This is a genomic window from Williamwhitmania sp. (assembly GCA_035529935.1).
Lineage (GTDB): Bacteria > Bacteroidota > Bacteroidia > Bacteroidales > Williamwhitmaniaceae > Williamwhitmania.
This window is the reverse complement of record DATKVT010000080.1, coordinates 1-43,324: the sequence shown is the minus strand read 5'-3', so window position 1 is coordinate 43,324 and position 43,324 is coordinate 1. Positions and strand designations below refer to the sequence as shown.

Genomic DNA, 43,324 nt, shown 5'->3' with positions numbered 1-43,324 from the left:
GCATGTGCGCCATAAACATCGTGCGGAATAAGCTGCTGGCAAGGATTTTTGCAGTAGTCAACCGGAGGACGCCATACGTAGACACCTTCAAGTTTGCTGCATAATTTTTTAAATTTACTTGCTTTTATCTTAGAATACGCGAATGTCCTTATCGGTGTGCCCACCAAACCACCACTTTAGCAAATATAGCAAAACTCACCCAACCGTTGTTCTCCATCCTCTTTAACAACAAAGGCCTACCCGTGGGTAAGCCTTTGCATTTTGGGGTTAAGCTTGTTTACTTTACGATACCGGCAAATCCCATGAATGCCATGGCTAAAATACCGGCGGTTACCAATGCTATGGGAGTTCCCTTCATCTCGCGTGGCACCTCCGCCAGCTCAAGGTTCTCGCGTAGTCCGGCAAATATCACCAAGGCCAATCCAAAGCCCAACGCTGTGGCGGTGCTGAATACCACGCTCTCTACGAGGTTATAGTTCTTCTGTATAGCCAGCAATGCAATACCCAGCACGGCGCAGTTGGTGGTAATAAGCGGAAGGAAGATTCCCAACGCTTGGTAGAGCGCAGGAGCCACCTTTTTTAGAATAATCTCCACCATTTGCACCAGCGCAGCAATCACCAGAATAAAGGTGATGGTTTGCATATACCCAATGTGAAGTGGCAGGAGAATGTAGTTAAACACAAAGTAGGTTACCAAGTTAGCCAAGGCCATAACAAAGGTTACAGCACCGGCCATGCCAAGCGAGGTTTCCACCTTGCTGGAAACGCCAAGGAACGGACATATCCCAAGAAACTGGGAAAGTACAACGTTGTTGACAAAGATGGCGGTAATGACAATAATGATATATTCCATGGCTAGTTGCTAAAATATTTGCGTTTCATTTTATTAAAGAGCACCATGAGGTAGGCCAAGGCCAGAAAGGCTCCGGGGGCCAGCACAAAGATGAGCATGCCATCGCCGGTTCCAAACTTGAATCCAAAAACTGCTTTACTGCCAAGCATCTCCCTAACGGCGCCCAGCACGGTAAGCGAAAGGGTAAATCCAAGCCCAATACCTACCCCATCCATAAACGAAGCAAAAACCCCATTTTTAGATGCAAATGCTTCGGCACGGCCCAGAACAATACAGTTAACCACAATAAGTGGAATAAATATACCAAGCTGCGCATGCAACGCAGGCAGGTAAGCTGCCATGGAAAGGTCGACCATGGTTACAAAGGAGGCAATAATTACGATGAAGGCGGGAATACGAACCTTTCCCGGAATGAGGTCCTTTACCATGGAAATTACCATGTTCGACATGGCCAGTACAAAGAGCGTGGCAAACCCCATGCCCATACCGTTGACGGCAGAGGTGGTGGTAGCCAGCGTGGGGCACATCCCCAGCAGTAGCACAAAGGTGGGATTCTCCTTAACTACCCCCCGAACTATTTCTTTAAAAACATTCATTTCTTACCTCCTTTCATAAAGGCGTTGTAGGCCCTATCAACGGCGTCGCAAAATGCCCGCGAACTAATGGTCGATGCCGTAATGGCATCCACATCGCCGCCATCCTTTCTCACCATCAGCTTAAAATCCTTTGGGTTCTTTCCCATAAACTGTACAGTGAAGTTCGATTTTTTCTTCTCCATTTTATCGCCTAAGCCGGGAGTTTCGTGCTGCGAAATAATGGCCACATCGTTAATGGTTCCATCGGGAAGAAACCCAACAATGAGGCTTATATGTCCAGCAAAACCCTTGTCGGTATAGGTTTCTACGGCAACACCAACTAACTTTCCGTCCTTTTTGGCCGGATACATCTTGAGGCTATCCTTTTCGTAAGCAACAAGGTATCCCTCGGCGCTGGGGTTATTGTCAAAGGGCGGCACTACCGACTTAATGGCATTGTTAATCTTAGCCACCTGAGCGGCCTCAATGGGCTCCTTGGTAAGCTCGTACACAACTCCAAGAGCGGCTGAGGCAACAAATGTTATTACAAACAGTGTTACCACCATATTTTTGAACGTAGATTCTTTACCTGCCATTTTTCAACACCTCCCCAAAGCGTTTAGGTTTCATATACATGTTTATTAGAGGAACAAAGCCGTTCATAATAAGAATGGCAAAGGAAACTCCTTCCGGATATGCTCCAAACACTCGAATAAGTACGGTAATAACCCCAATGCCAACTCCGTAGAGTATCATTCCCTTGTGGCTCATGGGTGATGTTACGTAATCGGTGGCCATGTATATTGCACCAAGAATAACGCCACCTGTAAGTAGATGAAATACTGGACCTGCAAATCGCTCAGGATTTCCCAAGTTGAGCAGAGTAGTAAACACTGCAACGCTGCCCAAAATAGCAACGGGAATATGCCAGGTAATTACCTTACGAAACAACAGATATAAACCACCAATAATCAGTGCCAATGCAGCAACCTCACCAAGGCTTCCGCCCATATTCCCCATGAGCATATCGCCATAGGAAGGAATCACTCCCGAATGAAAAACTTCGGAAACGGGTTTGCCAGCCTTAAGCGCCTCCTTCATGGCAGCCAGTGGAGTTGCACCTGTAACGGCATCAGCATAGTGCATATGAGCACCCAGAAAGTTGGTAATGCCCGTAAACTGCACGGGCTTGGGCCAGCTGGTCATTTGAACCGGAAAGGAGATGAGCAAAAATACGCGTCCCACCAGTGCGGGGTTAAATGGGTTGTTTCCCAGTCCACCAAAGCTCATCTTTCCAATGCCTATGGCAACCAGACTACCGATAACAATGAGAAAGATAGGTATATTGGTAGGAAGATTAAACGCCAATAGAAGTCCGGTAACCAATGCGGAACCGTCATTAATGGTGGGTTTAACCTTAAGGATGTATTTCTGAATTACATACTCAAATATTAGGCAGGAAGCTACCGAAACCAACGTGACAATGAGTGCTCCCAAGCCGAAATAAAAAATGGATATAAGCAGCGCGGGAAGCAGGGCAATTATGACGTCGAACATTAGCTTTCTGACGGACTCCTTCCCAAATGCATGGGGAGAAGGAGAAACGGTGAATATTTTTTCCATCAGCTATATTAGTTTTTGGGTTGTTTATTTCTTACGGTTTCTAATCATTTTGGCAACGGCACCCTTCCCCAACCGAATATAGTCGAGTAGTGGCAAGTTGGCCGGACAGGTGAAGCTGCAAGAACCGCACTCCATGCAATCGAGAACGCGTTCAACTTCCATGCGCTCGTAAAGGCTTCTCTTGCTTAACTTAATAAGCAGGTAAGGCTCTAAACCCATGGGGCAGGCGCTCACGCATTTAGAGCAACGAATACAAACGGCCTCCTGTGGTCGACGCGACAACTTTTCAGGAACGAGCAGTATGCCCGATGTTCCCTTTGTTACCGGCGCATTCAGGTTATTTAGGGCTTTCCCCATCATGGGGCCGCCGCTAATTATTTTGCCCGTATCTTCGGGCATACCGCCAATGGCATCAATAAGGTTAGAAACCGGAGTGCCCACCCTAACCATGAAGTTGCGTGGATTATTAACCGATTTACCGGTAACGGTAACCACTCTTTCAAAAAGAGGTTTATGCTTAACCACCGCTTCGTACACGGCGAACGCAGTACCCACGTTGTGCACTACGGCACCAACATCGATGGGTAGTCCACCCGATGGAACTTCACGGCCAATCACAGCCTTAATCAGCTGCTTTTCACCGCCCTGAGGATATTTCACCTTGAGTGGGACAATCTCAATCCCTTCATAGTTTTTCACCAGCGTCTTCAGGTGAGTAATGGCGTCGGGCTTATTGCTCTCAATTCCCACATAAGCCTTTGATACGCCCAAGGCATTCATCAGCAAGCGAGCGCCCTCCAATACCTCATGCCCCTTTTCGAGCATCAGCCTATGGTCGGAGGTGAGGTAGGGTTCGCACTCCACGCCGTTGATAATTAAGGCTTCTGCCTTTTTACCGGGAGGCACCGATAACTTAACGTGCGATGGGAATGTTGCACCTCCAAGACCCACAATGCCGGATGCCTGGATAATGTCGAGAATTTCCTTCGAAGACAAGTTACCAGCCTTTATAAAGTTGGAGGACCTTTCTATTTCAGCACGCCACTCGTCGCCCTCCACCGCAATTTTTACGGCTTGGCGGGGATATCCACTGGCATCAACCACTGATTCAATAGCAACAACTGTTCCCGATACGGAAGAGTGGATGTTGGCCGAAACAAAACCGGTACTCTTGGCAATAACATCGCCAACCTTTACCTTGTCGCCTTTGGCCACTACCGGCTCAGATGGGGCACCAATATGCTGTGAAATTGGAATAAAAACCTCATTCGGAATGGGTAATATGGAGATTGCGGCTGAGGCCGACATCTTTTCCTCTGGTGGATGTACACCGCCTTTTGAAAATGTTTTCAACACGGTTTAGGCTATTTAAGTTTTACCAAAATTAACTACCTGAAACTTCACCCTCTGCAACTTCCACCTTCTTTCGAGGAGGGAAATTGAGCTCAAGAATGGCATTGGTTGGGCACTCAGCCACACATTTGCGGCAAAGGGTGCACTTCTGTGCATCTATATAGGCAAGGTAATTTTGCAAGGTAATGGCATCAAAGGCGCAAACCTTTACGCACTTTCCACAACCAATGCAGGAAACCTGACATGCTTTTCGCGAAATGGCGCCCTTGTCCATGCTCACACACGAAACGAAGATTTTTCTATCCTTAGGTCTCTTCTTCCTTAGCTCAATAATATTCTTTGGACAAGCAGTAACGCAAGCACCACAGGCCGTACACTTATCATCGATTACCTCCGGCAACTTCGTAACAGGATTGATGAAAATAGCATCGAAATTGCAAACCGAAACGCAATCGCCGTAGCCGAGGCATCCATACTGGCAGCCCGTATCGCCCGAATAGAGGGAGGTGGAGACTGCACAAGAGGTAGCACCATCGTAGAAATTGGTTTGCTTGCGATGATCTGGCGAACCCTGGCAGCGTATTACGGCAACCTGTGGATCCTTCGCAACAACTGCCTTGCCCAAATACTGGGCAATACTGGCCATGGTTTCGTTGCCTCCAACAGGGCAAAAGAGAGTTGAGAGGTCCTCCGCCTTCACCAATGCATCGGCCAAGCCACGGCAACCGGGATATCCGCAACCTCCACAGTTCGCACCGGGCAGCATGACTTCAACATCGTCGATACGAGGATCTTCAAAAATCTTAAACTTCTGGGCAACAAAGTACAGCACAATGGCTGATACTATTCCCAGTAAACTCAAAGTAATAACTGTAAAAAGGATAATAGTAGAACTCATTGTATTATGGATTTCTAATCAATCTTTTCAACAATAAACACAAACTTTTCCTCAAGTTTTTTCCGAAAAAGCCTTAGAAACAGATAATATATGCCCACGGCTCCAACTGAAAAAAGCCCAGCCTCAACCTCGTTACCAAGAACTTGAACTGCAGAAATGAGAACACATAAAAGGATAATCAACGGAAAAACATAGCCCAAGGTAACCGCTCTCATGCCTTGCGACTGTTTCAATATTACCCGAACTTGATCGTTCAGATTTAGAGCTAGATCCTTATTATCAACCACAAGATCCTTCTCCACAGCATCGCCCATGGCGCATACCGATTTTGCCTGGCAAGAGCCACACCCAGCTACACCATCAATGGCAATGCGAACGCTGTTATGGGTTACCTCCACCACCCGGCCAAGGTGCTCAAACGTTTTTCCCGAAGTTGTAACCATCTGAACAATTGGAAATTTTGACAACAAAAATAAATTTCTTTGGATTAGCTTTTCCCTAAAACAGGTGCTGTTATTGGCTTACTATCTAATTTATCATGAGTATAAATAAACAAAACAAGACAACCTCAAGATAATCAGTAAATCCCCTAGTGAAAATCGTAGCACAATAAAAGTCATTTCAATATATGTTATTTTACTAACAGTCAACCGAAAAACCAATCTGGTCAAAGCAGGGCACTCCTTGATCTAACCAATTTATCAGTTTTGTAATGAATCGCGTTTCTTTGCCTAGATTATACAAACAATTAATGGCAATAAAAACCGTCCTCCTCCTTTTCATCATCACCATTCTTGGCCAACTATCGGCGTTTGCGCTATTTCACAATGGTAATATGGAGTTAATTATTGAACCAAGGCAGAACAAGCCAACAAGGATCACCCTCTTTAACTGTAAGGGTGTACAATGGCTACGAATTGGTGGATAGCAAAACTTCTGTAGTGAATAAGCCCGTTACTATGTATTTTAGACCTTTACTGTAACTACATTGTCTCCATTGAGCAAAATGGAGTGTTAATTAAGAAGTATAAGATTAGCACCGAAGTGCCACCAAAAGAAATACATGACTGGAAAATGGCACTCTCATTACCTATCTACAAAAATGGTAGCAACCAGCAGCTAGCCATTGTGGAATTACCACCAGCTACTATTAGTTACAATTCAAATAATCGGCAGTTCCCCCTGCACCGAACCCATGCATCCTATGGCAGACCAAATTATGGTTGACACGCTGGAACACAACGACCGTAATATTCAGCGCTCAAATCAACAGTAACAATTAATCTTTCTCCAGAACTTTAGAGGAAAGCGGGAAGCGCAAATTCTGCATCTTAATTATCCTGCCCTTTATAGTACCAACCTTTACTGGAGATTCAATGTAAATAGGAATCTTGTTGTCATCGTCGGTTATCCAAAGCGTAAGTTCCTCCTTACCCGAAAATACTGTTCCTTTAACCAAACCTACACCAAACTTCATACAACGAAATCGTCCCAGCCCTTTAACATCGATCGCCTCTTTGCCAAGGTAACGGTACATAACCGTATAAAGTTGGTCATCCAAAGCAAGGGAGACAGTGAAACGCTGGTTGATTTTTGCCTCAGAATAGTCAATATTCCTGCTATAGTAAAGAATGCTCACAATATCGATGGAGCATGGAAGAATTTGGAGCGTGTCAATCTCCTCTGGGTGGTTTTTCCGCTTGATATAAGCGAAAAGGCGGTCCGTTGACCAATCGAAAGTGTAGATATTATTAATGGTATATCCTCCTTCGTCAACCTCACGATTGAAATAGATTGGTCGCAGAGATTTTGGTTCAACCCAGGACTCATATAAATCTCTAACCTTAAAAAATTTGTCGTAGAAAGAGTAGGTTTTCCCTTCCGCTTTAAAATGGACAGCAGGTTTCCCATGAAAATCAACATCTTGAGCAGTGAAAACCACCTCTCCAACGTCTGTCCATATGAAGAGCAAAGAATAGCTCATGGCATAGGTAAGCTGCTCACCAGATTTAAAAGCACTCTGCGAAAATCTATGTTCAACACAGGTGTTCTTTGGTGGTACCTTTTTAGCAGAATCTTGCGAACGGCCAACTAAGGAGATGAGTAAAAAACTCAAGAATAATGGAATACAGCGGAATTTCATGGCTAACTTATTTTGCTAAAATCATAATTATTATGAACCTTAAAGCGCTGCAATTCGGTCCTTAATATACTGTTTTTTGGTGAATCAAGCAAAGGGTCTTCCTGCAGGAGGTCGGTTGCAACATTGCGCGCCCAGGTGAGCAGCTGTCCATCCTTGGCAATATTGGCAATTTTGAGGTCGAAGGCCATACCGCTCTGCATGGTTCCTTCCATATCACCTGGCCCCCTTAACGCAAGGTCAACCTCGGCAATTTCAAAACCATCATTGGTGTTTACCATGGTGCTAATCCGCTTGCGCGAATCGGACGAAAGCTTTGTGCCAGTCATAAGTATGCAATATGATTGGTCGGCACCACGCCCTACCCTCCCCCGTAGCTGATGCAGCTGTGAAAGCCCAAAGCGCTCAGCACTCTCAATAATCATTACAGAGGCATTGGGCACATTAACACCCACCTCAATTACTGTGGTTGCCACCATAATATGCGCTTTGCCCGATGCAAAAAGATTCATGGAAAAATCCTTCTCCTCCGATTTCATCTGCCCATGCACCACTACAACCACATAGTTCGGTGGAGGAAATTCCCGCACCATTCCTTCGTATCCATCCTGCAAATCTTTGTAGTCCATCTTCTCCGACTCTTTTATCAGGGGATAAACCACGTAAATCTGCCGGCCCAGCCTCACCTGCTCACGAATAAAGCCAAACATCTTTAACCGTTTGTTGTCGTAGTAGTGGATGGTATTTATTGGTTTCCGTCCAGGAGGCAGCTCATCAATCACCGACACCTCCAAGTCGCCATATACTGTCATGGCTAAGGTGCGGGGAATTGGTGTGGCGGTCATTACCAGTATGTGCGGTGGGTTGGTATTCTTCTGCCACAGCTTAGCCCGCTGGGCAACCCCAAAGCGCTGCTGCTCATCAATAATCACTAGCCCTAAGTCCCGAAACTGCACTGTATCCTCAAGCAGCGCGTGCGTACCAATTAAGATATCGATAGTGCCCTGCTCAAGCTCAGCAAACAACTTTTTGCGTTCCGATTTTTTTGTTGAGCCCGTTAATAGGGCAACAGACACATCAAGTCCCTCCAAAAAGGAGGTGATTGTTTGGAAATGCTGCGTTGCTAAAATTTCAGTGGGTGCCATAATGCTGGCCTGGTATCCGTTGTCGTTGGCAAGAAGCATGGACATGAGCCCAACCAGCGTTTTACCACTTCCCACGTCGCCCTGAAGCAGCCGATTCATTTGCCTACCCGAACCAAGGTCGCGCCGAATTTCTCGCAGCACTCTTTTTTGCGCTTCTGTAAGGGGAAATGGCAACTTTTGGTTGTAAAAGGAGTTGAAATGGTCTCCCACTTTAGAAAACACATGGCCATTTACTTGGCGTGTTCGATAATTTTTCTGAGTTAGCAGGTTAAGCTGGATAAAGAACAACTCTTCAAACTTCAATCTAGTTTGAGCCTTACGCAGCTCCTCCATCCCCGGTGGAAAGTGGATATACTGCAATGCTTCCATTAACGGCAATAACTTCAGCTGCTGAAGAAGATGAGGGGGCAGGCTTTCCTGAACCTTGTCCACAATTACCCTATGAAGATTTTCCTGTAACTTGAGTATCGCCTTTGAATTTAAAAACGACAACTTTAACTTTTCGGTGGTGTTGTAGTAGGCCTGCAATCCACCGCCAATTGTTCCATCGCTCTTAAGCCCATCCTCCACGTCCGGATGGACGAAGTTCAACTTGCCATTGAACATGCTGGGCTTACCGAACACAACATAGGGAACATTTACCTTCAACTTGGGCTGTATCCACTTAATTCCCTTAAACCAAACCAGCTCAGCCACACTCCTCCCATCGGTGAAAGAAGCCACTAGCCTCTTGCCGCGACCCTCGCCCACAAAAGAAAATCCTACAATTTTTCCTCGAATCTGCACATACGACTGGTCATCGGTGATTTCGGCAATAGCGTAAAACTTAGATCGATCGATATACTTAAACGGGAAATAGTAGAGGAGGTCGCGAAAGGTGGCCAGCTGAAGTTCCTTGTTCAACAACTCAGCCCGTTTGGGCCCAACTCCAGGCAGAAATTTTAATTCTGTATCAAAAAATTTATCCACCTAGCAAAAATAGTGGGATTTTTTTACTGTGGAATAGCTTGGCACTGCATATTTAGCAACCAGCCACTGTATGCAATAAGTTCATTTCATTGCTTAACTTTGCAGCAAAATATAGTGACATGAGGCGAAGGAGAGGTCCTATTAAACTTTTGAGGAAGTACATTGTCTATAAATTAATTGCAAAGCACCGTAAAGGATTTGGTATTCACTCTCCATTCACCTTTAATCTGCTTAACAAAACGTTACGTGAGAATGTACCAATAGAGTTAAAGACATTAGCCCGCAACTACAGGCGAGGGTTTTTAAGCAGTAAGGCAACATTGCCACGCAGCATTCTTGGGGCTGGTGCGTTGTTATCGAGCGGAGAGCAAAAAAAAGTATTGGTAAGCCAAATAATGCAGTATTCTGCTATTCCTTCCCGATATGGCGAATTGCTCTACCTGCTATCGAAGCATTTTGGGGCTGATGATATTTTGGAGTTGGGTACCGGACTAGGGATGTCCACCTTCTACCTTGCCACAGGCTCGCCAAGCAGCGTGCTTGTTTCGGTTGAAGGTCACATGCCATACGCGCGTCTTGCAGAGCAGGAACTTGACAACGCCGATATGGTCAATGTGGAAGTAATTACAGCCTCATTCAAGGAGGCACTGGATAAATTAAAAAAAGAGAGAAAGCGGTTTGGGCTATTTTATATTGATGGAGATCACACGCTTGAGGCAACACTTAATAACTTTAATCGCTGTGCCGAAATTTCGACCCAAAACGCTATCTTTATATTCGATGATATCCACTGGAGCGATGAAATGGAGGCGGCGTGGGAAGCCATTAAGCAACAAGACCAATGCCGGATATCCATGGATCTTTTCCGAATGGGTATTGTGTTCATGAACAAGAAGTTTCAAAAACAAAACTATATTGTACGATACTAAATTCAAGGGTTATGGCAGTAAGGAATCTTATTTCGATTGAAGGAATCACCAAATATTACAAGGTAGGAACCCAGGTGGTTAAGGCACTAAATGGGGTTAGCCTGTCAATGTCATCCAATGAATACGTTGCAATTATGGGGCCATCGGGTTCGGGTAAATCAACCCTGATGAACATTCTTGGCTGCCTTGATACCCCCACCGCAGGAACATACATTCTAAACAATACCGACGTAAGTAAAATGTCGGACGATCAGCTGGCCGATATACGAAACAAGGAGATTGGCTTTGTTTTTCAAACCTTCAACCTGCTTGCCCGTTACTCTTCGCTTGAGAATGTAATGCTGCCGCTAATATATGCTGGTATTCCTAAAGCAGAAAGAGAAAAGAAAGCGGAGGTTACCCTCACCAATGTTGGCCTAGCCGACCGCATGGACCACAAACCCAACGAGCTATCAGGAGGTCAACGTCAAAGAGTTGCCGTTGCAAGAGCGCTTATAAATAATCCTTCCATAATCCTTGCCGACGAGCCTACAGGAAACCTCGACACCAAAACGTCCATCGACATAATGAACCTCTTTGAGGATATCTACAACCTTGGAAACACTATTATCCTGGTAACCCACGAGGAGGAGATTGCCTTACATGCGCGAAGAATTATTCGGTTGCGTGATGGATTAATTGAATCGGATAAGGTAAATACAGAACCCGTTGGCATGAGAAAGGTTGAACATTTCCAGTAGATTTACGTTCCAAGTTAGAACTGTTCAACTTTTTGCTCAATGAAAATATACACAAAAACAGGAGATAAGGGTACCACATCCCTTATTGGCGGAACGCGAGTGCCCAAGTATCATCCTCGTATAGAAGCCTATGGCACGGTGGATGAGCTAATCTCCCACATCGGGCTGATTCGTGACCAAGACATTGACCACCATATTTTTGAAGTGCTGGTCTCTGTACAGGACCAGCTCATGGCATGTGCCTCAATTCTGGCAGCCGATTGCGAAAACTGCAAGGTTACAATTCCACAAATCAGCGAAGAGCACATTGTTGCCTTAGAGAAGGAGATGGATGCCATGGATAGTGAGCTCCCTCCTCTTACCTCCTTTGTGCTTCCCGGTGGCCACCCTACAGTATCTTACTGCCATATTGCTCGAAACGTGTGCCGAAGGGCAGAACGAAACACCATAAAGTTGGCCGAAAACACTCCTGTTCAGGAAAATGTTATTCGCTACCTAAATCGCCTCTCCGATTATCTCTTTGTTTTAGCCCGTTTCCTCGCTTTTAAACTAAAAGTGAAAGAAATTTTATGGAAGCCAAACAAATAAGAAAAAAATTTTTATATTTTTGCGAGCTTTATGGAGAGTAAAGTAAAATCATTCAAAATATAAAACTGAGTACTATGTATTGGACCCTTGAACTAGCATCGAAACTTGAAGATGCCCCTTGGCCAGCAACAAAGGAGGAGCTTATCGACTTTGCTATTCGATCAGGTGCGCCCATGGAGGTTATTGAAAATTTAGTGGAGATTGAGGATGAGGGCGAGATTTACGAAAGCATTGAAGACATTTGGCCTGACTATCCGAGTAAAGATGATTTTTTCTTCAACGAAGATGAATATTAACAGTGAAGCTGTCCCACCTGGACAGCTTCTTCATTTATTCCTTTCGCTGAATTCTGCCCCAAGGTTTGCCAGGTTTTCTAATTAACTCTAAGAATTCACCCGTTGGGCAGAAGAATCGGCACCAAGGTTTGGGAATAACCAAGGAGACAATTATGAAGAATATAGCCATCACCATCACAATGGCCGATACCGTTTGGTAGGCGAAAATGCTAAATGGCTCCAGCTCCGTTAAATCTACCGAAAAGCCAACAAGCAAAAGAATCAATACTGAGGCAAAAAATAGTGGGCGCAACCATCGAAGCCACCGAGCAACTCGAATGGGAATCTCCAGCTTCCAAGGAAAAATTTTCCCGGCCAACTCCTGGCACGCACCAAATGGGCAGAGGTAATTACAGTAGAAGGCCTTTCCTGTAACCAGCGGTAAAATCACAGCGAGAACAAAAATGGTGCAAAGTAGCAAACGTGCCGCCCAAGGAAAACCATCCACAAGCCAGCCATAAAGTAGTGCAGCCGAAAGAAATGAGCCACCCCAGAGGCCAATGATCAGCACTGCCGAACTAAGTAGGTAATTACGCCCTTTTCGCAGCTGCTTGGTGAAGAAAAAGCTTAAGAGTGCAAACAAAACCACAAGAATCGAAGCCGCAAATTTTAAAAAACTCATCCAATCGAAGGGCAGGTGCTCCGGAGGAATTTTACCACTAGACAGATACCTTCCAACGCACACCTGCATATTTTTGATAATAGCAGTGGTGCTATAGGTCGCTCCCGCCATGGCATCAACCGGCATACCATAAGCTTCGGAAACCGGTAAATTGTTCCATATTTTAAAAAACCCACGCTTTTCAATCTTTCGAATGAACCCGGGCGATTCCACATTTCGAAGCATAGAGACACCCACCACCGTATCACCGCAATTGAGTCCCACAAGCAGTGGCGTACTTCCAGCGTAACCAATAATGCTATCGGCATAAGGACTTGAACAAATGACTTTGCCCAAGAGAACTTTATCAACATCATAAACAAAGACCACCGACGAATCTACCCCACTTGGTTTTGCATGGAATGCACTTGGAAAAATATGCTGAATGTCTGTCAAAGAAAAAACGGAATGAACACCGAGATCGCACTCCGGCTGGGCAACGCTACCCTTGGAATGTGACCGATTTCCATGCAAATAGGCAATTGCCACCAGCAGGGCTGCCAGAAGCAGCAAGCGTGGAAGTTTGGAAAATATTTTTTTAAGCATCACAAAAAACCACATTTGAATTTAACATCTATCAGACAACTCGGAAAAGAGTATTATCAAATCTTACTAAAACCCAGATTTTTCATCACAAATTTATTAGAAGTTTCTTAGTATTCTAATAATAACAAGCCATTAACATTTTTTTTACAATTCAACGATATTGTTAATGCAACACGCAAAACAATTTGAGACCGAATCCATTTGTGCATTTGAAAAATAATTAGTCCATTTCCCTTTTTATGACTGCAGCGCAAGCAACTTCAGACCCACTTGAAAAAGATCAAAACGTGTATCTACATCGTTATACAAGGCATGATTAGCTCCCGTCCATATGAGATAATACACCCCGAACCATCAAGTTTTTTGAAGCGAGAACCATGCATCTTTACAAAAAGTTGGATTCCCCGGTTTTAATACTACGACTCCTTACTGACCTTCAGCTGCAATTGTTATTTTTACCGAAATAAACTTAAAGCCATGACGGATTACCAGCAAGAGTCAATTGAGAAAACTTATCGGTTTGTTGAGCAGTTCCATACACACGACACCACCGGCCACGACTGGTGGCACGTTGAACGGGTAACCCGCACGGCAAGAAAGTTAGCAGTGGAGGAAAACGCCAACCTTTTCTTGGTAGAGATGGCAGCACTTCTCCACGATATTGATGATTGGAAATTGGGCCTTGAGGAGGATAACAAGACTGAAGCATTCCTTGAACAAATAAGCATTTCGGCAGAAGACAAGCATAGCATACTTAAAATCATTGATGAGGTAAGCTTTAAGGGTGCTGAGGTAGCTACGCCCACCTCCTCAATCGAAAGCATGTGCGTTCAAGATGCCGACAGGCTCGATGCCATTGGAGCCATTGGTGTTGCTCGCGCATTTACTTACGGTGGTTCAAAAAATCGCAGCCTCTACGAGCCCGATGTTGCGCCAACTATGCATCACTCCTTTGGGGATTATAAAACCAAGCATTCGCACACCATTAACCACTTCTACGAAAAGTTGCTTTTGCTTAAGGAGAGGATAAATACACCCACAGCAAAAGCCATTGCCGAGGAGCGCCACGCTTTTATGGAGCAATTCCTAGTTCAATTCTACAGGGAGTGGAACGCAGAGTAGCCTAAAAATTGAAAACTAACCGTGAGAACACGGAGGCCGATTCGCCCGGTAGCGGTAGGTGACCACCATTGTATGGTTGAATAGTAGGCATATTCTTGTCGAGGATATTGTGGCCACCAAAGTAAAGGTCAAGCCCCTCAACACCAATGTTTCGCATGGTGAGCGCAACATTCACCACCGCAGTTTCTGCATATTTCTTTGTGCTTAACCCATAGGATGTAAAACCATAGCGAGGGCCGTAGTAGGAAATTGACGGAGTGAGGGCAATATTCTTAGTAAGGTTAATCGCTGCTATCGTGGTTACCCGTTGGTTGGCAAAACCTGGATATGCTGCATTATCCTGCTCCACAAGAAAATTTTCCACGCTATTCTTGAGCGCCGTATAGTAAGCGTAGTTGACCTGAAGATCTACATACTTTATGCTATATCGAAGATCGGCTTCCATTCCATAGGCACCCTGTTTGCCTCCATTTGCATACTGGCCAACACCAGTAGACGGGTCGGCAGCATAAACAATAACCTTCTCGAACAGCACCCGGTAGGCATTAAACGACAGCCAAGTGGAGCGAAAAACCCGATACCCAAGTTCAACCTCCAGGTTAGTTGCCTTTTCGGGCTCAAGAATTTTTCCCGAATTAAAATTTCGCATGGAAACCACTCCCCCTGGAACACGAAAAGATTGGCTGGCCATTGCCTTGAAGTTAAAGCCTGTCCAAGCGCGTGTAATGCTTATGCGGGGCACCAATGAATTACCAAAGTGGTTGTAGTAATCGTATCGCGCACCGGCAGTAATGTTTACCCATTTTGAGAAAAGAAGAAGCTGAGCGTAGGCCGAAAAATTGGTGATGCCAAAATCATTATTGTTGGTAAGATTGTCACTAGCAACATCCAAAATATTACACCTTGAAATGGAGGAGCCAACTAAAATGTTTGAGCCACCACCTAAATTGTAGGTCGAGCTAATGTCGAAGTCTACCTTTTTGCTATACCGCTTGTTGAAATATCCCAAAGTAGGAACCTGCAGCTGCCAAGGATATTGCTGCTTATACTGCAACTTGGGAACAATTTTTATAACATTGTTTACCGCGTAGGTATAGGTTGCCTCACCAAAGTAGCTATCGAAGCGTTGATCGTAGGTTTTTGCGTTATTCAATGCAGTGCCATAAAGCGTGGCTATTTGCAGCCGATAGCTGTCGAGCATTCCCCTTATGGAAAATCCCTTGTATGCAACACGGAGGTTGTAGTTGCCAACACCAATATCCGACTTGTCGGCCAGCTTCACCAGAAAACCGGTGGCGTCGATCCAAGTTCGTGTAGCCCGTGTTCCGGTTCCTTCGGTGGCGCTGAAATTAACCACCCCATTGGTGAAAGGTTGGGTAAAGCCAAGTGAGAAATCGCTATGGGTAGCCGCATTTCGTGAAAAAGAGTTTAGAAATGCACCATGCGATTCAGCCTTATTTCCTGTAGCTTTGGTAATAATATTTATAACCGCAAGGCTTGCATAACCTCCATACATTGCGCTTCCGGGTCCTCGAATAACCTCCACCCTTTCAATCATGTCCACCGGATAGTGTCCACCCAGCTGCAGGGTAGCAAACAGCTCCTCGTTGGCCTCCTGCCCATCAATAAGCAGTAGCACCTTGCCCTCATTGCCCCAAATTCCATGAAAACCAACGCCAACTACACCTTCAACATCAACCCCAAAACCCATTCCCGGAACAAATAGCGTAAGCACATCCACCAGATCGCGAGCACCTGCCCTGAGCATCTCCTTCTGATTGATTACGGAAACAATGCCCGGAGTCTCCCTGATATTTACAGCGCTCTTAGAGGAGATTTCTACGGGAATATTCATCAGCTGCTCGAGCGACAAATCGTAAAAGCGATCGCCCGAAAGCATTGTAGTATCCACCTGCGCAAGGAGGGCATTGGGTGAAAATGGCCCAACCATAAGAGCAACAACAACTATGAAACACTTAGCTATCTTCATCTTACACTACAATTAATGCTATAATGTAACGCGCCGGAGGAGGTGGCATTCTGTTAGGAAATATAAGCCATTTGGCATACAAGTTCAAGTAATTAGAAAAGAAAACGCTCATCATTTTTGGGGAGAGTGGAATTGGTATATATTTTTCCCAAATTTGCTCCATCTAAAAAGTATAAAATGCAAGCACTGCACATAGTTGAAGCGCTCTTGGCTGCCTATCTTCTCGGCTCAATTCCAACATCCATTTGGGTTGGAAAAGTTTTCTTTGGCATCGACATACGCGAGCATGGCAGCGGAAATGCTGGGGCCACCAATACCTTTAGGGTGATGGGTGCAAAAGCAGGCATTCCTGTTTTTGTTATTGACGTGGTGAAGGGTTGGTTTGCGCTCTACCTAGCAAGGTATTCCGGCATTGCTGAAGGTTCAGAACTCTACGTTATCTTTCAGCTATTCTTGGGGCTATGCGCATTTCTTGGACATGTATTTCCAGTTTTTGCTGGCTTTAGAGGAGGAAAGGGAGTTGCAACATTAGCGGGCGTTAGCGTTGGTCTCCACCCCCTAGCTACACTTTGCGCATTTGCCATCTTTGCAGTTGTGTTTTTGTTAACGGGTTACGTTAGCGTCGGTTCCATGTCGGCGGGTGTTGCGTTTCCGCTATTTGTGGTATTTCTATTTAAGGAGCAAACATTTGCCCTTATAGCATTTGCCTGCGCCATTGCCGTATTTATCCTCTTTACCCACCGTAAAAACATAAGGAGGTTGAGAGCCGGCACCGAATCACGATTCTTCTACGGAAAAAAACAGCAAAGCTAATCGTTACTGCTTAGGGCAGCCTCAATTTCAGCGGTAAGTTCGGCCGGTGAAAGTTTAGACTTTACCTGTCCATCCTTCACAAAGGAAATCTTGCCCGTTTCTTCCGAAACAACCACCACCACAGCATCGGTATGCTCCGTAAGGCCCAGCGCTGCCCGGTGACGCATTCCATAGTTGGCAGGCACATTTAAACTCTCGGTAACCGGAAGCACGCAGCGCGCAGCGTGGATTCTATTGTTGAGTATTATTACGGCACCATCGTGAAGGGGGCTGTTCTTGAAGAAAATATTCTCCAGTAATCTTGGGTTCAGCTCTGCATCAATTCGGTCACCCGTTTCGGAGTAGAGTTCCAACCCCGATTGTCGGGCAATTACAATGAGCGCACCAGTCTTAGTTTCGGCCATATTCCGAGCCGCCTTCACCACCGCCTCTATGTTGAACTTCCGCTCCTCCAAGTTTCGGCCTGGAAAGAATAGCTTCTCGATGGAAAAGTTGTAGCGCGAGAAGTAGCGGTTGCCGATAAAGAGTAGAAAACGCCGTATCTCCTGTTGAAATACAATTAGCAACGCAATTACACCGAGTCCAATAACCTGTCCCAGAATGGAGCTGAGCAACTCCATGTTCAGCGCCTTTACAATGAGCCATACCACGTACAGCACAAAAACACCAACAAAAATATTTATGGCAGCAGTGCCCCTAATGAGCATATAAATCTGATAGAACAGCAGCGCCACCAAAACTATGTCGATAACGTCGAGAAAGCGGACGGTGATAAAAGCGAACTCTACCATGGTTAGAAGTTTCTATACTTTTTATACTGCTCCATTATTTTGATGGTCTCCATAGCCTCCTTTACATCGTGTACCCTGAGAATGGAAACACCCTTAAGCAAAGCAATGGTATTCAGCACCGTAGTGCCGTTAAGGGCACCCTCGGGTGTGGTTTCAATTAGCTTGTAAATCATCGATTTTCGTGAAAATCCTGCAAGTATAGGTAAATCAAAAACTCGGAAATCATTCAGCCTAGCCAGCAATTCAAAGTTATGGTCAATCGTTTTTCCAAAGCCAAAACCGGGATCAAGAATTACATCGTTTACGCCTAGCAAGTTAAGTTGCTTTAACTTTTCGGAGAAGTAGAGGAAAAGTTCCCGCTCCACATTATCGTAAACGGGATTTAGCTGCATCGTTTCGGGACTTCCCATCATGTGCATCAGCACATACGGAACGTGCAGCCGGGCTACTGTCTCAAACATCTTACCATCGAGCTCGCCGCCCGAGATATCGTTTACAATGTTAACGCCAAACTCCTCCACCATATTACTGGCCACCTCGGAACGGTAGGTATCAACAGAAAAAATAGTGTCAGGAAAATCTTTACGCAAGGTTTTAAAAGCAGGAGTAAGCCGCTCTATCTCCTCCTTTAGGTTTACCTGTTTGGCTCCGGGTCGGCTTGAGTATGCCCCAACATCGATAATGGTAGCACCCGCCTCGAGCATCTGTTCTACCTTTGCCCTAGCCTCATCAACCGATAGCGATCGGCTATCGCCATAAAAGGAATCGGGGGTAATATTCACTATGCCCATTACCACGGGATTACTCAAATCCAGAAGCTTTCCGCCACATGATATTGTGGCTTTTTTAAGGAACAAAGAGGCACTATTTTCCATTTTTACTATCTTGCATCAATTTTCATTGCTGCTTCAAAATTAACAAACATAATGCTTCGGCTATAACTACCGAAGTTTTTTTTCGAAAAAACAGCTTTATCCATGCTTATAGTATTCGAAGGACTCGACGGTGCAGGCAAATCGACTCAGGTTAATTTGCTCAAAGAATACATTCACGCCAAAGGAATAGAGTGTGAGTTTATGCACTTTCCCTGCACCGACTCCCCCCTTTTTGGTGAGCTCATCGCACGCTTTCTTCGTGGCGATTTGGGTAATCTGGAGATCGTAAATCCCTACCTCATAGCATTGATTTATGCCGGAGACAGGCACAATGCCGCCGAAACCATTCGAGGATGGCTCAATGAGGGGAAAGCAGTAATCCTCGACCGTTACGTGTACTCCAACATTGCATTTCAGTGCGCTAAACTGGAATCCAAAGAGGCGCGCGAAAAGCTCCGCAACTGGATTTTCGACATGGAATTTGGCTACTTCAATATTCCAAAAGCCGACGTAAACCTCTTCCTCGATGTTCCCCTCAGCTTTACGGAAAAAAAGTTGGCCGAGCAGCGCAGTGGTCCCGACCGCGACTACCTCATGGGAAAGGCAGACATTCACGAGGCAAGCATATCCTTTCAAGAGCAGGTGCGCGAGGAATACCTCGACATGTGCCGGCTACGGATGAATATCGACCTGGTTAGCTGCGCCAACGCAGAGGGAACCATTGATACACCGGAAAACATCTTCGGCCGAATTACCAAAGAGATGGAACGGCATGGCATTGCTTAAGCTGCGAGTGCTGCTTGAAAAATGTCATAATTAGCATACTACCAACCAACACCGCAGCGTTTGCTGCAAAAGAAATTGAAAGCAATAGCACTATGAAAAAAATTATAAGCATTGCAATTCGAGTGGCAACTCTCCTTATAGCTGCTCTTTTCATTTTTTCAGGTTTTGTAAAGGGCATCGATCCGCTGGGAACCACCTACAAGCTGGTGGACTACTTCGAGGCATTTCACCTCACTTTTCTTAACCCCATAGCCACACCCCTATCCATTTTGCTTTCGTCGGCAGAGATGCTCATTGGCCTTGCGCTACTATTTAAGGTAAGGGTGAAGCTGGCCGCTTGGGCTGCCTTTATTTTTATGGCATTCTTTACCGTGCTCACCTTTATTCTGGCTCTCTACAATCCGGTATCGGACTGCGGCTGCTTTGGCGATGCCCTTATCCTTACCAACTGGGAAACATTCTTCAAAAATCTGATATTCCTACCCATAACCTATCTCATTTTCTGGCAGCGAAATGCCATTAAGGAGCGATTCAAAAGAACAATAAACAGTTGGATTACCGTAGGAATACTGGCACTCGCTGCCATCATGGTTTCCATCATCTCCTTGGCCTACCTCCCACCCATCGATTTTCGACCATTTAGGGTTGGCGTTAATCTGAAAGAGGCAATGGATACTCCACAAGGTGCCCCCACGGATATTTACAAAACCACCTTGGTTTACGAAAAGGATGGCGTGAAAAAAACCTTCGACGAATCCAACTACCCTTGGAAGGATACTACATGGAAGTTTGTGGATAGCAAATCGGTTTTGGTTAAGAAGGGCTATACCCCATCCATTATCAGTTTTTCGCTGCTCGATGAGAATGGCACCGATGTTTCCGATCTCGTTGTTAACGGAACTGGCTACACCTTTCTGCTGGTTGCGCCCAAGCTGGAGAATGCCAACCTTAGCCGAATAAAATACCTCCGCTACCTCGACGGTTACTGCCTCGCCAACGGCCACAAATTTCTCGTAACCACCTCATCCGATTGGGACAAGATTAAGAGCTTTGAGGAGCAGATGGAATTACCCGTTACTGTTACCCAGGGCGATGAGGTGCTGCTAAAAACCATTGTGAGGTCAAATCCGGGATTGCTGCTGATATACAACGGAACCATTATTGGTAAATGGAGCTGGCGAACCATGCCCGTTTTCCACTCTTCCAACCAAAACTTCCTCTCCTTCTGCCTAAAACAAAACCAATCGATGCTGGCACGGAGAATGGTAGTGAGCCTCATTCTGCTTTTAGCGCTGGGCTACATGTTCACACTTTATCTGAAGAAGAAGAAAAAGAAAAAAAGAAGTAAATCGGAAGCTATTCGGAAGTAATACGGGAGTTATCTGGATGTTAAATAATAAGAAAAATTGTAGAGACGCACGGGTTGTGCGTCTCTACTGCATTAACATCGAATATCGTCAACCATGATGGTTAAAATTACCAAATGTCGTATTCAGCATCAAGGCATGTTAGCCGGGCCGATGGACTATAACCAAGAAATTAGGTATTGATCGTACTCCGCTCCTATTCTTACCTCGCTATTAAGATCAACCCTTACTCCCGACACACCCGTTTTCCGAATAAGAGCATCGAGCAAACCAATCTGAAGAACCGCATTAAAGTTCTGGGTCTTTCGCATGAGAATGGATTTGTCGGTGTGGCTTACTATTTCCCAACCGCGCTTTTTAGGATCCTGAACGCCCTGCTGAGCAGTAATAATAAGAGCATTCATAGTATCAAGAGGTGTGGGCTTTCCAACGATCAACTTTTTGGTGAGCATCATTTCGTAGGTAGATTCTCCAATATTTCGCCCAATTCTAATGAGGTTGAATTTTCCCAGCTTGTTCTCAATCCAGTCGCACATATCAATGTAGACCTGAAGAGGAATTTTATTGGTGGGCTTTGTAAAATCATAACCGTTGGCAAGGTTAAACAGCTCCACATAATCCTGCCTTTTGTCTTGGTAATTTTTTAAAATGTCGTTAATAACGCCAGCTATAACTGTTACGTTTTCGGTTGATTTGTCCATGATTGAAAGAATTGAAATTGGTTTATTAGGTTTTTGGTTCATTATCAGGGACAGCGAATGTACGTCTTTTTCACCAAATTACACTCTTCCGTATTTTGATCGAACCGCATTTTACTGAAGGACAAATGTATTTCTAGCATGCCACCATCAAGCTAAGCGGACATTAAGAATTTATAAAGGAAGTTATAAAGGAACAGAGAAGTGATAAGAAGTCGCGCAAAGCGAAGATCCCGCAACAGCGGGATTAGAAGAATATCAACCGATGTATAGAGGCACAGCTGTGCACCTCTACTGTATTAACCCACTATCCCAATTCCAAAATACCGCATTACTTACACCGCTTGGGAAGACCCTAGCGCAGCGTGTTGAAGAAAAAAGCAAAATACCCATACTGTAAGCCCAACAGGTAGCCAAATACGTTGATGTATTAGTACATTTTGCCCAACGGGAACCCGTTGGCAAAAAATACTTTTCTAGCTACAAAAAAGGTAAACCCAGCGGCATTGACCTCGTCGGTGGATTAGCAATTCCCGAAACGAAAACAAAAGGAGGACAACCCGGTGCAGCAAGAGATTCCATGAAATCAAATAATAGCGCTCTAAGCGCAAGGGGCTGAAGCGCTGATAGGCAAGCTTACAGTAAACAGGGTAGGAATATTTTACCGCATCGTAAGGTTTTTGGAATGATTGGAGGAATGAATATTTGCGAAGGAAAGACTAATGGGCGCAACTATTAAGAATCAATCAATGGCGTATTCAGCCAACTTGGCGAGCACAGTTGGAATGGACTTAAGTCCGCTCCAACTACAAAGGCAATATCAGTTAGCACCTGTCCGCAATCACTTATTGCCAGATAGTTTTAACCGCAACTATTTTCATTTCTTAGGTGGCGGTGACGGTGGTGGAGGTGGCGGGTTACTGTGTCCAGGAAAACTTTTCGTCCCAGGAGAAGGGGTAGATGGTTTTGGTAACGGAGGATTCTGTGGAGATGTTGGTCTTGGTGTTGTAGTTTTATTTTTCATAATCAGTTAATTTTTTGTGTGTAGTAATTACATTGTTTTTCAGCCTCGGTTTGAAAGTTTTTGAAATCAAAAAAGATAATGTCTTCAGGCACCTTATCGAAAATAATGCACTTTTTTCTTAATTCAAAATAAATTCTGCTTGCCTCTGGTTCATCAATAATTGAATAATTTGTATTATGCCATAATTCCTCTAATTCTAAAGAAAGTTGTTGCCAAAGAATGTTTTTTTCGTAAAAAACTTTAATATATTTTGGGAAAAGGAAATATGGTTTTGCAATTGTTATAACTTGACTAATTGCTATAATAAGTGCCCAAAGTAAAGGAAACTCTTTCCAAATAGCCCATGCAGCAACACTTGAAGTAGTTGTAAATACTAAAAACAAATTCAAACTCAAATCTAATTTTTGATAATGCTTCAAAATTAATGATGAGAAACATTCATTTGTTTTTGAATCGTTCAAGAAATTCCAAATTTTTGTTCTAATCTCCATTTCACATTTATTATAGTCCGTAAATGTCTTGACATATAACAATCATTCGAATAAATAATAACGAACTTCGGAGCACTTCCCTAACAAGTTAAACTGAACATGATGTTGAGTAAAAAACCCAACCGCCCCAATAAGTTACCTGCCCAAGTATACGTAGTTGAGGTTGTTATTTCAACAAGATTTTTTTAACTCGTAATTTAAAACCCATTACCATTAACTCTTCCGCAGTTAGCCTAAAATTAACCAAACTAAAAAAGGGTAACGAATCAACAAATTTTCGTGTTTTCTTTTCAATTACTGCAAATGTTATTGTATAGTCATTTGGATTAAAGTTTTTATCATCCAACGCAATTAAATTATTGCTGAAGCCAAGTGATCTAACTTTTGTTCTCAAGTTTTTTCTATAAGTTCTATCCCTTCTCAATGAATTAGAAGAAATTCTACCTTGAGCAAATAAATGACTCAAAGTTGAAGAACTACTCCTAAATTTGATATGAATAAATTCATTGTGTTTTGTGAACACATCACACGCTTCTATTTCAGAACGAGATATATCTGAACGGACAAGATTCCTATCCAAAAGAATGAAATCGGGGTTAGAATTAGATAATTTTACATTATATCTTCCTTCATCATCACCTGCATCACAGTCAATAAAATTAGTATCTGATTCGCTTATTTTGCTACAATACTCATAAATAGACGTATAATAATCGTTATCTACTCGATACCAATTTGACATTGTGAACACATATCTATCACCTAAATATTCCGTTTCAAAATTTAAAAAACGCCAAAGATTAAACCCAACAATTTCTTCATTTGGCTCCTTAAAAAATATTTTTTGCCTCATGAGTTTATCCCAATCCAAATCCATTAGATCATTATCTTTCAAAGAATAAAAGTCCTTAATATCAAATTCGTTAAACACTCCTCCTTTGGGTGTATATGTTATTCCTTCAAATTTTTCCCAATCCATTATAAAAGGAGGGGCTAGATGAATAATATTTGTATTTCTACTTTTTAATTCATTGATTAATTCAGCTCTAAGTTTTTCTATAATCAACGGATCTCTTTCAGTCTTAATATTATCAATCCAATCAAATCTTTTTTTATAGGTAAGTTTATGATATTCCTTTTTTAATTTTCTTAATATATCTGGAATTTTTATAATGTTAGTTTTGGGCGCAATATAGATACCTTCATTCCCAGTAATAACACTTCCAAACTCTCCAGGTAAGACTACATTTGGTTCACCTGTAATACTCCTAATCAAATCTTTTAAAATATCAATATTAAAATAATCTGGTGAACCTTTTTTAGAAGCTTGAGTTTTAGTTAGTATTGACAAATCGCCAATGTTTGCTTTATCAATACTCAACAACTTATCAGCATTGATAATATTCAATGCGGTCTTAAGACCAAACTCTCTATCAATACTTTCTTCCTTAATTAAATGTTTTCCATATCCAAAAGGAATAGCAAAGTACCTATCATCAATTAAGAAAAAAACAACAGCTCTATTGGAAGAATTATTAAGTGGTGGAAGCTTGTCTTTTATTCCTTCTTGTATTAGGCTTCTCCAATCTGGCTCATTTTCCTTTGTTAAACCTATCAAGACTTTTCCACTGACCTTGATTTTCTCATTAAAATCATACTCCTTGTATCTAACTTTATCTTTTAATGCCTCCTTATAGTTTCTTATGGAGTCCTTTAAGAGATAAATTGCTAATCTAAAATTCTTTAAATCTTCATTATTCATATGTTGTGTATAAAGATTTCGCGATTAACTTGTTTATATGTCTTCCAAAATCATCCTTAAACCAACCCAAATTATACATTTCTTCCCAAATCCAACAATAAATCAGAAAGTATTTTCAAAAATTAATTCAAATCTAGAGAAACCAGAGCCTACAAAGCCCACATATTAATGCAATTTTCATTGTTGCGGTTTGTTTTTATGCCCACGATAAAAGCGCCCAACTCCACTGGTCAAAAAAGGAGCGAAAAAACTTGACAAACCCATTTTCGCACGCTATATTGCAGTCGTTTTAATATCATATTGATATCACTCTTACTAACCATAAACTAAAAAGCATACAGATGAAAAGTGAAAAGACAATTAAGCCAACCCCAGGATGGGTGGGCGTTATCGTGGTGCTACTCAGCCTTGGACTAGCTATTGGTGGACTTGTTATGGGGATTGTGCTTGCATTTGTGGTGTTTATCATCCTGGCCATCTTCTTCACCATTGGTTTTGTGGTAAATGCCCCCAACGAGTCATGGGTGCTCATTTTCTTTGGGCGCTACGTGGGCACCATTAAGGAGAACGGCTTCTACTGGGTAAACCCGCTCAACGTGAAGAAGAAAATTTCGCTTCGCGCCAAGAACTTCGACAGCGAGCCCATTAAGGTGAACGACAAGGTGGGCAACCCCATCATGATAGGCCTGGTGCTGGTGTGGAAGGTGGAGGATACCTACCGCGCTGCCTTCGACGTGGACGACTACCAGCACTTTGTGGTGGTGCAGAGCGATGCCGCCCTCCGCAAGCTGGCCGGCCTCTACCCCTACGATAACTTCGAAATCGAGAACGCCGAAATCACCCTGCGTGCTGGTGGTGAGGATGTGAATGAGCAGCTGGAGTCGGAGCTCCGCGAGCGCCTCAACATTGCCGGTATCAACGTTATTGAGGCACGCATCAACTACATTGCCTACGCATCGGAAATTGCCGGTGCCATGCTGCGTCGCCAGCAAGCAACGGCCATTGTGGCAGCCCGTGAAAAGATTGTGGAAGGTGCTGTAGGCATGGTGCAACTGGCCCTAAATCAGCTATCGGAAAAGAAAATTCTGGAGCTCGACGACGACAAGAAGGCTACCATGGTGAGCAACCTAATGGTGGTACTCTGCTCCGACGAAAGCGCCAGACCGGTGGTAAACACCGGAACACTTTACAGCTAATATGGCAAAAAAAGCATTTGTTCTCAGAATTGAAGAAAGCACGTTAAAGGCCGTTGAGAAGTGGGCTGCCGACGAGTTTAGGAGCACCAACGGGCAGCTGGAGTGGATGATAGACAAGGCGCTGAAGGAGGCGGGCCGGTCGCGAATTCCAGCCACGGAATCCAACGATAGTAATGAAAAGGTGGAATAGCACCTATTGCCTTTCAAATGAAAAAGCGGAGCGTTATGCTTCGCTTTTTTTGTATGTCTAATTAGGTTGCGCACCTACGGAGCGCTATGCTCTGTTGGTCCGTCGGTTGCTATCAACGTGTGGCCTCTACGAGGCCGTCGGTTGTAATAAACTGATGCTATGGAATTTTGGTGACTGCCGCAATGGCGCAACAGACACAAAACCGTTTTATACGTTGAATACATATAAGACGCAAAATTGTGCAAACCATTTCATCTAACATCTATTTGCTATTGTGGTGCATAATACGGTATGCCTTATTGCAAAACGTTGGAACGTGCACCGTTCGTTTTTGAGGGCTTCCATTCCATGGGCTAACGCCCATGGCTATAACATTAAACCCGTTTAGGGTTTCATCATGGTATACGGATAAAATCGGTTGAATTCTTTGAATTCTCTAACTCCTTATAAATTCTTTGACTCCTTGCCATTATCCGTCAATGACAGAATTTTCGCTACGACTTCTTCTAACTCCGTTTAACTTCTTCCCATTCTTTTAACTCCTGTATAACTTCCGTCTAACTTCTGAATTTTCTTTCCTTAACAATTCAACAAACTCAGCGCAGCGGCAGCCATCACCCCGGCAGTTTCGGTTCGTAGGCGGCTATTGCCTAGGCTTACGGCGGTAAAATCCTTACCAAAGGCCAGCTCAACCTCAGCGGGAGAAAAGTCGCCTTCGGGTCCTACAAGCACGGTACACGATGCACCGGGGCTGAGCCAGTGGTGAAGCAACGGTCTGGCGTCGCCCTCGCAGTAAGCAATGGCTCTGCTCCCATTGTGCTCCATGGCCATAAGCTGCTTAAATGGGGTCATGGGGTTAACCTTGGGCAGGTAAGCATGCATCGACTGTTTGGCGGCAGCCAGCACCACACGGAAGCTACGATCGAGCTTAACATCCTTGCGCTCGGAACGGTCGCACAGCAGCGGCGTAATTTCGTCGATTCCAATCTCCACCGCCTTCTCCAGAAACCACTCATACCGGTCGATGTTCTTTGTGGGAGCAATGGCCACATGCAGCGAATAGGGTCGCCTGCCATATTCGATGGTTGTTTCTACAATAGCTACCGTGCTATGCTTGGGATGGGCCTCGGTAACCTCCCCAAGGTAGAACCCACCTGCACCGTCGATAAGGTTAACCCTATCGCCACGGTTGAGCCGTAGCACCCGGGCACAGTGGATTGACTCCTCTTCGGAAAGGGTCGCAATATCGCCCACAATCTGATTGGTGTAAAAAATATGCATGGTGATAATTGGTTATCTTGCCACAAATTTAGCTAAACATTACGAATGGTTAAGGTAGGAATTCTATCGGACACGCATGGACAGGTGGACGACAAGGTGCTCAAGTTCTTAGAGAGCTGCGATCAAATTTGGCACTGCGGTGACGTTGGGTCACCGGAGGTTATTAACCAGCTACAAAAAATTGCTCCGGTATTTGCCGTGTATGGCAATATCGATGGGCAAAACATTCGAATTGATCACCCCCTGTTCCAGTCATTTCAGGTAGAGAAAGTAAAAACTCTTTTCCTGCACATTGGTGGTTATCCGGGACGCTACACCCCCGAGGCGCGCGAGCTAATAGCGCAGCATAAGCCAAAAATATTTCTGGCGGGGCATTCCCATATCCTCAAGGTTATCTACGACAAGAAGAACGACCTCCTGTTTGTAAACCCGGGTGCAGCAGGCTTTTCTGGGTTTCATCTTGTACGAACAGCAGTACGCCTCACCATTGATGGCGATAAGCTTAAAGACCTAGAAGTTGGCGAATGGCCCAGACGACAGATTGTTGGCTACTCCCCTGAAGGTTGACTAGCAGGAGCCTCACCCTGCTGAATTTCAGCAAAACGCGTACGGGCTGCACCCAGCACATTCCTATCGGTTAGCACGTAGTTGTAGTGGGGCATTCCACGCTTACCCTTTTGGGTTCGCTGTCCTGACTTCTCATTCCTAATTGGCACCACAAAAGCATCGGAATAACCGGTGGTATGCATTGTCCCACGAATATAGGAGAAGAGGTAGTATTTGCCCTCCGCTGGTTCAATGTAAAGGGTGAAAAGGTCGCCGGAGCGTCGCTTTGTTATCTCCACATATCCCTTTACCCTTTTGTGCACCTGCACACCGCCCACCATGCCGATTCCAATATCACCCTTGGATACGAAAGACTTGGTATCCTGATTCCATTCAAGGGTAAGATCGGTAAGCACAATGGTGTGGTTTAAGGCCTCAGGGATGGTGGTAACCTTGCCGTAGAGGTTTATTTCGTTGAGGAGTACCTGCGACTCCTTATAACCCACAAAATTCTGGAGGCCCAAAACAAATGACTTGCGCGACATGTCCACCGGGTTAAGCCCCTCCGTTGCATTTAGGTCAGCGGCCAGTGCCTGCAAAGCCGGTTGATTAAAGTAGAACTCCATGGTCATAATTCCTTCCAACTTGGCCTTGTTGGTTTCCAAATTGTAGGCATGAGTTCCGGCCATCGCCACCTCCATTCTGCCAAACTTCGATGCCAAACTCAACTTCCCCTGTCCTGTCAGCATACAAAAGTCCTTGTTCAGGGTAATTACATTCCCGGTGCTGTCGGCATGGCCATACATCTCGGGAGAAGAGACCACAAACCGGCTCTGTTTCTTCATGTAGTAAAGATAGCCAGAGGCTGTAATCAAAGGCTCACCCATGAAAAACTTGTGATAGCTAAGAAATCCCGGGAAGATATGCACCGAATCGGATGCAAGATAGGTTCCGGTGTACAAAAGCGACTGGTTTACGTCGAACACCGGCTCTCCGAATGGGATAACAACGCTATCGGGATCAATTTGAGTTTTGAACCTAAGCCAACTTTTAACAATTCCAGGGCAATCTTGTATTGGTCTTACCCCACCCGAAAACACAAGATAGTGGTTCTGTCCACGAAGATCCACCGATCCAATAAAGTCGAAGTGTGGACTCAGTTTAAAGCTATCGGGCTCGGTAAGGGTGGCCTTGGCGTATGTCTCAATCTTCGATTTGTCAACGTTCACATCCTGAAAAAGAATGGTTTCCACATTCTTATCCGCATCAATGTAGTCGTATTTACCACTAGCTTTGTAATCCTTTCCTCTAATTACGGAAACGTCGGCATCGTAAATACGATGGAAGTGGCTATGCCTGTCAACAAATATCTCGCCCTTATGGAAAGGGGTAAGCAGGCCGCCCCTTTTCACATTAACAAGCCCCTCGCCAAGCATTATCTGTGCATCGGCCACGAGCAGATACTTCACCTTTTCGGCCGCGATAGTAGCCGAATCGATGCTGTAGGTAGCCATGGGGGCTACAAAGTTAAGGGTGTCCTGATCGGCCCTATTCGACACAAAGAGAGCACCAGTAGAGACCGTATCGTTCGGAGTTACTTGATTTCGCTTAACAATATTGATCTTTTCAAGCGGCATGGGCCGAGTGGCGGTCATGGACAGCTCGTAGCTGTTCATGTGCCAAACCAACTCATCCAAAAAGGAGGTATACTTTGCCTCCGGCAGTGAAGCTTGTATAAAGGCTCCATTTTTGCTGAAGCGTCCTTCACGCTTATCCATATCGACAGTTGCCTTTACGCTATCGGCAGTAAAGGCCAAAGCCTGCTCACGGTTAAATATGCTAATATCGGTAGTATCACTCTTAAACTTTCGGGCATCGTATGCATACCTTTTGGCAACAAGCTGGCCATTTTCAACCTTGGTGGTTCCGTTACCGATGAGGCCTATCGGGGTGAGGACCAAATCACCTGTGAGCGTGCTCATGCCATCGAACATGGTAAATGGCTTTTCGCCATTGTATATAAGCATGGTATCCTTCCGTGGATACCACTTCTGCTTGTTACCCACACCGGTAACCTGAGGGAACTGAATACCCGAAAGTTGTTCGTCCAGTGAAAACTGATGGGTGATTGCCACCATCGAATCTGGGAAGAAGAAGAATCCGGGAGAGGTTGTGCGGGAGGTAAGGTAAGTGAGGGCACCCTTCCCTATCAGCCCCTGATTGCTCATGTCTAATTTCTCATAAAATACACCCTTCCCCTTGTAAGCCCTAAGCCCTTCGGAAGGTGTGATGTGAACAAAACCAAGTGAGTTGTCGGGGCGAACCACCAACGTCTCCTCAAATGGTGGAAAAATATCGTCCGACTCAAATTGGCCAGTAAACTTCAGGTCGGTTTTTTCAAACTGATTGAGGCTATCGATGGTGTATGGGTATAGTCGGAAAAAAAACTTCTTCCGATTATAAACTCCATTGAATATCGTTGGAGCATCATAGTAAACGTAGGACTCCTTGGTGCTCTGAAAGATTGGGTACTGAGGATTAAACTTCAATCCAGACTTATTATTCGGCTGATCAATAAGCAAGTTTCCTGAGATAGATTCAAGGGTGTTGCCCACGCGCGCAAGCATTCTGCGGCCCAAAGCATCGCGTGTATTGGTTCTAATGTCAATATTTAGAGAATCAACCTTGTTGAGTTCAAACTTAAAATCGTCATAGTTAAAAGTAAACCCATTGCCAAAGAAGGTAAAGAATCCGGCCTGCACTTGCCCATCAAAGGAAAAGTTTCGGTTTTTCTTCATAACAATCACACCTCCTCGGGGAGCAATGTAAACATTTTGTGAATCGCTAACTGAAATATTGGTCACCCCCGAAATCTTCATATCGAGGCTATTTAGGTCGATGGTAGCGTTTGGGGTTGAACCGTTGGTTTGGGAGGCAAACCGAATTACATCATAGTCAATCTGTCCCGCACGGGCCTTAAGTGCTTCACGCAACTTGGGAGTTAAAGTAATCTCTTCATTTTCAATATCGTAAAAGATATAGCCCATTTGGGCAATCTGCATGAGCAGCATCTTTGTTTCAGTTATGTTTTTATGAAGGAAAACGGCAAACGCCTGGGCGGTCAGTGGCTTTTTACCCATCCTATGAGCAAAGTTGCGCAGTGCAAATACTGGATGCTGCTGGTCGCGGCCCATGAGGTTATCGAAGTAATCGATGTTAAAAAAGTTTTCCGATTCAAAGTTTGCCCTATTAAGAGTAGCGCCGTAGCCACCTGAAATCACTAGTGAGTTGCTCCCGATCTTCCATTCTATTTGATCTGTTGAAATAGAAAGCTTATGGTAGGAATCGTAGTATGGGCTGTTGGAGAGCATCAAGTTGTTGGGGACAAGCATGGCCTCCTTTTTCGAGTCATTGTAAAGCAGATCAATGTTGGAGTGAAAAAGGGAGTCACCATTGAGGCTAACGGTGACCTGCGCGTTGGTAGCCCTCAATTCGGCTTTCTTCATAATCACCGACCGAGTTACAGCCTTAATAAAATCGTAGGTCCTTCCCTCACTATTTACCCTCTTAAAAATCACCTCAGCAGGATTCTCTCGCGAACCAATACCCAGCAAGCGAGCACCCTTAACCTCAATACCGCCATCAAAGTCAACATTATTGTATAGGTTGGAGATGGAGTAGCGCTGCTGGTATGTTTTAAATCGCGGATAGGTCATTATGTCGCCGGCAATTCCATTCTCAATCTTCATTGAAAGTTCGCCTTCAAGGCTCGATCGAAAATAGGTTTTATTGAAATAGGCAACCGTATCGGCCTTGAACCCATCTTGATCGAACAATACGGTATATCGTTGCAGCTTGGCATATACCTCATTAGCGGCATAGCCATTTTTCTCCCAAGTAACCGTTCCCCCCCTGCCGCTCCAAATCCCGGTTAATAGGTTGAGACTCCCTACCGTTTCTTTCGCCTGAATGGTATCGACCCTTGTCTTACATAGGAGTGTGGATTTCGAAACTTTGGCAACCAAAGCCGGGCCTGAGGCAAACTTAAATTCACGAGGAAAAACCGCCCAGGAATGCCCAAGTGTTTTGTAGATTACGTTAGAAGAATCGAGTAGCACCTGAGTGTTCAAAAAAAGATGATACAGCTGCGAAGGGCTGGCTGAAACAACCTCACTAACGGTGGATAATCCTTTCAACCAAGCATCGAAGCTATCCTTGGCATGGTTTGATTTTCCGAACATGAGAATCGAATGGAGAAAGCCAGACATGTGAGGGATGGCCAACACCTTTCTCTCCAACAAATTGTTGGCTAAGGAAATTACCTGGTTCTTCTCCTCGTCGGTAAGGTAGGTTCCAGTGTTCCAAAAAGTTACAAAATCCTCAAGATTCTTTTTATCATCTGGCTGAAGATCCTTTCCAAAATAGGTGAGCAACTCGGGGCAAAACGATGCGGGATCATTGGAAAACTTGTCGAACCCAGTTCGTTCGGCCTTAACCAGAAAAATTGTGGCAATGAGCGCCACAACAAAAAGAATCAGCTTCGCCTTTTTGGAAAATGCCATGACCTTATTTTTTAAATGATAGGGCCGCCCATCCATTACGGGTCTTTACCTGGAGGGACAACAATCCTAAACTCAGCGCACTTTCGGTAACAATGTCGATATCTTCAGGAAGAATGCCACTTAAGAAAAGTGTTCCACCAGCAACCAAAACCTCCACATAGCGAGCCATGTCGGCAAGAAGAATATTCCGGTTGATGTTGGCCAAAATCAGGTCGAATTTTTCGCTACCTAACAAAGATGCATCCCCAAGAAATACCTCAACTTTCGTTGGAACATTTCGCTCCACATTTTCCACGGCATTGGAAAAGGCCCACTCATCGTTATCGATAGCCACTACCCTAGCGGCGCCTTTCATGGCGGCTAAAATGGCAAGAATACCGGTACCACAACCCATGTCGAGCACCCGAGCACCCTCAACCTCACTTTCGAGCAAAAACTCAACCATTTGGTAGGTGGTAGCGTGGTGACCTGTTCCAAACGACATCTTTGGCTCGATTACAATCTCGTAGTCGGTTGGTGGCAAGTCCATATGAAACGGTGCCCTTACGGTACAACGGTTGTCAACAACAATTGGCTCGAAGTTCGATTCCCACACCGCGTTCCAATTTTTGTCGGCCATTTCGGCCCATCCCCAGCTTGCAGACTCATCGTTTACATACCGCCCCACTATCTGTAACGTCTCCCTTTCAATGAAGTTAGCGGCAGGAATATAGGCTTTTAAAGTATTTGCCTCCACATCAAAAGAGTCGTAGCCAAGTTCAGCGAGCTCGGCTACAAGAATATCAAAAATATCGTATGAAGGGCTGTCGATGGTACAGCTTAACTCGATATACTTCATGCAGCGTATTTAAAACGACTTTGCTATCTGGATAAACTCAGCTGCCGAAAGCGAGGCACCACCAATTAGGCCGCCATCCACATCGGGCATGGAGAATATCTCTTTTGCGTTCGCACCCTTTACACTTCCACCATAAAGAATTGGAATTGTGCTTGAAACCTTCGCGTTGAAGCTTACGGTTATCGCCTCGCGAATGAAAGCATGCATTTTCTGAGCCTGTTCTGGAGTGGCTGTTCTACCGGTTCCAATGGCCCAAACTGGCTCATAGGCAATCACCACCTTCTTGATTTCCGATTCCGAGAGCATAAAAATAACGTTGGCCATTTGATGCTTCACCACATCGAACTGATTGCTGCGCTCACGGTCCTCGAGCCTTTCGCCAATACAGAAAATTGGTGTCAACCCCGCATGTAACACTAGCCGCACCTTTTTCAGAAGAATCTCATCCGATTCGGTAAAATATTCACGACGTTCGGAATGACCAATAATAACGTGGGTAACGCCCAGTTCCTTTAGCATGTCAACTGAAACCTCACCGGTATAGGCACCTGAAGTTTCCCAAAAGCAATTTTGGGCACCAACCATAACTCGAGAGTCGCGAGTTCTACGTAACAAGTTAGCGAGATGTGTAAAGGGGGGGCAAACAATAAGTTCAACGTTTGGATCGACCTCCTGCGATTTTTCAACTATTTCAATCACAAGATTTTCACCCTCATCAGGCAACGTGTTCATCTTCCAATTTCCGGCAGCAATTTGTTTTCTCATGGCTCTTTGTTTTATGTTCCAAAGTTACCGAAAAAAAACAATGCAATACCAATATTTCTTTTAGGTATACCAAGCAGATTCGACACAAACGTTAACGGAAATACAAATAATTCGCTGAAGAATATTTCAAGATGAGGAAAAAACACTCGACTACCGCAACTCCACCCGTGGGTCAATAAGCGTATAGGCAAAGTCAACCATTAAGTTAACAACAATAAAGATGATGGAGATGGTGAGCACACAACCGGCCACCACGGGCATATCATAGGAATTTAGGGCATCTACCACCACGTAGCCCAACCCCTTCCATCCAAAAATATACTCAACAAAAATAACCCCCGCCATCATGGAGGCAAACCATCCGGAAATTCCTGTGATTACAGGGTTTAATGAGTTCTTCAAGCCATGACGGTAAATAACATTCCATGTTGACAAGCCCTTTGCCTTTGCCGTGCGGATATAGTCCTGTGAAAGCACGTCGAGAATGGAGCTGCGGGTAAGCTGGGTAACCACCGAGAGGGGTCTAATTCCGAGCGTTAAAGAGGGGAGTATTAAGTTTTGGAGCCGTAGAAAAGGTCCGTTGCCAAGATCGTCTATCTCCCAGAGGTTGCCTGTTAGCGGCAAGCCAGTAAGGTGGTGCAGCTTAAAAGCAAAAAGCCAAGCAATAAGGATGGCAGCAAAAAACGACGGCAACGACATTCCAAAGGAGGTGATTACCAATGCACTTCGATCGAACCAGCTATCCTTTTTAAGGCCACACACCAATCCCAAAAAGATTCCAAGCACGCTTGCAAACAGCATGGAGGTAAAGGCCAGCACAAGGGTATTGGGGAGAGTTTCGCCAATAATCTCAGAAACGGGCTTTTGACTTTGGTAGCTTCTTCTGAGGTAGGGTGCCTTAAAGGCCACAATAGTTCGTCCAACTCTAAACCCATGCCATTTGCCATACTTTGTGGTATCGAAGAAAAAGAAGCTGGTAGGGTTAGCGCTATGAAAGGAGACTGGTGAAAGATCGTTCAAAAACCCGAGGTATTGAACCATTTTTGGCTGATCCAATCCCAAATCTTTACGGATTAGCTCAATGGATTTTTTATCGGACCGCTGGCCGGCAAGCATTCGGGAGGCATCGCCCGGCACTAGGCTAAAGAGCATAAAAAGAAGGGTAACCACTCCAAAAAGGATGGCAATGCTGCTCGAGATTCGTCGTAGGAGATAGGTTACCACTGACTTTCGTTTCTACAAAGGTAGCAACCCATCTGGAACTTCAAACCCACAAATACCAAAAAACGAATAGTTGCTTCAACAGCAATTTACCCGATAACATAATCAAGAAAACCTCACAAAAAGGTTTCATGCAAATACTTTGAAGCCCCGCCCAGCAAGTTGTGGGGAGAATACGCTCAAAGCGATTAAGTGCAAAGCGAAAAATTAATCTATTTTCTGAGCAACCCGGAGAATTCTCTCCACCAGCTCATCCGAAGGATCTTTTAGTTCCAATTTTGGTCCGAGAAGATTGGCTAATTCCGCATCCACCTTGGCAAGAAATCGTGGATTAGGCTCCGATGAGTCAGCATTGTTTATGGGCAGGTGTTCATACATGATAAGTAGTGTAGAATATTTTTTCATAGGCCAATACGTGCGATTATTATATGAAACGAATCTACCAATCAGAATATTTTAATTAGCACCTTTTTTTTGTGGCGTTACCGCACTTTATAGCAACAAAAACCCCAAGCCTCAGCAGCCTTGGGGTTTAAGATTATGAAAGGTAGAATGGTAATGCTTAGTGGGTCAGCACAATTTGCTTTTCGGCCACCAACTTGCGAAGGTTTATTAGTGCATATCGCATTCGCCCCAATGCTGTATTAATACTCACGTCGGTAATCTCGGCAATCTCCTTAAAGCTTAAGTCCATGTAGTGGCGCATGATTACCACCTCACGCTGCTCCTCTGGAAGAAAGTCGATGAGTGTTCTGACGTCGCTGAGAATTTGGCTTTGAATAATTTCTTGCTCCACGTTGCTGTCGGAGTATTGAGGAGAGTTGAACACGTCCCACTCAAATGAGCCAGCATTGGTGGTTCCCAGCTGCTTCATGCGTCTAAAATGGTCAATAACTAGGTTATGAGCAATGCGAATAACCCAAGAAATAAATTTTCCGTTTTCAAAATAGCGCCCTTCCCGCAGGGAACGAACAACTTTTATGAACGTTTCCTGAAATATATCATCAGCCAGAGCCTGATCCCTCACGGCCATCATAATGTAGGAGTAAACTTTTTGCTTGTGCCTATTCAGAAGTGCCTCAAATGCTGAATGGCTACCATCAACGAACTGCCTAACCAGTTCCTGATCAGAAATAATTAAATTTTCCAATTCTACCTCCATGTACTTTGGTTCAGTGTAGAATGTTTTCTATAGGCAAGTCGTTGTTTTAGGTTAGTTTTCGTGGTTCAAATATATAAACTTTTTTTATTCTGCAATACAAAACTGATTAAAAGACGACCAATACAACTAAAATGTTACAGGCTCAAAAAAAGAAACTTCCAATTGGGTTGTGGCCAAGCACCGTGGCGTGGGAGGCTCTTACACACAACTATAATGAAGAAAAACTGTTACCTTTACCGATTATTTTAAAACCATGTCGAGCCAAAACAAATCACAGCATATTGTCATTCGTGGCGCCAGAGTTCACAATCTTAAAAACGTATCCATAAACATTCCAAGGAACGAGCTTGTCGTGGTTACCGGCCTATCCGGATCGGGCAAGTCTTCATTGGTTTTCGACACGCTCTATGCCGAAGGGCAACGACGTTATGTAGAGAGCCTTTCGTCGTATGCACGCCAGTTTTTGGGCAGAATTAGCAAGCCGGAAGTGGATGCAATTGAGGGTATACCTCCTGCCATTGCCATCGAACAAAAGGTTAACACACGAAACCCTCGCTCTACCGTTGGTACCTCTACCGAAATTTACGATTACCTAAAATTACTATACGCTAGGATTGGTCACACCTTCTCACCCGTAACTGGCAAGGAAATAAGGCGTCATTCGGTTACCGACGTGGTGGACTTCATCAGCGGCTTCCCATTAGAAACTCGCGTAATGGTGCTGGCACCGTATCAAGGTGAGGGAAAGGCGCCAACTACCGACAAGCTGCTTACCTTGCTGCAATCCGGCATAACCCGTATTGAGGCATGTGATCAAGTTTTCCAAGTTGAAGAACTAATTGCAGGTGAGGCAAAATTACCAAAGACATGCCTAGTGAATCTTGTTGTAGACCGCCTAGCCGTTAGCGACGAGGTTGACTTTGCTGGGCGCTGCGCCGATTCTGTTCAAACAGCATTCTCCGAAAGCAATGGTAGCTGCTTGGTAAAGAGTTATCTTGATCCAGAGAAGCCAAGATCGACTCTATTTTCGAACCGTTTTGAGGAGGATGGCGTAGCCTTTGAGGAGCCATCGGTCCACCTGTTCAGTTTCAACAGCCCGCTGGGTGCCTGTCCCAAGTGTGAAGGCTACGGAAGGGTTATAGGCATTGACGAGGATTTGGTGATCCCCGATCGCAGCCGATCGGTGTATGAAGATGCGATTGCTCCATGGAAAACCGAAACCATGCAAGCCTACAAGGATCAGTTCATTAAGCAGTCGGCTAAAACTGGTTTCCCCATTCACCGCCCCTACGACCAACTAAGCGAAGAAGATACAAACCTCCTGTGGCATGGAGCCAAAGGGTTGGATGGCATCGACGACTTCTTTGCATATCTCGAGGAGAAAAAGTATAAAATACAGTATCGCGTAATGCTGTCGCGCTACATGGGCAAAACCACCTGTCCTGTTTGTAAGGGTTCCCGACTACGTCCAGAAGCCGGATATGTAAAAATTGGGGGCTATAATATTGCCGACTTAGTGCTACAGCCCATCGACGAGCTGCTACCCATTTTCAGCAATCTGAAGCTTTCCGAACACGACGAAAAGGTAGCCGGGCGAATTCTGGCCGAAATAACCAACAGACTTAGATTTCTACTGGATGTTGGGCTTGGTTACCTTACGCTTAATCGTCTTTCAGCAACCCTATCTGGAGGCGAGAGTCAACGCATCAACCTAGCCACCTCGTTGGGAAGTAGCTTGGTGGGATCGCTCTACATACTAGACGAACCAAGCATTGGCCTTCATTCCCGCGATACAGGATTGCTCATCAACGTGCTGCAAAACCTAAAAAAGTTGGGCAACACCGTGGTGGTGGTGGAGCACGACGAGGAGATTATGCGTGCAGCCGACCAAATAATCGACGTTGGACCCCATGCCGGACAGCACGGAGGTGAAATTATTTTTCAGGGAAAAATCGATGAACTAGAGGAAGCCCAAAATAGCCTCACTGCCCAATATCTTACCGGCGTTGAAAAAATCCCTGTTCCAACCATTCGCCGAAAATCGGCCTCATTTATCGAGGTTAAGAATGCCCGTGAAAATAACCTTAAAGGCATCGATGTTAAGTTTCCGCTGAATACACTTACGGTGGTTACCGGAGTAAGCGGCTCTGGCAAGAGCACGTTGGTAAAGACAATCCTCTACCCATCCATAAGTAAACTTGTAAATGGATACGGCGAAAAGGCGGGTCGTCATGGAAGCGTTTCGGGCGATTACCATCGGTTAAAGGGGGTTGAAATGGTGGATCAAAATCCCATTGGCAAAAGCACTCGCTCCAACCCGGTGACCTACATTAAGGCTTACGAGGAGATCCGAAAACTCTTTTCCGACCAACCACTTGCCAAGGCCAATACACTCAAACCATCTCATTTCTCATTCAACATGGAGGGAGGACGATGCGAAGAGTGCCAGGGTGAAGGAATCATCAAGGTGGAGATGCAGTTTATGGCCGACGTAACGCTGGTGTGCGAAAGTTGCCACGGTAAGCGGTTCAAGGATGATGTGCTGGAGGTAAAATACAAAGGGCTCTCCATTTTTGATATTTTGGAGCTAACGGTGGACCAAGCCATCGAACTCTTTGGTGCGCAAAAGGGCAACACCGAACGGAAGATTGCCGAAAAGTTAAAACCGCTTCAGGATGTCGGATTGGGATATGTTCGCCTTGGGCAAAGTAGCAGCACACTTTCAGGTGGAGAGAGCCAACGGGTAAAGCTGGCATCCTTTCTCGGAAAGGAGAATGTTGGCGGACCTTTTCTATTCATCTTTGATGAGCCAACCACCGGACTGCACTTTCACGACATTCGCAAGCTACTCGACTCCTTTAACGCCTTGGTGGAAAATGGCCACAGCCTGATTGTGGTGGAGCACAACCTTGAGGTTATCAAGTGCGCCGACTACGTTATCGACTTAGGCCCAGAAGGAGGAAAAGATGGCGGCAGCTTGGTATTTGCCGGAACACCGGAAAAACTAATCAGCTGCAAGGAGTCATACACGGCGAAGTATTTGAAAGATAAGTTGTAGCAAGTTTCACCAAACCGTTAAGTGCTGTTTAACCGCCCATCTCATTTGGTATTGCAATCATAAACGTAAGAGAAGAAATCCAAATATGTTGATCAGGTTAAGGCCGATAAGGGCAACATTCATTTCAAACCAATAGGGATTAATGCTTGCAAACTTGAACTTAATAAAAACAGAAAAAATATATTCCGGTTAATCACACTTTGATATAATTTACTACTTTCGTATACCAAACACCAAAACACAAAAGCCAAAACCTGCCTCATCTGCATGCTTAAAAAGGTAATATACACGTTACTTATAGCTATTGTCAGCATTTCACTTCCCGCCCAGGAATTAAGTTTATATCAGGACTACATGTTCAACAGCTTATACAACTTAAACTCCGCCGCGGCAGGATTCGATGGTAACTTCGTATCTCAAATAACGGCCACCAAAAAGTGGCTAGGCATTAGTGGTTCTCCCTCGAGCCAGATTCTGAGCAACAGCATAAGACTTGGAAAAAAGGAATACTACGACAAGAACAACTACGTATACCAACCCCACGGCAGCTTTATTAACCGGGTTGGGTTAGGCTTTACCATTTTCAATGAAACCGATGGTCCACTGCGACACACCGGTGCACTTTTGGCCTACGCCTACCACATCCCAATGCGACGGGGGCAGCTATCGTTTGGAATTTCGGGAGTAGTAGCGCAGCATGGGCTCAACACCAGCGAATTTAAGCCAGTGGAAGCCAACGACCCTTCGCTATACACCTCCACCTCCGAAATAGTATCCGACGCCAACGTTGGCCTGCTGTTCTACAACCGGAAGTTTTTTGCAGGCATATCAATCAACGGATTGATAAACATTAATCGGACCATGGACCACACCACCACTACACCTAACATGGTTGTATGTGGAGGTTACAAGCTTACCGTTAGTGGGCAAATGGCTGTTGAGCCCTCCATATTGGTAACCCGAGATGGGTTAGGCGAAATTACCACCGACATAAACGCCAAACTCTACTACCTCAGCAAATATTGGCTGCTCCTCTCCTACAAAACCAATAGGTCTATGGAGACCGGTATTGCCATGCAGCTTAGCACAGGGCTACAGCTCAGCTACGCCTACGCGGTTAGCACAAGCGGGTTTACCAATACCTACATGGGTAGCCACAACATCTCCCTGCGAGTGGACGTAGCAGCCCTTAAGAACAAAAATAGTGGAAGATGATGAAGATACATAGACACAGCATATTAGCCAAGCTACTATTCGCTATACTATTTGCATTTGGTTCTACAAATATTCATGCACAGAGAATTAGTAATGGGTACAGTTGCGTTCTGTATATATGCCCGGATAGCACCATTTCAGCCATAGGTTACAATGTTTGTTTTCAACTTGGAGATGGTACTTCTTCTCTTGATAGACACATACCCGTCAAGGTAAAAGGGCTGCATAATGTTGTTGCAGTAAATGCACTTGGTTCCATTGCGCTGTTGGCAGATGGCACCGTTTGGCAGTGGGTACAAAATTGTAAATACATGTTAAAAAGAATTGACATCGATAGCGTTGTGTCAATTAGCTCCGGAACTCAATCAAATGGTGGCAACTTCTATAGTGCGCTACGTAGCGATGGCTCCCTTTGGATGTGGGGAGATGCCGACCACAAAAGTAACGTCTGGTGGGGCTACACCGACACCCTTGAGCGAATGGATTTGCCAAGGGTTAAAAAGGTGGTGGGTGGATTGCTTGGTGTTGTTGCACTCTGTGAGGATGGAACCGTTTGGACTTGGGGTTCGTCTAATTTTGAAGGAAATGGCAACCTAATTAGCTATCCATACGACCAAATTTTCAGCCCTCAGCAGGTATTTTCACTTTCCAACGTAGTTGATGTTGCTGCAGGATTGGATAATTGCTGGGCGTTAAAAGATGACAGCACAGTATGGGGTTGGGGATATTCATTCTATAATTATCCAGAAAAGATGAAAATATCTGAAATAAAAAAGATATTTAGAAGCAACTCACCTACTGATAAGTACCTTTATGCACTAACTAAAAATGGGACACTTCTTCGTACTGCTAGTTCTTATGGGGAAGAATTTATCGACACTATAAAGTCTATTAAAAACATAGCCGAAGTAACTTCGTGTTCGAGCGATATAGAGTCGACGTATATCCTAGATTCTAATGATAATATTTGGCGATGGGGTGGAAACACTTATGGCCAACTTGGCAACTTCACCACCTACCCCATCGATACCCCGGAGGTTATGCCCCACAAATGCTTGGCGGTTAACTGCGATACCATAACCAAAAATCCCGATGTGCTTATGCTCGACACGCTGGTGTATCCCGGCCAACCGGTGGATGTGGAGGCATCCCTTTCTGAAGCTGACCTATACTGGTGGTATCCTCAAAGCAACGTGATTAACGGAAAATACAGCCAAAAGGCCACCGTAAAAATCACCACCGACGACGTTGAGTTTAACGCCGTATTGATGGATTCATACGGCTGCATGCGAAAGGAACGGTTCATGCTCCGCAAATTATGCCCGCCTGAAAAAACAACCCTCGATACCACAACCTACCCGGGTGCCACCATTCTATTAAATGCCGGAGATGGTACATCTTACACCTGGAGTCCAACGCAAGGCTTAAGTTGCAACTATTGTAGCAACCCATTGGCAACAATCAATAGTCCAACCACCTATACCGCCTCCTACACCGACATCTATAATTGCCAAGCAAAGGAAAATTTTATTATTCGGATTCGCGATTGCGATACAATTGTAAAGGCAAAGGATAGCCTAATGGTGGACACCCTCGTAACCCCCGGTAGCACAAACCGGCTAAAAGCGTCAAATGCCGAAACCTACAGTTGGTCGCCCACAGCCGGTTTAAGTTGCAGCAGCTGCCAATCCCCCAATGCCCGCATATTTACGAATACCGAATACACCGCCACAATGATGGACCGCTACCATTGCCAGTGGCAGGAGCGATTTAAGTTGACAAACTGGTGCGACAGCTCCACGCTATCCAACCCACCAGTGCTAATAGATACGGTAACCTATCCACAGGCCACCCTCAACTTTTTGCTTCCGGTTGGTAGGCAATACTTGTGGCAGCCGGGAACTGGATTAAGCTGCACCAACTGCAAAAACCCAACAGCTACAGTAACAGCACCAATTCTATACGAGGCCGATATGGTAGACAGCTTCCAATGCAGCTCAAAGGCACGGTTCAACATTCGCATTAGGGACTGCGACACCATTGTAACGCAAAACAACATTGTTCGCTTGGATACAGTGGTTCACTTTACAACTAACATTCCGCTCACTGCCTCCGAAAGTTACAATGGATACACATGGAATCCAACCACTGACCTAAGCTGTAGCGACTGTCAGGTTCCAACATTTTTAGCCAAAGACTCAGCCACCTATACCGTT

Annotated in this window: 39 protein-coding genes; 16 read left to right on the top strand and 23 right to left on the bottom strand. The window is 44.8% G+C overall.

Annotated features, from left to right (window positions below):
- Positions 1–277 precede the first annotated feature (277 nt).
- Genes rsxA through VMW01_06520 form a run of 7 tightly spaced genes read right to left on the bottom strand, consistent with a single transcriptional unit; the run spans position 278 to position 5,745 of the window.
- Positions 278–853: an electron transport complex subunit RsxA gene (gene rsxA, locus VMW01_06550; GenBank protein ID HUW05901.1), complete on the bottom strand. Its 576-nt coding sequence runs from the start codon at positions 851–853 to the stop codon at positions 278–280.
- Between the two features lie 2 nt (positions 854–855).
- The gene (locus VMW01_06545; GenBank protein HUW05900.1) at positions 856–1,449 is read right to left on the bottom strand and encodes an electron transport complex subunit E; all 594 of its coding nucleotides are present in this window, start codon (positions 1,447–1,449) and stop codon (positions 856–858) included.
- Positions 1,446–1,994, bottom strand: a complete 549-nt coding sequence (locus VMW01_06540; GenBank protein ID HUW05899.1) for an RnfABCDGE type electron transport complex subunit G — start codon at positions 1,992–1,994, stop codon at positions 1,446–1,448. Before VMW01_06540 ends, VMW01_06545 begins: the two co-directional genes overlap by 4 nt.
- Positions 1,995–2,013: 19 nt before the next feature.
- Positions 2,014–3,051: an RnfABCDGE type electron transport complex subunit D gene (locus tag VMW01_06535; protein ID HUW05898.1), complete on the bottom strand. Its 1,038-nt coding sequence runs from the start codon at positions 3,049–3,051 to the stop codon at positions 2,014–2,016.
- A gap of 24 nt (positions 3,052–3,075) precedes the next feature.
- Positions 3,076–4,407, bottom strand: a complete 1,332-nt coding sequence (gene rsxC, locus VMW01_06530) for an electron transport complex subunit RsxC (protein HUW05897.1) — start codon at positions 4,405–4,407, stop codon at positions 3,076–3,078.
- Positions 4,408–4,435: 28 nt separating this feature from the next.
- Positions 4,436–5,302 (bottom strand): Fe-S cluster domain-containing protein, encoded by an 867-nt coding sequence (locus VMW01_06525; GenBank protein ID HUW05896.1) that lies wholly within the window; start codon positions 5,300–5,302, stop codon positions 4,436–4,438.
- A gap of 14 nt (positions 5,303–5,316) precedes the next feature.
- Entirely contained in the window at positions 5,317–5,745 is a 429-nt protein-coding gene (locus VMW01_06520) for a SoxR reducing system RseC family protein (protein ID HUW05895.1), read from the bottom strand.
- A 308-nt stretch (positions 5,746–6,053) separates the two neighbouring features.
- On the opposite strand from VMW01_06520, the gene VMW01_06515 reads away from it, so the two are divergent.
- Complete coding sequence (locus VMW01_06515; GenBank protein HUW05894.1) at positions 6,054–6,230, top strand: hypothetical protein; 177 nt, start codon at positions 6,054–6,056, stop codon at positions 6,228–6,230.
- Positions 6,231–6,581: 351 nt separating this feature from the next.
- Here the strand turns inward: VMW01_06515 and VMW01_06510 are convergent, their stop codons facing one another.
- Positions 6,582–7,445 (bottom strand): DUF3108 domain-containing protein, encoded by an 864-nt coding sequence (locus tag VMW01_06510; protein HUW05893.1) that lies wholly within the window; start codon positions 7,443–7,445, stop codon positions 6,582–6,584.
- Between the two features lie 2 nt (positions 7,446–7,447).
- On the bottom strand, positions 7,448–9,556 hold the full coding sequence (gene recG / locus VMW01_06505; protein HUW05892.1) for an ATP-dependent DNA helicase RecG: 2,109 nt from the start codon (positions 9,554–9,556) through the stop codon (positions 7,448–7,450).
- A 119-nt stretch (positions 9,557–9,675) separates the two neighbouring features.
- Here recG and VMW01_06500 point away from each other — a divergent pair, with 119 nt between their 5' ends.
- The 4 genes from VMW01_06500 to VMW01_06485 all read left to right on the top strand — a co-directional run bounded on the left by VMW01_06500 (position 9,676) and on the right by VMW01_06485 (position 12,109).
- Complete coding sequence (locus tag VMW01_06500; protein ID HUW05891.1) at positions 9,676–10,485, top strand: class I SAM-dependent methyltransferase; 810 nt, start codon at positions 9,676–9,678, stop codon at positions 10,483–10,485.
- A gap of 11 nt (positions 10,486–10,496) precedes the next feature.
- Positions 10,497–11,225, top strand: a complete 729-nt coding sequence (locus VMW01_06495; GenBank protein HUW05890.1) for an ABC transporter ATP-binding protein — start codon at positions 10,497–10,499, stop codon at positions 11,223–11,225.
- A gap of 39 nt (positions 11,226–11,264) precedes the next feature.
- Positions 11,265–11,813, top strand: coding sequence for a cob(I)yrinic acid a,c-diamide adenosyltransferase (locus tag VMW01_06490; protein HUW05889.1), 549 nt, complete (start codon positions 11,265–11,267; stop codon positions 11,811–11,813).
- Between the two features lie 74 nt (positions 11,814–11,887).
- Entirely contained in the window at positions 11,888–12,109 is a 222-nt protein-coding gene (locus VMW01_06485) for a DUF2795 domain-containing protein (GenBank protein ID HUW05888.1), read from the top strand.
- Between the two features lie 34 nt (positions 12,110–12,143).
- Here the strand turns inward: VMW01_06485 and VMW01_06480 are convergent, their stop codons facing one another.
- Entirely contained in the window at positions 12,144–13,355 is a 1,212-nt protein-coding gene (locus VMW01_06480; GenBank protein HUW05887.1) for a 4Fe-4S binding protein, read from the bottom strand.
- A gap of 477 nt (positions 13,356–13,832) precedes the next feature.
- Between VMW01_06480 and VMW01_06475 the strand changes: the two genes are divergently transcribed.
- Positions 13,833–14,477: an HD domain-containing protein gene (locus VMW01_06475; GenBank protein HUW05886.1), complete on the top strand. Its 645-nt coding sequence runs from the start codon at positions 13,833–13,835 to the stop codon at positions 14,475–14,477.
- Position 14,478: 1 nt separating this feature from the next.
- Here the strand turns inward: VMW01_06475 and VMW01_06470 are convergent, their stop codons facing one another.
- Positions 14,479–16,467, bottom strand: a complete 1,989-nt coding sequence (locus tag VMW01_06470) for a TonB-dependent receptor plug domain-containing protein (protein ID HUW05885.1) — start codon at positions 16,465–16,467, stop codon at positions 14,479–14,481.
- Between the two features lie 177 nt (positions 16,468–16,644).
- On the opposite strand from VMW01_06470, the gene plsY reads away from it, so the two are divergent.
- Positions 16,645–17,280, top strand: a complete 636-nt coding sequence (gene plsY / locus VMW01_06465) for a glycerol-3-phosphate 1-O-acyltransferase PlsY (protein ID HUW05884.1) — start codon at positions 16,645–16,647, stop codon at positions 17,278–17,280.
- Here plsY and cdaA read toward each other — a convergent pair.
- Both cdaA and folP read right to left on the bottom strand, forming a co-directional pair.
- Positions 17,277–18,071, bottom strand: coding sequence for a diadenylate cyclase CdaA (cdaA, locus tag VMW01_06460; protein HUW05883.1), 795 nt, complete (start codon positions 18,069–18,071; stop codon positions 17,277–17,279). The two genes, plsY and cdaA, sit on opposite strands and share 4 nt — an antisense overlap.
- Before the next feature lie 2 nt (positions 18,072–18,073).
- On the bottom strand, positions 18,074–18,862 hold the full coding sequence (folP, locus tag VMW01_06455) for a dihydropteroate synthase (protein HUW05882.1): 789 nt from the start codon (positions 18,860–18,862) through the stop codon (positions 18,074–18,076).
- 186 nt (positions 18,863–19,048) lie between these two features.
- Here folP and VMW01_06450 point away from each other — a divergent pair, with 186 nt between their 5' ends.
- Together VMW01_06450 and VMW01_06445 are read left to right on the top strand one after the other, a co-directional pair.
- Positions 19,049–19,732, top strand: a complete 684-nt coding sequence (locus VMW01_06450; GenBank protein HUW05881.1) for a hypothetical protein — start codon at positions 19,049–19,051, stop codon at positions 19,730–19,732.
- Positions 19,733–19,824: 92 nt separating this feature from the next.
- Positions 19,825–21,102 carry a BT_3928 family protein gene (locus VMW01_06445; protein HUW05880.1) on the top strand — a complete coding sequence of 426 codons (1,278 nt, stop codon included), beginning with the start codon at positions 19,825–19,827 and terminating at the stop codon, positions 21,100–21,102.
- A gap of 155 nt (positions 21,103–21,257) precedes the next feature.
- Here the strand turns inward: VMW01_06445 and VMW01_06440 are convergent, their stop codons facing one another.
- Positions 21,258–21,800, bottom strand: coding sequence for a hypothetical protein (locus VMW01_06440; GenBank protein ID HUW05879.1), 543 nt, complete (start codon positions 21,798–21,800; stop codon positions 21,258–21,260).
- Positions 21,801–22,519: 719 nt separating this feature from the next.
- Between VMW01_06440 and VMW01_06435 the strand changes: the two genes are divergently transcribed.
- Positions 22,520–22,831, top strand: coding sequence for a hypothetical protein (locus VMW01_06435; protein HUW05878.1), 312 nt, complete (start codon positions 22,520–22,522; stop codon positions 22,829–22,831).
- Here the strand turns inward: VMW01_06435 and VMW01_06430 are convergent.
- Positions 22,824–23,312 carry a hypothetical protein gene (locus tag VMW01_06430; protein ID HUW05877.1) on the bottom strand — a complete coding sequence of 163 codons (489 nt, stop codon included), beginning with the start codon at positions 23,310–23,312 and terminating at the stop codon, positions 22,824–22,826. The two genes, VMW01_06435 and VMW01_06430, sit on opposite strands and share 8 nt — an antisense overlap.
- Positions 23,313–23,478: 166 nt before the next feature.
- Complete coding sequence (locus tag VMW01_06425; protein ID HUW05876.1) at positions 23,479–25,074, bottom strand: DUF6119 family protein; 1,596 nt, start codon at positions 25,072–25,074, stop codon at positions 23,479–23,481.
- Positions 25,075–25,415: 341 nt separating this feature from the next.
- Here VMW01_06425 and VMW01_06420 point away from each other — a divergent pair, with 341 nt between their 5' ends.
- Both VMW01_06420 and VMW01_06415 read left to right on the top strand, forming a co-directional pair.
- Positions 25,416–26,270 (top strand): SPFH domain-containing protein, encoded by an 855-nt coding sequence (locus tag VMW01_06420; protein HUW05875.1) that lies wholly within the window; start codon positions 25,416–25,418, stop codon positions 26,268–26,270.
- Position 26,271: 1 nt separating this feature from the next.
- Entirely contained in the window at positions 26,272–26,460 is a 189-nt protein-coding gene (locus VMW01_06415) for a hypothetical protein (protein ID HUW05874.1), read from the top strand.
- A gap of 579 nt (positions 26,461–27,039) precedes the next feature.
- Here the strand turns inward: VMW01_06415 and VMW01_06410 are convergent.
- On the bottom strand, positions 27,040–27,741 hold the full coding sequence (locus VMW01_06410) for a 16S rRNA (uracil(1498)-N(3))-methyltransferase (GenBank protein ID HUW05873.1): 702 nt from the start codon (positions 27,739–27,741) through the stop codon (positions 27,040–27,042).
- Between the two features lie 45 nt (positions 27,742–27,786).
- Here VMW01_06410 and VMW01_06405 point away from each other — a divergent pair, with 45 nt between their 5' ends.
- Positions 27,787–28,308, top strand: a complete 522-nt coding sequence (locus VMW01_06405) for a metallophosphoesterase family protein (GenBank protein ID HUW05872.1) — start codon at positions 27,787–27,789, stop codon at positions 28,306–28,308.
- Here the strand turns inward: VMW01_06405 and VMW01_06400 are convergent.
- The 6 genes from VMW01_06400 to VMW01_06375 form a co-directional block, all read right to left on the bottom strand.
- Complete coding sequence (locus VMW01_06400) at positions 28,290–32,849, bottom strand: hypothetical protein (protein HUW05871.1); 4,560 nt, start codon at positions 32,847–32,849, stop codon at positions 28,290–28,292. The two genes, VMW01_06405 and VMW01_06400, sit on opposite strands and share 19 nt — an antisense overlap.
- A gap of 4 nt (positions 32,850–32,853) precedes the next feature.
- A complete protein-coding gene (gene prmA / locus VMW01_06395) occupies positions 32,854–33,687 on the bottom strand; it encodes a 50S ribosomal protein L11 methyltransferase (GenBank protein ID HUW05870.1) in 834 nt (277 codons plus the stop codon).
- Positions 33,688–33,696: 9 nt separating this feature from the next.
- Positions 33,697–34,452, bottom strand: coding sequence for a triose-phosphate isomerase (gene tpiA, locus VMW01_06390; protein ID HUW05869.1), 756 nt, complete (start codon positions 34,450–34,452; stop codon positions 33,697–33,699).
- A 150-nt stretch (positions 34,453–34,602) separates the two neighbouring features.
- Positions 34,603–35,676, bottom strand: a complete 1,074-nt coding sequence (locus VMW01_06385; GenBank protein ID HUW05868.1) for an ABC transporter permease — start codon at positions 35,674–35,676, stop codon at positions 34,603–34,605.
- Between the two features lie 204 nt (positions 35,677–35,880).
- Positions 35,881–36,078, bottom strand: coding sequence for a hypothetical protein (locus tag VMW01_06380; GenBank protein HUW05867.1), 198 nt, complete (start codon positions 36,076–36,078; stop codon positions 35,881–35,883).
- Positions 36,079–36,235: 157 nt separating this feature from the next.
- On the bottom strand, positions 36,236–36,835 hold the full coding sequence (locus VMW01_06375; protein ID HUW05866.1) for a sigma-70 family RNA polymerase sigma factor: 600 nt from the start codon (positions 36,833–36,835) through the stop codon (positions 36,236–36,238).
- A gap of 253 nt (positions 36,836–37,088) precedes the next feature.
- On the opposite strand from VMW01_06375, the gene uvrA reads away from it, so the two are divergent.
- From uvrA to VMW01_06360, 3 genes are all read left to right on the top strand, one after another.
- A complete protein-coding gene (uvrA, locus tag VMW01_06370) occupies positions 37,089–39,893 on the top strand; it encodes an excinuclease ABC subunit UvrA (protein HUW05865.1) in 2,805 nt (934 codons plus the stop codon).
- Between the two features lie 267 nt (positions 39,894–40,160).
- Positions 40,161–41,108, top strand: coding sequence for a PorP/SprF family type IX secretion system membrane protein (locus VMW01_06365; protein ID HUW05864.1), 948 nt, complete (start codon positions 40,161–40,163; stop codon positions 41,106–41,108).
- A 311-nt stretch (positions 41,109–41,419) separates the two neighbouring features.
- On the top strand, positions 41,420–43,324 hold a 1,905-nt coding region (locus VMW01_06360; protein ID HUW05863.1), incomplete at its 3' end, for a hypothetical protein.

Bases quoted from the DNA above. Each gene is read 5' to 3' on its own strand.
- rsxA (HUW05901.1), bottom strand. From the start codon at position 853: ATGGAATATATCATTATTGTCATTACCGCCATCTTTGTCAACAACGTT.
- VMW01_06545 (HUW05900.1), bottom strand. From the start codon at position 1,449: ATGAATGTTTTTAAAGAAATAGTTCGGGGGGTAGTTAAGGAGAATCCC.
- VMW01_06540 (HUW05899.1), bottom strand. From the start codon at position 1,994: ATGGTGGTAACACTGTTTGTAATAACATTTGTTGCCTCAGCCGCTCTT.
- VMW01_06535 (HUW05898.1), bottom strand. From the start codon at position 3,051: ATGGAAAAAATATTCACCGTTTCTCCTTCTCCCCATGCATTTGGGAAG.
- VMW01_06525 (HUW05896.1), bottom strand. From the start codon at position 5,302: ATGAGTTCTACTATTATCCTTTTTACAGTTATTACTTTGAGTTTACTG.
- VMW01_06520 (HUW05895.1), bottom strand. From the start codon at position 5,745: ATGGTTACAACTTCGGGAAAAACGTTTGAGCACCTTGGCCGGGTGGTG.
- VMW01_06515 (HUW05894.1), top strand. From the start codon at position 6,054: ATGGCAATAAAAACCGTCCTCCTCCTTTTCATCATCACCATTCTTGGC.
- VMW01_06510 (HUW05893.1), bottom strand. From the start codon at position 7,445: ATGAAATTCCGCTGTATTCCATTATTCTTGAGTTTTTTACTCATCTCC.
- VMW01_06500 (HUW05891.1), top strand. From the start codon at position 9,676: ATGAGGCGAAGGAGAGGTCCTATTAAACTTTTGAGGAAGTACATTGTC.
- VMW01_06495 (HUW05890.1), top strand. From the start codon at position 10,497: ATGGCAGTAAGGAATCTTATTTCGATTGAAGGAATCACCAAATATTAC.
- VMW01_06490 (HUW05889.1), top strand. From the start codon at position 11,265: ATGAAAATATACACAAAAACAGGAGATAAGGGTACCACATCCCTTATT.
- VMW01_06485 (HUW05888.1), top strand. From the start codon at position 11,888: ATGTATTGGACCCTTGAACTAGCATCGAAACTTGAAGATGCCCCTTGG.
- VMW01_06480 (HUW05887.1), bottom strand. From the start codon at position 13,355: ATGCTTAAAAAAATATTTTCCAAACTTCCACGCTTGCTGCTTCTGGCA.
- VMW01_06475 (HUW05886.1), top strand. From the start codon at position 13,833: ATGACGGATTACCAGCAAGAGTCAATTGAGAAAACTTATCGGTTTGTT.
- VMW01_06470 (HUW05885.1), bottom strand. From the start codon at position 16,467: ATGAAGATAGCTAAGTGTTTCATAGTTGTTGTTGCTCTTATGGTTGGG.
- plsY (HUW05884.1), top strand. From the start codon at position 16,645: ATGCAAGCACTGCACATAGTTGAAGCGCTCTTGGCTGCCTATCTTCTC.
- cdaA (HUW05883.1), bottom strand. From the start codon at position 18,071: ATGGTAGAGTTCGCTTTTATCACCGTCCGCTTTCTCGACGTTATCGAC.
- folP (HUW05882.1), bottom strand. From the start codon at position 18,862: ATGGGCATAGTGAATATTACCCCCGATTCCTTTTATGGCGATAGCCGA.
- VMW01_06450 (HUW05881.1), top strand. From the start codon at position 19,049: ATGCTTATAGTATTCGAAGGACTCGACGGTGCAGGCAAATCGACTCAG.
- VMW01_06445 (HUW05880.1), top strand. From the start codon at position 19,825: ATGAAAAAAATTATAAGCATTGCAATTCGAGTGGCAACTCTCCTTATA.
- VMW01_06440 (HUW05879.1), bottom strand. From the start codon at position 21,800: ATGGACAAATCAACCGAAAACGTAACAGTTATAGCTGGCGTTATTAAC.
- VMW01_06435 (HUW05878.1), top strand. From the start codon at position 22,520: ATGGGCGCAACTATTAAGAATCAATCAATGGCGTATTCAGCCAACTTG.
- VMW01_06430 (HUW05877.1), bottom strand. From the start codon at position 23,312: ATGGAGATTAGAACAAAAATTTGGAATTTCTTGAACGATTCAAAAACA.
- VMW01_06425 (HUW05876.1), bottom strand. From the start codon at position 25,074: ATGAATAATGAAGATTTAAAGAATTTTAGATTAGCAATTTATCTCTTA.
- VMW01_06420 (HUW05875.1), top strand. From the start codon at position 25,416: ATGAAAAGTGAAAAGACAATTAAGCCAACCCCAGGATGGGTGGGCGTT.
- VMW01_06415 (HUW05874.1), top strand. From the start codon at position 26,272: ATGGCAAAAAAAGCATTTGTTCTCAGAATTGAAGAAAGCACGTTAAAG.
- VMW01_06410 (HUW05873.1), bottom strand. From the start codon at position 27,741: ATGCATATTTTTTACACCAATCAGATTGTGGGCGATATTGCGACCCTT.
- VMW01_06405 (HUW05872.1), top strand. From the start codon at position 27,787: ATGGTTAAGGTAGGAATTCTATCGGACACGCATGGACAGGTGGACGAC.
- VMW01_06400 (HUW05871.1), bottom strand. From the start codon at position 32,849: ATGGCATTTTCCAAAAAGGCGAAGCTGATTCTTTTTGTTGTGGCGCTC.
- prmA (HUW05870.1), bottom strand. From the start codon at position 33,687: ATGAAGTATATCGAGTTAAGCTGTACCATCGACAGCCCTTCATACGAT.
- tpiA (HUW05869.1), bottom strand. From the start codon at position 34,452: ATGAGAAAACAAATTGCTGCCGGAAATTGGAAGATGAACACGTTGCCT.
- VMW01_06380 (HUW05867.1), bottom strand. From the start codon at position 36,078: ATGAAAAAATATTCTACACTACTTATCATGTATGAACACCTGCCCATA.
- VMW01_06375 (HUW05866.1), bottom strand. From the start codon at position 36,835: ATGGAGGTAGAATTGGAAAATTTAATTATTTCTGATCAGGAACTGGTT.
- uvrA (HUW05865.1), top strand. From the start codon at position 37,089: ATGTCGAGCCAAAACAAATCACAGCATATTGTCATTCGTGGCGCCAGA.
- VMW01_06365 (HUW05864.1), top strand. From the start codon at position 40,161: ATGCTTAAAAAGGTAATATACACGTTACTTATAGCTATTGTCAGCATT.